At 38.2% G+C, this 57,671-nt stretch carries 51 protein-coding genes and 2 pseudogenes (2 of these 53 only partly in view); 24 read left to right on the top strand and 29 right to left on the bottom strand.

Annotated elements, in window-relative coordinates; translation table 11 throughout:
* From MMY79_RS04540 to MMY79_RS04520, 5 genes are all read left to right on the top strand, one after another.
* A protein-coding gene (locus MMY79_RS04540; RefSeq protein WP_252612294.1) for a class 1 fructose-bisphosphatase crosses the window boundary here: on the top strand, nucleotides 1-636 show its 3' portion. 336 nt of this gene lie to the left of the window's left edge; the window shows 636 of its 972 coding nt (coding positions 337-972); its start codon lies off the left edge, out of view; it ends in the stop codon at nucleotides 634-636.
* Nucleotides 637-695: 59 nt separating this feature from the next.
* A complete protein-coding gene (locus MMY79_RS04535) occupies nucleotides 696-1,472 on the top strand; it encodes an RNA methyltransferase (protein ID WP_252612292.1) in 777 nt (258 codons plus the stop codon).
* 159 nt (nucleotides 1,473-1,631) lie between these two features.
* Nucleotides 1,632-2,246, top strand: a complete 615-nt coding sequence (locus MMY79_RS04530; RefSeq protein WP_004790645.1) for an RNA polymerase sigma factor — start codon at nucleotides 1,632-1,634, stop codon at nucleotides 2,244-2,246.
* Entirely contained in the window at nucleotides 2,236-2,556 is a 321-nt protein-coding gene (locus tag MMY79_RS04525) for a hypothetical protein (RefSeq protein ID WP_252612291.1), read from the top strand. The genes MMY79_RS04530 and MMY79_RS04525 overlap by 11 nt, the downstream gene beginning before the upstream one ends.
* A complete protein-coding gene (locus MMY79_RS04520; protein ID WP_252612290.1) occupies nucleotides 2,546-2,935 on the top strand; it encodes a DUF3106 domain-containing protein in 390 nt (129 codons plus the stop codon). The genes MMY79_RS04525 and MMY79_RS04520 overlap by 11 nt, the downstream gene beginning before the upstream one ends.
* Before the next feature lie 92 nt (nucleotides 2,936-3,027).
* Here MMY79_RS04520 and MMY79_RS04515 read toward each other — a convergent pair whose 3' ends face one another.
* The 4 genes from MMY79_RS04515 to cxpE form a co-directional block, all read right to left on the bottom strand.
* Nucleotides 3,028-5,448, bottom strand: a complete 2,421-nt coding sequence (locus MMY79_RS04515; protein ID WP_252612289.1) for a CSLREA domain-containing protein — start codon at nucleotides 5,446-5,448, stop codon at nucleotides 3,028-3,030.
* A gap of 15 nt (nucleotides 5,449-5,463) precedes the next feature.
* Entirely contained in the window at nucleotides 5,464-7,314 is a 1,851-nt protein-coding gene (gene rbtA / locus MMY79_RS04510; protein WP_252612288.1) for a rhombotarget A, read from the bottom strand.
* A gap of 335 nt (nucleotides 7,315-7,649) precedes the next feature.
* Complete coding sequence (gene hda, locus MMY79_RS04505; RefSeq protein ID WP_144732148.1) at nucleotides 7,650-8,348, bottom strand: DnaA regulatory inactivator Hda; 699 nt, start codon at nucleotides 8,346-8,348, stop codon at nucleotides 7,650-7,652.
* A gap of 20 nt (nucleotides 8,349-8,368) precedes the next feature.
* Nucleotides 8,369-9,562, bottom strand: a complete 1,194-nt coding sequence (cxpE, locus tag MMY79_RS04500; RefSeq protein WP_252612287.1) for a chloramphenicol efflux transporter CxpE — start codon at nucleotides 9,560-9,562, stop codon at nucleotides 8,369-8,371.
* Nucleotides 9,563-9,697: 135 nt separating this feature from the next.
* Here cxpE and purM point away from each other — a divergent pair, with 135 nt between their 5' ends.
* Together purM and purN are read left to right on the top strand one after the other, a co-directional pair.
* A complete protein-coding gene (gene purM, locus MMY79_RS04495; RefSeq protein ID WP_252612286.1) occupies nucleotides 9,698-10,768 on the top strand; it encodes a phosphoribosylformylglycinamidine cyclo-ligase in 1,071 nt (356 codons plus the stop codon).
* Nucleotides 10,765-11,394: a phosphoribosylglycinamide formyltransferase gene (purN, locus tag MMY79_RS04490; RefSeq protein ID WP_252612285.1), complete on the top strand. Its 630-nt coding sequence runs from the start codon at nucleotides 10,765-10,767 to the stop codon at nucleotides 11,392-11,394. Before purM ends, purN begins: the two co-directional genes overlap by 4 nt.
* Before the next feature lie 67 nt (nucleotides 11,395-11,461).
* Here purN and MMY79_RS04485 read toward each other — a convergent pair whose 3' ends face one another.
* Complete coding sequence (locus MMY79_RS04485) at nucleotides 11,462-12,271, bottom strand: alpha/beta hydrolase (RefSeq protein ID WP_252612283.1); 810 nt, start codon at nucleotides 12,269-12,271, stop codon at nucleotides 11,462-11,464.
* Between the two features lie 21 nt (nucleotides 12,272-12,292).
* Nucleotides 12,293-13,309, bottom strand: a complete 1,017-nt coding sequence (gene sppA, locus MMY79_RS04480) for a signal peptide peptidase SppA (protein ID WP_252612281.1) — start codon at nucleotides 13,307-13,309, stop codon at nucleotides 12,293-12,295.
* Nucleotides 13,310-13,442: 133 nt separating this feature from the next.
* Here sppA and MMY79_RS04475 point away from each other — a divergent pair, with 133 nt between their 5' ends.
* Nucleotides 13,443-14,426, top strand: coding sequence for a lysophospholipid acyltransferase family protein (locus MMY79_RS04475; protein WP_252612279.1), 984 nt, complete (start codon nucleotides 13,443-13,445; stop codon nucleotides 14,424-14,426).
* Here MMY79_RS04475 and MMY79_RS04470 read toward each other — a convergent pair.
* The 3 genes from MMY79_RS04470 to MMY79_RS04460 all read right to left on the bottom strand — a co-directional run bounded on the left by MMY79_RS04470 (nucleotide 14,379) and on the right by MMY79_RS04460 (nucleotide 18,802).
* Nucleotides 14,379-16,805, bottom strand: a complete 2,427-nt coding sequence (locus tag MMY79_RS04470) for a DNA internalization-related competence protein ComEC/Rec2 (RefSeq protein WP_252612278.1) — start codon at nucleotides 16,803-16,805, stop codon at nucleotides 14,379-14,381. The two genes, MMY79_RS04475 and MMY79_RS04470, sit on opposite strands and share 48 nt — an antisense overlap.
* Before the next feature lie 82 nt (nucleotides 16,806-16,887).
* The gene (locus MMY79_RS04465; protein ID WP_004643715.1) at nucleotides 16,888-17,574 is read right to left on the bottom strand and encodes an ATP-binding cassette domain-containing protein; all 687 of its coding nucleotides are present in this window, start codon (nucleotides 17,572-17,574) and stop codon (nucleotides 16,888-16,890) included.
* A complete protein-coding gene (locus MMY79_RS04460; RefSeq protein ID WP_016137327.1) occupies nucleotides 17,567-18,802 on the bottom strand; it encodes a lipoprotein-releasing ABC transporter permease subunit in 1,236 nt (411 codons plus the stop codon). The genes MMY79_RS04465 and MMY79_RS04460 overlap by 8 nt, the downstream gene beginning before the upstream one ends.
* A gap of 125 nt (nucleotides 18,803-18,927) precedes the next feature.
* Here MMY79_RS04460 and MMY79_RS04455 point away from each other — a divergent pair.
* Nucleotides 18,928-19,032: pseudogene (locus MMY79_RS04455) on the top strand (PilZ domain-containing protein); the annotation flags it as partial.
* 29 nt (nucleotides 19,033-19,061) lie between these two features.
* Here the strand turns inward: MMY79_RS04455 and MMY79_RS04450 are convergent.
* Together MMY79_RS04450 and MMY79_RS04445 are read right to left on the bottom strand one after the other, a co-directional pair.
* Nucleotides 19,062-19,970, bottom strand: a complete 909-nt coding sequence (locus tag MMY79_RS04450; RefSeq protein ID WP_252612277.1) for an EamA family transporter — start codon at nucleotides 19,968-19,970, stop codon at nucleotides 19,062-19,064.
* A gap of 7 nt (nucleotides 19,971-19,977) precedes the next feature.
* The gene (locus MMY79_RS04445) at nucleotides 19,978-20,466 is read right to left on the bottom strand and encodes a YaiI/YqxD family protein (protein WP_252612276.1); all 489 of its coding nucleotides are present in this window, start codon (nucleotides 20,464-20,466) and stop codon (nucleotides 19,978-19,980) included.
* 246 nt (nucleotides 20,467-20,712) lie between these two features.
* Here MMY79_RS04445 and MMY79_RS04440 point away from each other — a divergent pair, with 246 nt between their 5' ends.
* On the top strand, nucleotides 20,713-21,654 hold the full coding sequence (locus tag MMY79_RS04440; protein ID WP_252612275.1) for a hypothetical protein: 942 nt from the start codon (nucleotides 20,713-20,715) through the stop codon (nucleotides 21,652-21,654).
* 238 nt (nucleotides 21,655-21,892) lie between these two features.
* Here the strand turns inward: MMY79_RS04440 and serC are convergent, their stop codons facing one another.
* A complete protein-coding gene (gene serC, locus MMY79_RS04435; protein WP_252612274.1) occupies nucleotides 21,893-22,972 on the bottom strand; it encodes a 3-phosphoserine/phosphohydroxythreonine transaminase in 1,080 nt (359 codons plus the stop codon).
* Nucleotides 22,973-23,357: 385 nt separating this feature from the next.
* Between serC and MMY79_RS04430 the strand changes: the two genes are divergently transcribed.
* The 8 genes from MMY79_RS04430 to MMY79_RS04395 all read left to right on the top strand — a co-directional run bounded on the left by MMY79_RS04430 (nucleotide 23,358) and on the right by MMY79_RS04395 (nucleotide 32,269).
* Nucleotides 23,358-24,845: a TolC family protein gene (locus tag MMY79_RS04430; protein ID WP_252612273.1), complete on the top strand. Its 1,488-nt coding sequence runs from the start codon at nucleotides 23,358-23,360 to the stop codon at nucleotides 24,843-24,845.
* Between the two features lie 13 nt (nucleotides 24,846-24,858).
* Nucleotides 24,859-25,980 carry an efflux RND transporter periplasmic adaptor subunit gene (locus MMY79_RS04425; protein ID WP_252612271.1) on the top strand — a complete coding sequence of 374 codons (1,122 nt, stop codon included), beginning with the start codon at nucleotides 24,859-24,861 and terminating at the stop codon, nucleotides 25,978-25,980.
* 3 nt (nucleotides 25,981-25,983) lie between these two features.
* The gene (locus MMY79_RS04420; protein ID WP_252612269.1) at nucleotides 25,984-27,114 is read left to right on the top strand and encodes an ABC transporter permease; all 1,131 of its coding nucleotides are present in this window, start codon (nucleotides 25,984-25,986) and stop codon (nucleotides 27,112-27,114) included.
* Nucleotides 27,111-28,202, top strand: coding sequence for an ABC transporter permease (locus MMY79_RS04415; RefSeq protein ID WP_252612267.1), 1,092 nt, complete (start codon nucleotides 27,111-27,113; stop codon nucleotides 28,200-28,202). The genes MMY79_RS04420 and MMY79_RS04415 overlap by 4 nt, the downstream gene beginning before the upstream one ends.
* A 259-nt stretch (nucleotides 28,203-28,461) precedes the next feature.
* Nucleotides 28,462-29,256, top strand: a complete 795-nt coding sequence (locus MMY79_RS04410) for a ChbG/HpnK family deacetylase (RefSeq protein ID WP_252612265.1) — start codon at nucleotides 28,462-28,464, stop codon at nucleotides 29,254-29,256.
* Complete coding sequence (locus tag MMY79_RS04405; RefSeq protein ID WP_252612263.1) at nucleotides 29,253-30,233, top strand: glycosyltransferase family 2 protein; 981 nt, start codon at nucleotides 29,253-29,255, stop codon at nucleotides 30,231-30,233. The genes MMY79_RS04410 and MMY79_RS04405 overlap by 4 nt, the downstream gene beginning before the upstream one ends.
* Nucleotides 30,233-30,613: a GtrA family protein gene (locus MMY79_RS04400; protein ID WP_004790598.1), complete on the top strand. Its 381-nt coding sequence runs from the start codon at nucleotides 30,233-30,235 to the stop codon at nucleotides 30,611-30,613. The genes MMY79_RS04405 and MMY79_RS04400 overlap by 1 nt, the downstream gene beginning before the upstream one ends.
* A 9-nt stretch (nucleotides 30,614-30,622) precedes the next feature.
* Nucleotides 30,623-32,269, top strand: coding sequence for a glycosyltransferase family 39 protein (locus tag MMY79_RS04395; protein WP_252612261.1), 1,647 nt, complete (start codon nucleotides 30,623-30,625; stop codon nucleotides 32,267-32,269).
* Nucleotides 32,270-32,319: 50 nt separating this feature from the next.
* Here the strand turns inward: MMY79_RS04395 and gyrA are convergent, their stop codons facing one another.
* From gyrA to xerA, 4 genes are all read right to left on the bottom strand, one after another.
* Entirely contained in the window at nucleotides 32,320-35,034 is a 2,715-nt protein-coding gene (gene gyrA, locus MMY79_RS04390; protein WP_252612259.1) for a DNA gyrase subunit A, read from the bottom strand.
* A 368-nt stretch (nucleotides 35,035-35,402) separates the two neighbouring features.
* The gene (locus MMY79_RS04385) at nucleotides 35,403-36,335 is read right to left on the bottom strand and encodes an FAD-binding protein (RefSeq protein WP_016137313.1); all 933 of its coding nucleotides are present in this window, start codon (nucleotides 36,333-36,335) and stop codon (nucleotides 35,403-35,405) included.
* Nucleotides 36,336-36,352: 17 nt separating this feature from the next.
* Nucleotides 36,353-37,102, bottom strand: a complete 750-nt coding sequence (locus tag MMY79_RS04380; protein ID WP_004643793.1) for an electron transfer flavoprotein subunit beta/FixA family protein — start codon at nucleotides 37,100-37,102, stop codon at nucleotides 36,353-36,355.
* Nucleotides 37,103-37,563: 461 nt separating this feature from the next.
* Nucleotides 37,564-38,454 (bottom strand): site-specific tyrosine recombinase/integron integrase, encoded by an 891-nt coding sequence (gene xerA, locus MMY79_RS04375; RefSeq protein ID WP_252613435.1) that lies wholly within the window; start codon nucleotides 38,452-38,454, stop codon nucleotides 37,564-37,566.
* Between the two features lie 169 nt (nucleotides 38,455-38,623).
* Here xerA and MMY79_RS04370 point away from each other — a divergent pair, with 169 nt between their 5' ends.
* A complete protein-coding gene (locus MMY79_RS04370) occupies nucleotides 38,624-39,247 on the top strand; it encodes a LysE family translocator (RefSeq protein WP_252612257.1) in 624 nt (207 codons plus the stop codon).
* Between the two features lie 54 nt (nucleotides 39,248-39,301).
* Here the strand turns inward: MMY79_RS04370 and MMY79_RS04365 are convergent, their stop codons facing one another.
* The 6 genes and pseudogenes from MMY79_RS04365 to MMY79_RS04340 form a co-directional block, all read right to left on the bottom strand.
* Nucleotides 39,302-39,898 carry an alpha/beta fold hydrolase gene (locus MMY79_RS04365; RefSeq protein WP_252612256.1) on the bottom strand — a complete coding sequence of 199 codons (597 nt, stop codon included), beginning with the start codon at nucleotides 39,896-39,898 and terminating at the stop codon, nucleotides 39,302-39,304.
* A gap of 1 nt (nucleotide 39,899) precedes the next feature.
* Nucleotides 39,900-40,823 (bottom strand): annotated as a pseudogene (locus MMY79_RS04360) (ADP-ribosylglycohydrolase family protein).
* 81 nt (nucleotides 40,824-40,904) lie between these two features.
* Complete coding sequence (gene dapF / locus MMY79_RS04355; protein WP_005307649.1) at nucleotides 40,905-41,750, bottom strand: diaminopimelate epimerase; 846 nt, start codon at nucleotides 41,748-41,750, stop codon at nucleotides 40,905-40,907.
* A 5-nt stretch (nucleotides 41,751-41,755) separates the two neighbouring features.
* Nucleotides 41,756-43,006, bottom strand: coding sequence for a diaminopimelate decarboxylase (gene lysA, locus MMY79_RS04350; RefSeq protein ID WP_252612255.1), 1,251 nt, complete (start codon nucleotides 43,004-43,006; stop codon nucleotides 41,756-41,758).
* Between the two features lie 22 nt (nucleotides 43,007-43,028).
* Nucleotides 43,029-43,250, bottom strand: a complete 222-nt coding sequence (locus tag MMY79_RS04345; RefSeq protein ID WP_002118887.1) for a lipoprotein — start codon at nucleotides 43,248-43,250, stop codon at nucleotides 43,029-43,031.
* A gap of 140 nt (nucleotides 43,251-43,390) precedes the next feature.
* The gene (locus MMY79_RS04340) at nucleotides 43,391-44,797 is read right to left on the bottom strand and encodes an amino acid permease (protein WP_252612254.1); all 1,407 of its coding nucleotides are present in this window, start codon (nucleotides 44,795-44,797) and stop codon (nucleotides 43,391-43,393) included.
* A 489-nt stretch (nucleotides 44,798-45,286) separates the two neighbouring features.
* Here MMY79_RS04340 and radA point away from each other — a divergent pair, with 489 nt between their 5' ends.
* The gene (radA, locus tag MMY79_RS04335; protein ID WP_252612253.1) at nucleotides 45,287-46,675 is read left to right on the top strand and encodes a DNA repair protein RadA; all 1,389 of its coding nucleotides are present in this window, start codon (nucleotides 45,287-45,289) and stop codon (nucleotides 46,673-46,675) included.
* 82 nt (nucleotides 46,676-46,757) lie between these two features.
* Complete coding sequence (locus MMY79_RS04330; RefSeq protein ID WP_252612252.1) at nucleotides 46,758-47,747, top strand: Tim44-like domain-containing protein; 990 nt, start codon at nucleotides 46,758-46,760, stop codon at nucleotides 47,745-47,747.
* Between the two features lie 58 nt (nucleotides 47,748-47,805).
* Here MMY79_RS04330 and epmA read toward each other — a convergent pair whose 3' ends face one another.
* The 5 genes from epmA to MMY79_RS04305 form a co-directional block, all read right to left on the bottom strand.
* Nucleotides 47,806-48,780: an EF-P lysine aminoacylase EpmA gene (gene epmA, locus MMY79_RS04325; RefSeq protein ID WP_252612251.1), complete on the bottom strand. Its 975-nt coding sequence runs from the start codon at nucleotides 48,778-48,780 to the stop codon at nucleotides 47,806-47,808.
* Nucleotides 48,777-49,844: a 4-phosphoerythronate dehydrogenase gene (locus tag MMY79_RS04320; RefSeq protein ID WP_252612250.1), complete on the bottom strand. Its 1,068-nt coding sequence runs from the start codon at nucleotides 49,842-49,844 to the stop codon at nucleotides 48,777-48,779. Before MMY79_RS04320 ends, epmA begins: the two co-directional genes overlap by 4 nt.
* A gap of 106 nt (nucleotides 49,845-49,950) precedes the next feature.
* Entirely contained in the window at nucleotides 49,951-50,343 is a 393-nt protein-coding gene (locus tag MMY79_RS04315; RefSeq protein ID WP_004790561.1) for a YkvA family protein, read from the bottom strand.
* A 150-nt stretch (nucleotides 50,344-50,493) separates the two neighbouring features.
* Complete coding sequence (fdhD, locus tag MMY79_RS04310; RefSeq protein WP_252612248.1) at nucleotides 50,494-51,279, bottom strand: formate dehydrogenase accessory sulfurtransferase FdhD; 786 nt, start codon at nucleotides 51,277-51,279, stop codon at nucleotides 50,494-50,496.
* Nucleotides 51,280-51,357: 78 nt separating this feature from the next.
* Nucleotides 51,358-53,766: an FdhF/YdeP family oxidoreductase gene (locus MMY79_RS04305; protein WP_252612246.1), complete on the bottom strand. Its 2,409-nt coding sequence runs from the start codon at nucleotides 53,764-53,766 to the stop codon at nucleotides 51,358-51,360.
* A 398-nt stretch (nucleotides 53,767-54,164) separates the two neighbouring features.
* Here MMY79_RS04305 and MMY79_RS04300 point away from each other — a divergent pair, with 398 nt between their 5' ends.
* The gene (locus MMY79_RS04300; RefSeq protein WP_252612245.1) at nucleotides 54,165-55,322 is read left to right on the top strand and encodes a glycerate kinase; all 1,158 of its coding nucleotides are present in this window, start codon (nucleotides 54,165-54,167) and stop codon (nucleotides 55,320-55,322) included.
* Here the strand turns inward: MMY79_RS04300 and MMY79_RS04295 are convergent.
* Entirely contained in the window at nucleotides 55,319-55,885 is a 567-nt protein-coding gene (locus MMY79_RS04295) for a TetR/AcrR family transcriptional regulator (RefSeq protein ID WP_252612244.1), read from the bottom strand. The two genes, MMY79_RS04300 and MMY79_RS04295, sit on opposite strands and share 4 nt — an antisense overlap.
* 123 nt (nucleotides 55,886-56,008) lie before the next feature.
* On the opposite strand from MMY79_RS04295, the gene MMY79_RS04290 reads away from it, so the two are divergent.
* Entirely contained in the window at nucleotides 56,009-56,794 is a 786-nt protein-coding gene (locus tag MMY79_RS04290; RefSeq protein ID WP_252612243.1) for an SDR family oxidoreductase, read from the top strand.
* 33 nt (nucleotides 56,795-56,827) lie between these two features.
* Entirely contained in the window at nucleotides 56,828-57,433 is a 606-nt protein-coding gene (locus MMY79_RS04285) for a nitroreductase family protein (protein WP_252612242.1), read from the top strand.
* Between the two features lie 100 nt (nucleotides 57,434-57,533).
* On the opposite strand, the gene MMY79_RS04280 is transcribed toward MMY79_RS04285, so the two are convergent.
* Nucleotides 57,534-57,671, bottom strand: partial view of a TetR/AcrR family transcriptional regulator gene (locus MMY79_RS04280; RefSeq protein WP_252613433.1) — the 3' portion only. It continues 417 nt past the right edge of the window; only the last 138 of its 555 coding nucleotides appear in the window; its start codon lies beyond the right edge, outside the window; it ends in the stop codon at nucleotides 57,534-57,536.

The raw sequence follows: 57,671 nt of genomic DNA, 5'->3' as shown, positions 1-57,671 counted from the left end.
AGCAACATCGATATCAATATGTGTGTAGGTACAATTTTCTCTATCCTGCCTGCAAAAAATGCGGTAACACAAGCAGAAGATTTCATGCAAGCGGGTACACAGCAAGTTGCTGCTGGTTACGTACTTTATGGCCCATCAACCATGATGGCCTTAACTGTAGGAAATGGCGTAGTATTCTTTACTTTAGACCCTGAAACTCAAACATTCTTGCTTACTACTGACAATGTTCAAGTTTCAGCAGATACGCAAGAGTTTGCAATTAACGCATCTAACCAACGTCATTGGGAAGAGCCTGTAAAACAATATATTAATGAATTGCTTGAAGGTAAAACTTCTGTTCGTGAAAAAGATTTCAACATGCGTTGGGTAGCATGTATGGTGGGTGATATTCACCGTATTTTATGTCGCGGTGGTATTTTCCTTTATCCATACGACTTAAAAGATCCTAAAAAAGCGGGTCGTTTACGTTTAATGTATGAAGCAAACCCAATGAGTATGCTGATTGAACAAGCTGGTGGCACATCAACTACAGGCCGTGTTCGCATTTTAGACATTGAACCAACAGAGCTTCACCAACGTGTTCCTGTAATTATTGGTTCTAAAAATGAAGTTGAACGTGTAACAAGCTATCATTAATAATTTTAATTCTTTAGGGCATCATAGTATGATGGTGCCCTTTTGTTGGATATTTTCTCATGGCGGTTATTTTTTTAGAATCAAAAGACAATGCAAAAATTAAACATTTGCGTGGATTAATTGAACTTAATAGCGCTCGAAAAAAGCACCAACAAACAGTTCTTGAAGGTACCCATCTCTGTTTGACGTGGTTACAACAGCAAAAAAAGATTTTTTCCTTATTTACTACAGAACAAGCATTAGAACATGCTGATTTAAAAAAAATAATTGAACTGCATCAAGGCCATATCTTTGTTATTAGCGAAGTTTTATATAGAGATTTGAGCACATTAGGTACGAGCTTAGCTTGTTTAGCTATTATTGATTTGCCTAAAACAGCATCAACAATTGACTATAAAGTAGATACTTTAATTCTGGAAAATATACAAGATCCAGGTAACGTAGGCACATTGCTACGTTCAGCAGCAGCAGCAAATATTAAGCAAATCATTTGCACACAAGGATCTGCATCACTTTGGTCGCCACGAGTTTTAAGAGCAGGTATGGGAGCCCATTTTAGCTTGCATTGTTTTGAAAACTTCCAGCTCACAGATATTCTTCCAAAATTTCAAACACCAGTTTTTGTTACAAGCTCTCATCACTCAACAAGCCTCTATTCACAAGATCTTTCAAAACCCTGTGTCTGGATTTTAGGAAATGAAGGCCAAGGTGCAAGTGATTACGCTTTAGAGCACGCACAGTCAGTGACTATTCCACAGCCAGGTGGGCAAGAGTCATTAAACGTAGCAATTGCAGGATCTATTTGTTTCTTTGAGATGGTTCGTCAACGCCAATAAAACGTTAATTTATTTTACTTCTCACATATTTGTGAAAAAAATCAATTACACTAGTAAAAAATAGCCGATTGTTGTCAACCTCCCACCTCTTTTCAACGTTATATAAGAGATATATTGAAGATAAGGTGGGTATGTCCAATGACAGGATTTTCCATCTCCATGGATTTAGCACCGAAAAAGTCTCGATCGGAAACATCTAGTGCTCATGCAAGCACGGCTGAACAACGCCTGAAAGTTTTCATGCAAGATGTTACTGGTCGTGCTTTGGTGATGATGGAGAGTGCTACCCAAGGTCAACAAGGTATTGCAATGGATTTGGTTCAAGAAGCATTTATTGCTTTACACAAATCTTATGCCGATAAAAGTACTGAAGAATGGTATCCCCTGTTTTATACTATTTTAAACAACAAACTTCAGGACTGGCGCCGCAAAGAATCTCGTAGAGCAAACCCATTTTCATTCTTCAAAAAAGTTAGTCTGGATAATGACGACGATGAAGTTATTGATGTAGTTGATGAAAAAGCCATTAATCCTGCAGATTTTCTTGATCAAGCAGTGACTATCGAAGAAATTCGAGAAGCAATTTCAAAGCTACCCGTTCGTCAACAACAGGCATTTATGTTACGTGCGTGGGAAGGTTTTGACACACACACAACAGCTCAGATCATGAACTGTACTGAAGGTAGTGTAAAAACCCATTATCACCGAGCAATTCAGGGACTTAGAGAGTACTTAGCCCATTTAAATCCCTTGGGAGGTTCTGATGAATCATGATGATTTCACTAAAAAGGTGACGTCTAAACTTGATAGTTTGGCACATCACCATAAAAATAAAACAGTGGTCATGAATCATGTGCTTGACCATATTCAAAAAAAACCAGCCTCTTTTTATAGTGTCTGGAAAATGTCTGGTTTTGCACTTGCAGCTGCGATCACAGGTTTTGTAATTTTACCTAATTCAGCAGATATTGTTGATAAGCCACAAAATCAAGTAATTGTAAATCCTAAATTATCTCCACAAATGGTGGAAGATTTAGAAATGCTAATGGTCTTGGGTGAGGATAAAGTACAACATGGCAGCTAAAAAATTAGCACTTATCCTTTGTTCATTAAGTTTCTTGCAAACGAGTTTTGCAGGTTTTGAACGATTTTGGATTTTTTCTAAGGATGCCAATACACAAGTTGATGACACATGGAATGCTCTTTCTGAAGAAGAACAACGTGCAGTTATTAAACGTTACCAGAGCTTGAAAGAATTACCAGCGAATCAAAGTACGAACCTACAGCAACGTATGGACTGGTTTACTCAACTCCCCGATGCTGAAAAAGAAAAAATGCGTGAAGTATGGCAAAAAATGAGTACACAAGAGCGTAATGATTTACGCCAGCGTATGCTTAAAGCAAATGGTGAAGAAAAAACAGCTATTCGTGAAGAGTATATGAACAAGTATTTAGAACATTAAATACAACTCTGTTTCGTATGAAGTGAATTTAATGTCTTACATAACTTTCTATAAAAAAGCCTCCAATTGGAGGCTTTTTTATTTTATACCGTTTATTTACGGTAGCGTCTATAGATCGCTAAACCAAGTAAAGATGCTATAGACAAAATTCCTAAGCTACCGCCACCACCGCCACCACTTCGAGAATCATCTGTAGTAGTTGCGGTACTTATTAGATTAATTGTCCCAGGTTTCGCTGAAATTAATCCATTAGCATCATAGACATTATAAGAAAGTGTATCGTTAAAAGTGTTAAAGACATTTTTTGCTTGAATGTAAATATTACCACCGTAACATGTATTTTTACTGTCTTTACCAGGACAAGGTCCTTCTCGATCTGCCTTAACGACCGTAAAAATTCCATCTTTTGAAGCTTTGCTTGGTAAATAAATTGGTAAGTCCGCAAATTGAGACTTATCAGAATTTGTACTAAGTGTACTAACTGGTCCATCTCCATCATCATTGGCATATTTGAGTAAATTCAAAGGAATCATTTCATTTGCTAAATACTTAAATGTTATTGTGCCATCTCCAGAAACAGGAGCAATATTTGCAAATTTTGCTTTAATTAATCCACTACTGAGTTCCACGCCCGCTTTAGTAGTAATTGTATATTTACAAAATTCATTAGTTGTACTTGAAGTAACATCATCATCAACACGATAAAAAAGAATTTGCTGTACTGCTGGATTCCACACACATCTCTGGTTTTCCTTAGTTTTAGTATCAGTAGTTAAATCTTCTACTTTTTGCGCCACACCCAAGGGTTCTGCTTTAACATCATAATCAGCTGTATTAAAAAACTTTAATACATGGTTACTGTCTTCAGTTGGTAGAGGAAAACCATAATTTTTTAAATCAATGTAAATTGCTCGATATTTTGTATTTACATGAGCAGTATCATTTTTAAACTTATCCAGTAAATCCTTAAATTCAGCTAAACGAACTTTATAGTAAACGATAAAGTTTGATGGCGTAGTTGGATCTTTGAGCAGGCTATCATACAAATCATAGCTTTTTTGATATGTATCTATTAAGGTCGTAAATGAAATATTACCTAAACCTTCTAGATCACCTGCCGTAAGTTTCATCAACTCAACCGAACCAATATCACAACTATTTTTATTTAAAGTTTGATAATAGTATGTATTACTTACCAACCTAGCTAACCCACGCTGATCTTGAGTCTGGCAAGTACCTTTATTTTCTGAATCTACATCAATTAAATCTGACGCTGAAAAATTATTTTTAGGATAGTAAATTGGTAAAAAACCATTATTTTCATTAAGTCCTTTTAATAAAGGCTCCAATAAAGTATTTAAAGTATTATTTTTTACATCAATATTAGTATTGCCCTCAGGAACTACTTCTTTGGGTACATCACATTTTGGTGCATTGCCTGTTAAATTTAAAGCATTAAACCTCAAATCTAGTCCAGTATCTTTTTCCTCAGCTGCAGCCCCAAGTAAATATCGGCAAGCATAAGACCCATTATTAAAAGCTAATACATTAAAATTTAAGTTTTTATCACCTAATTTATCATATAAAAAAGTTGTGTTTGCAGAATTCTCAACAATCGTATTATTTTGCAGTATTAAACTACTATCCGAACTTAAATTACTGGTTTGATTTTTTGCTGGATCAGCATCTCCTGTAAATTTAAGAATACTGCCGTTAGTCGGACTCGCAATATTTTGTGCAATTGTATTATTTGTAAAGGAGGCTGTAGGGCTACCACAAAAATTAAAAGCACTTATTGAACTAGTCGATCCATTATTAACAAAACTATTTGAATCCAATGATATAGTACGGGCGCTATATGAAGTATTAAACATACAACTCATTGCGAGAATACTACCTTCAGTTGAAGTCAGGCCATTGTTTTGAATTAAAGAATGACTCATCGTTAAACTGGCAGTATTACCTCCGAGGTAAATCGCTCCACCTTTAGATGCTTGTGAGTTTAATATCTGACTATTTTTTAAAGTTACATCAGCGCCAGCATAAATTGCACCACCAGACTCAGTACTTTTCCCATTTTCTAAAATAATATTAGTTAATGTTAAAGGTTGCTGGTAAACAGCCGTATTAAAGATACGTGATTTTCCCCCAGCATTTATACGAGTTTCAAGCGCTTTTTGGGCTGGATAGTCATTAGTTAGAACTCCTTTTCGCTCCCAATCCGTCGCTTCTTTCCCAATAATATTCAAACCGATTTTAGGGGTTAATTCTTTATTTAAGGTGTAAGTACCACCTTCGAGTTGAATTGTGTAGTTTGCATCAATTGCAGAAACCTCACACCCTCCATAAGATTTACGCATTTCAGCTGCTGTAATCGCTTCACGTAGAGAACATGCATTCATGTTCTCATTATCTTCGTCAGCAAATGTTGTAACTTTTATTGTTGTTTGAGCCATTAAAGGCATTGCTGCGATAACAGTAATTACACCCAGTGCTTTTTGATAATTTTTCATAGCCCACATCCCTGTTTATGACTTGAAACGGCGTAATGCAATTAATCCAAATAACCCTAAAATTAAACCGCCACCAACACTTCCCCCACCGCCAGTACTCACCGATTTATCTTCAATTCCAGATAAAGGTTCCTGAACAATTCTTGTTGGGATAGTAATATATTGAAAATCTTCACCCTCATTAAATCGAGATACGCTAGTTACTACTTGAATACTAAAAATATCTGCACCATGCCAATTTCCGTTTGGCGTATAAATTACATTACCATTTTGATCTAAGGTTATAGTGCCTTTTGAAACTGGTGTATCTGTACTTTGTCTAACTTTAAGACATCCTGGTTGCCAGTCTTTGCCATCAGCACGCTCACCAAACAATCGCTTACACGTAGCAGGCGTAACCAAATCAGCTTCACTTAAAGAACCTAAAATACCGAATTTTGCAACTTGGCCATATTTAATATCTTGACCAACTGAAGAGACTTCACTATCTACGATATATTCGATTGCACCTAAATCACAGAGCTCATCATATCCACTGCGACTCTTACCACGTTGATCGTATCGTTCACAACTCGCTAAACCAATTGAAGAGCCATCACTGTAAAGACGTCCTTTATTAATGATCAATGATTCAGCTAAATTTTTATAATTCTCAAGTAATCGTGGTCTAAAGAAACCCAAAAAGCTATTTTTTGGCGTGTTATAAGGGCATAACAATCCATTTTGAGCCGTTACATCGCACACACCTTCATCTGTATCTCCCGCAATTAATTTTTCATTAGCGGGATAAAGAATATTAGGAAGCTTTGTGGTCGCATTTCGGTTACATTCTGCGGTAACCAAATTACTTTGTATAACTGCTTTATCGGTTGTACCAACCTGACAATTTAGAGTATTCCCTACTAATATACTGTTTGAAACAGAAGCATTTCCTTGAGGAGCATCAAGAAATAGTCCTTTGTCATTTTTAATCATCGTAATGTTGTTAACAAACATCCCATCTCGGATATTTGCAATAAAACCACCTTTATTATGAAAAATTGTACTATTACTTAATCCAATAGCACGTGAAGTTAAATATCCCCCAGTACTTTCATCTGCAAACTTGGTTTGAACATACAATAAAGCGTTATCTGCGGCTGTAACTTCATTATCACGTAAAACAGATTGAGTAATGTAATAAAGAGGCATTTCGCTATATAAAACTGCTCCCTGAGCCGCTTTATTATTCTGTATTAAATTATTGGTAAGGGTAACTGTACCTGCTGTTCTTGTCGTATTAGATAAATTACCAGCATTGTAAATTGCACCACCACGAGTAGCGTAACCATTAAGTAAACGTGAATTTTTAATAGTTAATTGTTCATGGTTATAAATTAATCCTCCATCTAATACGGAGGTTTTAGAGCCAGCCCCTTGTAAATTAAGGTCACTCAAAGAAACAGAAAAAGAGGTTTTTTCAACATTACCATCATCAATTTTAAACAGGCGATCTGTACCTGCCATTTTAATGCTTGCGTTATGGGTTCCTGGAGCATCATTATCAATAAAACTAGAGTCACTCTCTGTAAGGATATTTAAAGCCGCGGTAATTGTTATACTTGTATTTAATGCATATTCTTTATCACGCTTCAAAATAATATTTGAAGAGGCGTCTTTACCTCCGCATCCGTGATAACCAGTTGCATATTTTTCAACATCAGCAGCATTGGAAGATGCTCGATAATTAAGAAACTGTACAGCCTCACGCAACGTACATAGCGTATCGTCTTTATCTTCATCAATTAAGCTTGTGACTTGAATATCGGCAGAATAAGCGTGTCCAGCAGCAGCCAATAAAGCAAAAGCAATGCTCCGTTTGAGCATACCCATCTCCTTACATCTTTTTTCATTTTTCTTTGTCAATATTGCAAAATTTCCGCTTTTGCAATCGCATCCTTTGTGCGTACTTTGTCACAGCAAGTAGAATTTCTCAAGACATTTTGGTCGGTCTGTAGAGTCATTTTTGAACTAGATTACAAAAAGCTTTATACATTTAAAAAACTTTTTTAAATACAAAATCTGAATGTTTAAAAATTAGAAAGAGCTTTAAAAAGATATAGAGGTAAGTGCTCTGAAATTAGAAATCTTGTATCCGACACTCTATTTTTAATAGTTTTCCATGTGCGCAGGTGAAGCAATAAGACAAAACGAAAGAACATCTATTGTTGATATTCATCAATCAAAGCATAAATTTGCCTTAAAGTCGCATTAGAAAGTTTTGTTTTTTCACCTTTAAGCAGTTTTTCTAATTGGGCAACTGTCTGTAGCAAAAGAGAAGCCTGATGAGGACCATGTAATAATAAATAGTCAACAATTTGCTGATCAAAATGAATACCACGTCTAGACATTACAGACGTAACTAAAGAATAGCGGTCCGCATATAAGCTTCCACTCGGCACTTTAACACTGACAGCTTGCGTAAGTCGTGACTGTAAGTCTGGTAATTCTAACTTTAATTCGATAGGCGCTACACGCGAAGAAAATACTAGCTGCCCTTCGTGATTATTCATTAAATGGAAAACAGCTTTTTGCCAATGAGGCACACCACTAATCGATTCAATATCATCCAAAGCAACAAGATCATAATGCTCTAAAGAAGTAATTGCTTCAATAGGAGCATCGAGGAGTTCAAGCAAAGAAACTTTAATTGCAGATTTGCCTATTTCTAAATAAGAGTCACAAATTGCGGAAAGTAAGTGACTCTTTCCTGTTCCTGCTCCACCATATATGTAAAACCTACTCACCAGACCAGCATGTAGTTGACGCACAGCATCGACTACATTCCCCCAGCTTGGTCCCGAAAAATCACTAATTCGGGCATCAAGTTGAGGTTCTATATCCAGTTGGAGTTGACGCATATATTGAATTAACCTTGAAATTATTTCTGGTTAGGGGATTTCAGTTCATCTGTATCTTGCTGTGTTTTAACTTCAAGATCAAGCTTAGTGCTTTCGGTTTCTACATGAATTTGCTCAATATCGCCATGTTGGATCACTAATGTAGAAGATGGAGCATAAAGTGAGCTTCTTTCATAATTCTCTCTTAAATGCTTCAACAACACTACAATAACAGCAGCAACAGGCAATGCAATTAACATTCCCAAGAAACCTGCAAGCTGTGCACCCGCTAATACGGCAAAAACAACTGCTACAGGAGATAAACCAATTTTATCGCCCAGTAGGAATGGCTGTAGAATATAACCTTCTACCGCTTGGCCAATCATAAAAACGACACCAACCAGTAATAAATGCATCCAGTCCAATCCGAACTGGAATAAACTCGCGATAACCGCTGCAATAATACCTACGGCAAATCCTAAATAAGGAATAATACTGGCAAGGCCAGCCACCATACCAATAATAAGACCAACTTCCAAACCAATAAGCTGCAACCCAACTGCGTATACCACGCCGAGCAATAGCATGACGAGAAACTGACCTTTAACAAATGCTCCTAAAACGCTATGACATTCACCGACAATCTGTAAAGTAGTTGCTTCATATGGGCGTGGAATGAGACGACGTAAGTTTTGTAGCATACGGTCCCAATCTAGTAAAAAATAAAAAGCAATGATTGGAATTAAAACAACTGTTCCGCCGATCTGAATAAAATTGAGACCTGACTGCGCAAGCTTTAATAAAACAGCTTGAATACTATCGGCACTGTAATTCGTCTGAACGTAATCCATGACAGCTTTGGACATTTGATCGGTATCAATTTCCATTTGCTGAACATTGAATGTCGAAGAAACCCATGGCAATAGTTCTGCATTAATCCAGTGGATACCTGCTGGAATGCTATCTCGGGCGTAAACCAATTGTTTCCAGATCAGAGGAACCAAATACCAGAGTGCAACGGTCAGAGTTACACCGATTCCTATAAAGACTACGCTAATTGCTAACCAGCGAGGCAATTTTATTTTTACCAGAACATCAACAAGTGGGCTGAATAAATAAGCCAGGAAAAAAGCACCGATAAAAGGAATGACTACAGGCTTGAGTAAGTACAATACCCATACCAGCAATACAATACCTGCGAGTAAAAGAATACGGCGCAGTATACGATCTTGCATAAAATCTAGCCTTTTTTGATTTAATCGTTATAAATGAAAAAATATTTTTATTAAAGATAGCATTTTCGAGCATAAATAACATAAGAGTTTCGTATATTCAGGTTATAATCTGCCGCCAATGCGGAGACTTCATTTATGAGCAACTCAACTTCTACCCCAAATACCGGTTTAAGCTACAAAGATGCGGGTGTCGACATTGAAGCGGGCGACGCACTGGTCGATCGTATCAAGTCAGTCGCTAAACGTACAAGTCGTCCTGAAGTAATGGGCGGTCTTGGTGGCTTTGGTGCACTATGCAAAATTCCTAAAGGTTATGAAGAGCCTGTTTTAGTTTCTGGAACCGATGGTGTAGGAACTAAATTACGTTTGGCACTCAATCTTAATCGTCATGACACAATCGGCCAAGATCTTGTAGCTATGTGTGTAAATGACCTTTTAGTTTGTGGTGCAGAACCATTATTCTTCCTTGATTACTACGCAACTGGTCACTTAAATGTTGACGTTGCTGCAAATGTTGTTACGGGTATTGGTAAAGGTTGTGAGCTTGCAGGTTGCGCACTTGTAGGTGGTGAAACCGCAGAAATGCCAGGCATGTATGAAGGCGAAGATTACGATCTTGCTGGTTTTGCCGTTGGTGTTGTTGAGCACAGTAAAATTATTGATGGCACTAAAGTAAAGTCTGGTGACGTACTTATCGGTGTTGCATCAAGTGGTGCTCACTCAAATGGTTATTCATTACTACGTAAAATTTTAGACGTTAAAAACGTTGATTTAACTCAAGTAATTGATGGTCGCCCTCTTGCAGATGTTGCAATGGAACCAACACGTATTTATGTAAAACCAGTTCTTGAGCTTTGCAAACAAGTTGATGTGCATGCTATGGCACACATCACTGGTGGCGGTTTACCTGGTAACTTACCACGTGTATTACCAAATGGTGCTCAAGCAGTCATTGATGAAGCTTCATGGGAATGGTCTGAGTTATTCCAACTTCTACAACGCGAAGGCAATGTAGAGCGCTTTGAAATGTACCGTACGTTTAACTGTGGCGTAGGTATGGTCATTGCTGTTGATGCTAATGATGCAGAAAAAGCAATTGAAGTGCTTAATGCTCAAGGTGAAAAAGCTTGGAAAATTGGACACATCCAAGAAAATGCTGAGTCAGTGGAAGGTGCAGACGAAAAAATTCGTGTGATCTTTGCATGATAAAAATTGCTGTTCTAGTCTCTGGGAACGGCAGTAATTTACAAGCCTTGATAGATGCAAATCTATCAGGGCAAATTGTAGGTGTACTGTCTAATAAAGCAGATGCTTATGCCCTAGAGCGTGCTCAAAAAGCCAATATTGCTACGGCCGTTCTTTCTCATAAAGACTTTCCAACTCGTGAAGTGTTTGATGAAGTAATGCATCAACAGCTCTTAGCTTGGCAAGTAGATGTGGTCATTTTAGCTGGTTTCATGCGCATTTTAACTCCCACCTTTGTCAACAAATGGCAAGGGAAAATGCTGAACATACATCCCTCACTTCTTCCAGCTTATAAAGGTGTGAATACTCATCAACGTGTCTTAAACACAGGTGATCGTTTACATGGTTGTACCGTACACTTTGTAACTGCTGAACTGGATTCTGGTCAATCAATTGCCCAATCCGCTATTTCAGTGAAAGAACATGATACTGCCGCTTCATTAGCAAATCGAGTGCATACACTTGAACACTTTATCTACCCACAAGTAGCAGAGTGGTTATGTAACGGTCAACTTACATGGAAAAATGGCCAAGCTTATTTCCGTGATCAAGTTCTTGAACACCCTATTCGTTTTGCAAATTGGTAAAACTTTTTACTTAAAAGCAAAAATAAAAAAGGACATGCCAGCATGTCCTTTTTTATAAGTCTAAAAATTAATTTGGTTGATGATGAATCAATTTCTTTATAGAGTTCACTGTTTCAATAGGATGTTCTAGAGGGAACATGTGCCCTCCCTCAACCACAGTAAACGGAATTCCCATTTTTCGCTTTGCCATTTGAGGAAAGCCTCTTTTTAAGAAATCACTTCCTTTACCCACAACTAAATGCACAGGCATCTTAGGTTTTGGCATAGGCAGCCACCACCAAGAAGGATTTTTCCGGAAAATTGCAACTTCATCTTCACGAGAAATCGTTAAAGTGACACCACCGCGAACTAAGTCTTCTTTTAAAGCATAGTCAATGTAGGCTTGAAAACAATCTTCATCAAAATCTTTATAGAAACCTTTGGGACGCAGTAATTCAGCAGCCTGCTCTCTCGATTCCCAATGTTCTCGACGGCGTGCAGATAAGCCCGCTGGAGTCATCGCATCAACCAATTTAGGACGAAATAATTTTGCCATGTGAAATGCAAATGAATATCGCCCTAAAATAAGAGGGGGATCTAACATAATGACTTGAGAAAAGAGTTCAGGACGCTGAAAAGATGCCATCAACGTTAAAACTGAACCAAGAGAATGTCCAAGTCCAATAACTTTACGTCCTTTCGCCTGCCGCACAATACTGTCAATCACCTGATCAACCAAAGTAGGCCAATGATTCGTCACAGGATAACGTTTATCAGAACCAATCAGGGGAACATAAATAATGTCATATTCCCCTTTCAACTGGTCAAACAGTTTTTGATACACTTTTGATGGTACGCCATTCGCATGAGCAAAGTGTATAACTGGTTTCATTGACATACCGCTATCCTAAAACAGATTTTATTGTAATTTTGCGCTTTGACGAGTCTGCACTTCTTGAGCAATAGATTCACTTACCCCTTGCCCGATTTGTGCACCCATACGACCCAAAATTGATTGTAATGGGTTACGCTCAATTGTGTAGTCAACTTTATTATCAAGGTTTAGTTCACGCATCAAGCTCGTAATGTTACCTGAACGGTCAGCAACACCTAACTGAATTGCTTGTTCGCCAGTCCAGAATAAACCAGAGAAAATAGCTGGATCGTTCGATTTCAAACGTTTTCCACGCCCTTCTTTAACTGCAGTGATAAAGTGAGTATGAACATTATCAAGAACAGATTGAATATGTTGCTTTTGAACAGGATCAATCGGTTTTGTCATACTTAAAATGTCTTTATTCGTTCCTGCCGTTAAAGTACGATCTTCAATACCAAGTTTCTGAGCTAAACCAGTAATCCCATAGTTCGGCATGATCACACCAATTGAGCCAACCAAACTTGATGGATTGACGATAATCTCATCAGCAGCAGAAGCAATATAGTACGCACCCGATGCACCCATATCACCAATAACAGCATAAACCTTTTTATCTGGATGCTGTTTTTTCAAATAACGAATTTCCTGCCAGATTTCATCAGACTGAACTGGAGAACCGCCAGGTGAGTTAATGTTAAGTGCAACAGCTTTACTATTCGAAGCTTCAAAAGCACGTTTAAGCGCTTTATTCGTATCTTCACTATTTACAGCTTGATTACTCGAAGCATCAATAGTTCCAATAATATCTACCACTGCTAAATGAGCGCTACTGCTATTTACAGCAGAACCTTCTTTGCTGGTTGAACAGCCTTTACCCATGAGTACAACGATGAATAACAAATAAATAAAAGTTAATGTTTTAAAGAAGATACCCCAACGACGGCTACGACGCTGTTCCTCGACTGAAGCAAGTACAGCCTTCTCAAGAATTTGCCATTCTGGTCCATTTTGTTTAGGGATTATAGGTTCATTTTGTGGTTTTGGTGGCCAATCGGACATAAAATTCCAATCCAAATTAATCTAAAATGATGTCATTATATACGTTGATTTGATAAAAACTGTCTAAATAATATGATTTCATTTATAATAATTTTATCTTTTTTTAATTATTGCTTCCTTTTCCCCGCGATAGATGACCAAATTAGATACAAAAAGCATGAACTACTTCCTACTCAAAACTTTTAGCCGCCAGCCAATTAAATTTGGACGTTTTCTTGCCCGTATGTTGGCAGGGTTAATCAATACTTTAAAAATTACTAAAACATCAAAAAGTATAGAACTAAACCTACAAATCGCTCTTCCAGATTTAACGCCACAGCAGCGAATAGAGATTACGGAACAAGCTATTCGTAATGAAATCACCTCATACTTTGAATTTTTAAGTATTTGGGGTTCATCAAATAGCAAGAATATCGAAAGAATTCATCATATTGAAGGTGAACATTACTATCACGAAGCGCTTGCAGCAAAAAAAGGGCTTGTCATGATCATCCCACATTTTGGTACATGGGAAATCTTGAATGCTTGGTGTTCACAGTTCACTTCAATGACAATTTTATACAAGCCTGTAAAAAATGAAGATGCGGACCGTTTTGTTCGAGATGCACGTAGTCGTGAACGAGCCCACTTGGTTCCTACTGATGAAAGTGGCGTAAGACAAATTTTTAAAGCTTTAAAACAAGGTCAAACTACCGCAATTTTACCTGACCATACGCCCAACGTGGGCGGCAGTATGATCAATTATTTTGGTGTTCCGCTTGCTTCAAGTAATTTAAGCGCCAAGCTCATCCAAAAAACTAAAGCAAAAGCGTTATTCCTTTATGCAATTCGTAACGAAAATGATGGATTTACGATGCACATTGAACCTATGGATGAGAAAATCTACGAAGGTAGTGCGGATGATGGAACTTATATCATTCACCAAGCTATTGAACAACTTATTCATCGCTATCCAGAACATTACCACTGGAGTTATAAACGTTTTAAAGCAAACCCTGCTTTAGATAATGTTTATAATCTTGATCCAGCGGAAGCTCTTCAAATTGTGGCTAAGCTTAAAGCAGAAGCTTCACAAAGTTCTGTGAAGCCAAGTACGCTCGAAACGTCGAGTGTATAAAACCATTTGATAATCTTGAGATACAAAGCTTAATGTTCCTTGCTCAACGGTGCTTTTAAACGGAATATTAAGTTCTTGTATTCTCGCTAAAACCTCTTTGCTTGGATGACCATATCGGTTATTAAAACCAGCAGAGGCAATAACAAGCTTCGGATTTAAAGTCGCTAAGAAATCATAGGCTGAACTATGTTTACTGCCATGATGGCCTAATATCAAAACATCTACTTTTAAATCAGGATATTCTTTTATCAATTGATATTCCGCTTCCCATCCCGCATCCCCCATAATTAAATAGTTCTGATAACCCCTTACTTGTTTTAAATGAATATAAACGACACAAGAATATTCATTTTGATTAGAAGGAACTAAATTTAAATCATTTTCTTTGGGCCAAAGTATCTCAATATCTAACTGAGGATATTGCCATTTTTGTCCTTGATGACAATAGGTAAATGGTTCTTTCACCTGCTCTGCCCATAGCTGATTTGATATAACTTGTTTGATAGGAAAAGCCTGTCTTATGGCGGGAAATGCCCCACTATGATCTTGGTCAAGATGAGATAACACCACATGATTTAGTTGATTAATACCTTTCTGGCGTAAATAGGGAATTACTACATTTTGACCAATACTGAAAGCCTTCTCATCATAAGAACCACCCGTATCAATTAACCATGTCTGCTCTGAGTGTTGTAGAAAAATCGCCTGCCCTTGGCCTACGTCTATAATATTTAATTGGATTTGCTGAGAGGTTTTATTCGGAATGACTAAGGGTAAACAACATATAAGACTCCAAGATTTCGGTAAAACACCACGTGGTAAAAATAAGATAATAATGGCACAGCTTAAGCCTATCAAAGCCAGTGGTGTCAGACTAAAACCTTGCAATGGTAAAGATAATTTCTCTAAAAGACTAAAACACGTCAGCACCATGCTGAGCAAAAAATCATTAATCTGAAAGAGTGCATTTCCAAGTGAATTAAAAATAAGCCACGCACAAGCAGCGAAAATATTTAAAGGAACAATAACTCCTCCTAACAGAGGAACAGCAATAATATTTGTGAGAGGTGCAACCCATGAAATCTGTTGGAAGAAAATCAACATTAGAGGACATAGGGCAATAAATATTTTGCCCTGAGATTCAATTAGGGTTTTAGTTAAAAGCATTATTCTAGATAGCAGACCCACTGAAGCAAGATTTGGAGCCTGTACTATGGTTTGATAAATACGTAACAAAATAAAGCAAGAACCATAAGAGAGCCAAAAACCTGCCGATAAGACACTAAATGGGTCGAAAAATAAAAGTAGACTTGCGCTGTAAACCAAGAGCGAGAATGGCTTAACAGGCAGTTTGATCAACAATAAAAAGGCAAATAAAAATACTGAAAGTAACGTTCTTAAGGCTGGAATTTCAAAGCCGACAAAAGTCGTATAAATCAATACTCCAAAACATAACGGAATCATTGCCAATATTTGCTTGGGTTGCCACAAATAAAGCTGAGGATAATAACGTCGTACTAATTGATGTAATCCCCATGATAACAAGATTGCAAAAATGAGGACATGAGGCCCTGAAATGGCCAACAAATGAGAGATTCCTAACTGTTTAAATTGATTTTTAATATCTTCATTTAAAAGACTTTCATCCCCTGTCAAAAGCGCTAATAACAATCCTTTATTCTGAAAGGGAGATTTTTTTAGCATTAATCTAAATTTTAGTCGGAGTTTTTCTATATTTAATTGTTGCCTAGTAAAAAACTTCTGTTGCTGTTGTAAGTGATTTTGATAACCCAATCGATAAATTTCATTTGAGCTTAAAGGCTCAACATGCTGAACACTGAAACCTGACATTATGTTTCGTTGAATGAACCATTGTTCTTGATCAAAAGCACCTGCTACTGCATAACTATGAGCTGGTCTGGTTTTACCTGAAATTCGATAGTAATGATCTAATTGTAATTTTGGCCCTTCTATCAAAGCATTTTCATTTTTTAAATATAACAACCAATTCACCACATCGGATGACCGCCCTAGAACCTGAGCGACTTGCTGTGTCTTATTATCTTTTTCTTCACTTATTCGGTCTATATAAACAATAATGTCTAAAGACTCAGGTCGCATCTCCCGTAATTGTAATCTTTCATTTAAGGCGTGCTGAGCATATTGATAGCCTATAACAAAAAGGCTTAGCCCACAGATTAAACAATAAACTGCTTTTAATATGGGACGATTTACAAAAATATGCCGCTTAAAAATATAAAAAATAAAGCTGATCAAGAGTAGAACTTTACCAACCCAACCATATTGCATTATTAAAGGAAGATCTATTCCCATGAATGCAATACCTACAATCCACCCCACTAAAATAAGTTTTAACATTTAAAGTCATATCATTATCTTTTTAGGGCAAAATTAAAGCCCAACTAAGTGGGCTTTAACAATGTGATTTAATGACAATTTTTTAAGAACCGCTCACCCAAAGACCATCTTCCATATGCAAGATTGAATCTGCTGCCTGAGCCAACTGTTCATCATGAGTCACAATCAGCATAGCCATGTTGAGTTCTTTCTTAAGATCAGTCAGTAATTCAAAAATACCTAGAGCTGTTTTACGATCAAGGTTTCCTGTTGGTTCATCAGCCAAAACAACCGCAGGTTGAGTGACCAAAGCACGAGCCAAAGCAACACGTTGGCGCTCACCGCCCGAAAGCTCACCTGGCTGATGATCCATACGATGAGATAATCCCACTCGATCTAGTAAATATTCAGCTTGTGCTTTTACTGATTTGTATTGGCTATCTGGGCGAAGCATAAGTGGCATTGCCACATTTTCAAGCGCAGTAAACTCAGGTAACAAATGGTGAAATTGATAAACAAAACCAAGGTATTTGTTACGTTGAAAACCACGCTCAGCTTCACCTAAATTATCAAAACGCTGACCATTTAAAAATACTTGACCTTGTGTTGGTTGCTCGAGACCGCCTAGCGCATGAAGCAATGTACTTTTACCTGAACCACTCGCACCAACAATCGAAACAAACTGCCCTGCTTCAACTTGTAAAGAAAGACCTTTAATGACTTCAACCTTAGATTTACCATCATCAAAATGTTTATAGATATCTTTTGCTTCTAAAACAATTTTACTCATAACGCAGTGCCTCGGCAGGTTGAACTTTGGCCGCACGAAGTGCCGGATAAATCGTTGCCAAGAAGCTAAGAAGTAAAGACACAGTCACAATAATAGTCACATCTTGCCATCTTAAATAAGAAGGTAGGTAATGCACAAAGTAAGCATCAAATAGATTTAAGCCCAACACATTGTTAAACCATGAAATGATATCACTAATGGTTAGAGCCAAAATTACACCTAAAACCGTACCAGCAACTGTCCCAATCACACCAATAACAGTACCTTGCACCATAAATATTTTAGTAATCATTGATGGCGAAGCACCTAATGTACGTAAAATAGCAATATCTGATTTTTTATCAGTTACCACCATAACCAATGATGAAACGATATTAAATGCTGCAACAACAATGATAAGTACAAGTAACAAACCAACGAGTGTTTTTTCCATTTGAATGGCATTAAACAAATTACCATGCGTATAGGTCCAATTCGTTGCATAAAAATTGCTTGGCAAACTTTTCACCAAGTCATCTGCAACTTGTGGCGCGGCAAAAATATCATCTAGTTTTAAACGGACACCTTGGGCACCATCTGGTAAGCGTAATAGGGTTGAAGCATCGTAGAGGGCGATATAACCCACCATAGAGTCAACCTCTGCACCTACACTAAAAATACCAACTACTTTAAAACGCTTGAAACGAGGTACTACACCCGCTGGAGATGGCGTTGCTTCAGGTAAAACCAATGTCACACTGTCATTTAGACGCAAGCCTAATGAATCGGCCATATCCTTACCAAGAACAATACCAAACTCACCCTTTTTCAGTGAATCTAAGCTACCAGCAACAATATGATTTTGAATAATAGATACATTCTTTTCATATTTTGGATCAATACCCGTCACCATAATACCAGCGACTTGACCTTGCGCGGTTAACATACCTTGCAATTGGGTAAAAGGTGCAACCCCAGTTACATGTGGATGATGTTCAACTCGTTTTACCAGTTCAGGCCAATCCGTGAGGATTTGTGTAGATGAAACTGTCGCTTGCGGCACCATTCCCAAAACACGGTTTTTCAATTCGCGATCGAAACCGTTCATCACAGAAAGTACCGTAATCAGCACAGCGACACCTAGTGTCAAACCGATCATCGAAACCAATGCAATAAAAGAAATAAAATGATTACTGCGTCTTGCGCGAGTATATCTCAACCCTATATACAGTGAGATTGGTTTAAACATACCTTCTAAATCCAAGGTGATTGATGGGAAATAGCAGATGCTAAAGTCAAATTACGTCGACATCTACTATTTGGCCATATCGTTAGATGCTGTATTAAGGTTTAAAAATCAGTAAGTTCTGACCTTCCCTTAACAATCCTAATATTATATTGCTGCGCTATTTTCTACTACTTAAGTTGGGAGATCAATTTGATCATGCATTTCGCTACGAATTAGAACAATTTAATGAATAAGCTCAACAAATTACCCAAATCTTCTCCTATTTAGACTTAATATGTCGAACAAAATTTCGATTTGCTTGAATGTCTTTATAGAAATATAAAAATAGTCCAAACAAGATAATCAAAGCCCCCACAAAGACCATAATCGACAGTTGTTCGTGGTTTAAAGCTGCTCCAATCATCATAGCTAACATTGGCGTAATTACCGTTGTTAAAGATAAAGTTGTTGCCTGAATATTTTGTATAAGCTTGAAATAACAAAACATGGCAACTAATGAAGCCATCAGTACCGTATAAATTAAGGCAAATAAAGATTTAGCTTCTGGAAAATGTGTTGGTGCATATTGCCAAATAAATGGAATAAGACAACTTGCCAAAATTGAAGACACTAAAATAGAACCTGTTGCCTGAGCCATAGGCTGAATCTGTGCATTAACTTTCTTGACCCAAAAAATTGAAAAAGAATAGACAAATACACTCATCAGCATGAGGACAATGCCGAACGGATGCACATGCTGATTTGTACCATTTAAACAAATGATAGCCAATCCGCTGACCGCAATCGCCATACCTAGCCATTGCAACTTATAAAGTTGTTGGCCAAATGCAAATCGCCCAATAAGTCCAGCCATAATAGGCGCTAAACCAAACATAAGCGCAATCATGCCTGAACTTAAATATTGAGTAGCCGCATAGGTAAAAATTTGAGAACCAATTAAACTAAAAGATCCAGCAACATAACTATGAATTGCTTGTCGATGAGTCGGAAAAGGTGTTCTTAAAATCAGTAATATGGTCACGGCTAAAGGTAATGCAATAAAAAAGCGTAACAACAATGCCCACATAAGATGTAAATCAGACACACTCCAAACAATAGCCAATGGAGTGGTTGCCCAAATAAACACTAACAAGGCATAGGTTAAAGCCAAATTGGTTTGCGATGGCATGCGATGCTCACTTAGCTGTTTTACGTTTCTGCTTTAAAATTGTTTGATCTAGTGCACTTGAAAATTCACGCTTATCTCGCTCGGAAATAGGCGGTGGGCCACCCGTTTGTACACCGGCACCACGAAGCGTATCCATGAAATCGCGCAGATGTAACCGTGCCTTAACATTAGCGGTTGTATAGACTTCGCCTCGGGGATGAATGGCAACGCCGCCTTTTTCAATAATTTGAGCAGCTAGTGGAATATCTTGCGTAATGACAATGTCATTCTCAATCATACGATCGACTATTTCTTTATCGGCCTGATCAGCACCACTTAAAACCTGTATTGACTTGATGCGAACAGAAGGTGTAATACCAACATTTTGATTAGCAACAAAGATAACTTCTAACTGATAACGATCTGATGCGCGCAAAATCACTTCACGTAAGATTCTTGGTAAGGCATCTGCGTCTACCCATAGTTTAAATGGCAGCACGTTATTCTCTATTTCCACTAAAAATATAAGTCTAACAGATGCTTTTCTAAGGTGAATAGTAATAAGCATTAAACTTATTTTTAATTTGGTGTTTAAGTTTTTTACTGGCCAGATCTACCTTTTATTTTATAAATAGAAGCAATATCTATCTTTAAATGACTAAATATGTGCTTTTACAAGAGAATTTACATATGGTGACTTGAAAAACAGTAAACACCCTCGATTTAATATAACAAGTAATGTGAACCCAACAGCATCGTGCTTATGAAAAATCAAAACAGTCCAGAAGTAATTAAAGTAAATGACCAAAATTTTGGTAGTCATGGCGAACATTGGAATTTATTGACGTCCCATCCTGAAACAGATGTACCAAAATGGTTAGGACTAGCACTTGATGCACCTGTAATGCCAATGGGCTTATGTGAACATGAAGAAGATATGGATCAATCTTTTTGGTTGATTCAAGGCCCACAAAACCAAAAAGTTACGATCAACCAGATTATTGCGGTTGAAAATCAAAAACCTCGAGCGCTCAAAACAGCCTTTCCAAGTTTTGAAAGTCCATATCAATATAATGCGAAAATTGAACGTATCATTACTTGTGACTCTGCGACCCAAGCAGTTTTAAGTTTAAAACTAAATAAAGATACAACGGTTTATGCATTTGATAATTTATTTAGCGTTAACGCTTGTCAATATGACAAAACTCAAGATTATCAAGTTCAATTTAATGCTTGGGCTTATGAATTAGAACCTGTTCCAGCAGGCGAAAAAATCGTTGTTGATGATCCAGCCTCAATTAAACATCACCGTGCATTAAATGCGATTTTGACTGAACATAATGGTATTGCTCCTGAAAATTTACAGGAACTTATTAATGAATGGCAACCAAAAACCCCAGAAGATCAAGAACCTGTAACCGTTGATTTTTCTAAAATGGTTGCTTATTTATATGGTGAAAATCTTGGTCAAGAAGATGAAGCATGGTTCCAAGGTAATATTGTTGGCAAAACTTCTATGACATTTATGGGGGCAGAATATACCCTTTATGATGTTACTTTGGTTTTAGAAGATGATCTTCCTGCCATATTAGTGCGCATTGCAACCAAAAACGATTTGTATAAAAACTTTAATATTGGCGAATATATTCGCGGCAATATCTGGATTCAAGCGACTATTTGTGCTAAAAAGGGTGAAACTAATTGAATTTCACTAATATTTTAATAATTAGGTTATTGAATGAAGATTATACCCGAACAAACCACCAGCCTCATTCAATCTAGTAGCCTGCGCGTAAAGGTCGATACTGGTGCGTTTTGCTTTTTTGTATTGGGTATGTTTTTAGCAGCTATATTCATGCACCAGTTTGGTTTAGTACCTTTTAATTCATAAAATTTATTTAAAAATAAAGCCCTCATTTGAGGGCTTTATTTATTTGATTTGCTTAACCATTACGCTTTGCAAAATCATCCATAAAGCTAATTAATGCCTGTACACCTTCTAAAGGTACTGCGTTGTAAATACTTGCACGCATACCACCGACAGAACGGTGTCCAGCTAAATTCAACAAATGGTTTGCTTCAGCTTCTTTTAAGAATTGCTTGTCTAAAGCTTCGTCTGCCAACGTAAACGGTACATTCATAATTGAACGGTTTGGAATTGCAATCGGGTTGTTATAGAAATCGCTTGAATCGATATAACCATATAATGACTGAGCTTTTTCAAGGTTAACTTTATGAATAGCATCTACCCCACCCTGCTCTAGCAACCACTCAAATACCAAACCAGACAAGTACCAAGCGTAAGTTGATGGTGTATTTACCATAGAACCATTTTTCGCTTGATCACCATATTTTAAAATGCTTGGAATTTCTGGCTTAGCTTGATCAAGTAAGTCATCACGAATAATGACAATTGTTAAACCAGCAGGACCAATATTTTTTTGTGCGCCAGCATAGATCAAACCAAACTTGGTCACATCTAATGGAGCAGATAAAATACTTGATGAATAGTCACAAACGAGTGGAGCTTTTACATCAGGAATTCCTGCGAACTGTAAACCACCAATTGTTTCATTATCTGCATAATGTACATAGGCTGCATCATCAGATAAATTCCATTCGCTTTGCTCAGAAATTGCGAACTTACCATCTACTTTAATACCAGCATTTACAACATTAATGTCGCCATAACGTTTTGCTTCTTTTAACGCTTTTTCAGACCAGATGCCAGTATCAATATAATCAGCTTTACTGTTCTTACCTAAAAGGTTTAAAGGAATCGCAGAAAATTGTAATGACGCACCGCCTTGTAAAAACAGTACCTTATAGTTTTCTGGAATATTCATTAACTTGCGTAAATCTGCTTCAGCTTTTTCAGCCACAGCAACATAGTCAGCACTACGGTGACTCATTTCCATGATGGATAGACCTTTACCTTGCCAATCCAACAATTCTTGTTGAGCTTTTTCTAAAACGGCAGTAGGTAATGCAGCAGGACCAGCACAGAAATTGTACGCGCGCATGATTTTTCCTTTGTATAAAGTCAAACACAATAAAAATGGCATTTAACCACAGATTGCTTAAGCTTGCAGCAGCTTCTCAAGCAAATATTTCAATGCTGGACTGTATTTAGGTTTATTTTTTCAATTATTGTTGTCGTTATTTCCATAGTTTTAATTATCGCCTTCAAAATTTAAAAAGATTTTTAAGCAAAAAGATCAACTTGACTTGTGATTATAATTTCACATACCTTGATGGGTATTACAAAAATATTGGCTTAGTAATTCAATAATTAAAGGAGCTAAAAACTAAAATGTTTTTATACAAATGTATAATAAACAATATGATAATTGAATTTAATAACAAGAAATTTAAACTATAAGGGATGCCAAAAAATTGTTATTTAAAATGCCAGTACATCGATATAAACAGTCTATTTTTCCCTTTTCATTTAAACCAAAACAACTTGCTTTGGCTTTAGGTCTTTTTTTTACTGATCATTTATATGCTCAAAGCTTAAGTTATGCTGAAGCAGAACAACAAGCTTTGAAAAGCTCATATAGTACTCAAGCCAATCAAGCGTTACAGCAAGCATCTCAATTAGAAGCTGAAGCCGTAAAGGGCCTCGGATTACCTCGAGTTGATTTAAATGTCAGAGCATATGCCTTTCATAGTGAAACAGATGTACCTCTTGGCTCTTTTAAACAAAAACTTGAGAATGATTTAAGCCAAGGGCTGAATGACAAACTTTCACAGTGGAACAATGTCATTCCATCAGATGTGCTAGGACAAGTTCAAGAAGGCGCAAATCAAACTATCCATGATGGTATAAATCGATTTCCAGATTATGCGAATCTGACTATTGAAGATCAGGTTATACGCCCTTCTATTTCAGTCGTTATGCCACTCTATACAGGTGGATTAACCACAAGTGCAAAAAAAATAGCAAATATTCAAGCACAGCGTTCAGAGCTTTCAAGCCAGCAACAACAAGATATACAGCGGTTTGAAGTGGTACAAAGTTATTTTAATGTCCAATTACAGCAGCAACTGGTCGCAAGTAGTTTATTTAACTTTAATGCGATGCAAAAACATTACAGCAATGCCCTAAAGCTCGAACAACAAGGATTTATTAGTAAGGGGCAACGCATGCAATTTGAAGTAGCGCGTAATAATGCGGAACGTACTCTACAAAATACTCAAGCTAACTTAAATGCCAGCCGTTTTAGTCTTAATAATCTTTTACATCAACAAAATAATATAGATTTAAGTACACCATTATTTGTAAACAACACGCCAAGCCAAACTCTAGAATCTCTTTTAACCAGTTATTCGCAAAAATCTAGTCTTGTACAAAAAATGCAGATGGATACTCAACTGGCTAATGTAAATATTCAAGCTCAACAAGCTGCAAATAAACCAAGTCTTTTTGTCTTTGGTGAGTATGCTCTTGATAAAAATGAAAACTGGATTGTCGGTGTAATGGCAAAATACAACCTATTTTCAGGTGTAGATAAAAATAAGAATATTCACGCTGCCGAATTGAAGCGCTATGCTTCTGAACTCATGACTGAACGAACTAAACAAGAGGTCGAAGCTCTTTTAAATAAGTCATATAACGAACTCAACTCTGCTCAGCAAAGTCATCAACTCTTACAAAGAAACGTAAATGCGGCTCAAGAAAACTTACGTATTCAAGAGCTTTCTTTCCGTGAAGGAATGGGTACAGCAACCCAAGTGATTGATGCACAAAATGCATTAAGCGCGTTAAAAACTGAAATGGCTTTAAATGCTTATAAATATGTCATGTCACTCGCGACCTTACTACAAAGTCACGGTTCAATTGACCAGTTTAAAGCTTACGTTAATCAACCATATACTGACTATATCCGTTAAGGGGGAGTATAAAATGAATCAAGACTCAGCTCATTCAGAACAAGATGCTCCTGTTGCGGATACGGCAGAAACCAACCAAGTTCAAAAAGATGATCAAGTTAGTGATCAGCAAGAATCAAGCACAAATCAAAGTGACTCCAAACCACCTAAAAATTCAAAAATTAAACTGATTATTGGTGTAATCATTATTGCCCTATTAGGTGTAATTATTTTTGGATTGTGGAAAAGTTATCAGCCAAAGCCTATTGAATTACAAGGTCGTGTTGAAGCCGAAACTATTCACGTAAGTACAAAAGTTCCGAGTCGTATTGAAGAAATTTATGTACAAGAAGGCCAGAAAGTTTCTAAAGGTCAGCCGCTTGTTCGTTTGGTTAGCCCAGAAATAGAAGCTAAAAAACAACAAGCTTTGGCTACTTTACAATCAGCTTTGGCATTTCAATCCACGGTAGATCGCGGTTCTCAACAAGAAAATATCGATACTCTTTATGCCAACTGGCAAAGCACGAAAGCACAAGCAAACCTTGCAAAAACTACTTACCAACGTGGTGAAAATTTATATAGACAAGGTGTGATTTCACGTCAAAGACGAGATGAAATGCTCGCGGCACAAACTTCTGCTCAAGAGTTAAGCGAAGCCTCTTATCAACAATATGCTCGTGCGAAACGTGGCAGTACGAGCCAACAAAAATCGACGGCAGATGCACAGGTTGAAATTGCAAAAGCAGCTGTAGGTGAAGCAAAAGCACTAGAGGAAGAGACACGTTTACTCTCCCCTATTTCAGGTACGGTTTCAAAAACTTATGGTAAACCTTCAGAATTAGTCGCTATGGGTGTACCTGTTGTCAGCATTTTAGAAGATGATGATTTATGGGTAAGTTTAAACGTGGGTGAAAATCAATATGCCTCTGTTTATAAAAATAAAACCCTTGAAGGATTCATTCCAGCACTTAATCAGAATGTGAATTTTAAAATTAAGAATATAGATGCTGAAGGTGAATTTGCCACCATTAAAACGACTCGCCAAACTGGAGGCTATGATATTCGTAGCTTTAAATTACATCTGGTACCTGAGCGTCCAGTGCAAGATTTAAAAGTTGGGATGAGTGTTCTATTTAAAATTAAAGAAGAAAAATAAAGCATGTTTGCCAGTATATTACGTGAACTAAACTATCTAAAAAGCAATAAATGGGATTTGTGTATGGTGACACTCATCCCCGCTTTTATCATTTTTATGTTTAGCAGCATGTTTTACGCAGGTAAAGCTGAACACTTACCGATTGCGATTATTGATCAGGACCAAAGTGAACTCAGCCGTAATATTGAAAAGTATCTTTCATTGAATCATACGGTAGAGATTAAAACAATTACGGCAAGCTCCACTGAAGCGGAACAACTACTCAATGAAACCAAAATATGGGGCTATGTTTTCATTCCAGACGGCGCTGAAAAACGCTTTGTGAAAGCGCAAGATGCTCAAATTAATATTGCATTTAACCAGTCATTTTTTAGTGTCGGGAATACCATTTCCTCCGCAATGTTGGTCAGTACCCTCAATGCTTTAGCAGACTATGCAGGCCAGAGTTATCTAGTCAATAATATTCCCTATTTAGATGTTCCTACCGCTCATGTCAAAATCTCGACGCTTTATAACCCAAGCATGAGCTATGAGTTTTATTTAGAGCCATTTATGGTGCCTGCCGTATTGCATCTGTTGCTATGCTGCTGTGTTGCCTTTGCCATTGGACAAGAACTTAAACGTGGCACATTAACGGTTTGGGTAAACCGAGAAAGTTTTCTTCAAGGCTTATTGGCTAAAAATTTGCTTTATAGTCTTATTTTCTGTTTCTGGACATGGTTATGGATGTTTTGGCTGGTTGAAATCCGTGGTTGGTTCGTAGCAGGTTCTCTTAGTTTATTGCTATGCGCACAGTTTCTACTTTATTTTGCTTACGCTTTGATTAGCAGCACAGTTATTTTAGCAACCAAAAATTTAAGTAAAACTTTTGGCTTTATCGCTGTCTATGGCGGGTCCTCTTTAAGTTTTGCAGGCGTTACTCTTCCTTTGAATAATGCCCCTATTTTCACCAAGTTTTGGTCACTGATTATTCCCTATACCCCTTATGCCAAGCTGCAAACTGAACAATGGGTGATTGGAAGTCCAGTTTTCATTTCAATGATTCCTTTTTTAATACTCATTGGCTACTGCCTTATTTACTTCTTTTTAAGTTCTCTACTGCTTAAAAAATTAATTGGGAGAGCAGTGCAATGAAAGAATTTTTAAAGGCATATTTGCAAACATTTAAAGATATTGTAGGAAACAGTTCAGTTTTCACAACTCTGATTTTATCGGTCATTCTTTATAGTTTTTTTTACCCTACTGCATATAAAGCTGAGCGGGCAGAATCAATTCCAATCGTAATTGTTGATGAAGAACAAAGCCTCTTAACTTCCCAATTAATCGGTCAAAGTGCAAATAGCCCGCATGTTCATATTGTTACCGTTACAAGCAATTTTTTACAAGCGGAACAAATGGTTCGTGAACAAAAAGCCGATGGTATTTTACTTTTACCAAGTAACCTAACGCAAAGCTTACGCCGTGGAGAAACAGGCGGAATTGGCTTATATTTAAGTACAACCAACTTTTTAAAAACTAAAGAAATTGGTTTAGGCTTAGCTACATCCATTGAAGCGACCTTAAAAGAATATGTTGAAAAATTTGGAGAGCGCACACATTTCCAACCCGCGCTTTCTATTCATCAAGTTCCTTTGTTTAACCCCCTTTCAGGCTATGGAAGTTATATTTTCCCGGCTGTTGCATCTTTAATTATTCATCAAACGATTGTGCTAGGTTTAGCAATGTTGATTGCAAGCTACCGTGAGCAACACCAAAAAATTACAGCTGTTCGCTTCGCTGGAATTTTCGCAAGTATATTTACCATTGGTTGTTTAGGGTGTTTTTATCTTTTTGGTTTTACCTTGTGGTTCAATGACTACCCCCATGGTGGAAATTTTATAGGCCTACTCATTGCCGTTCCAATTTTTATTAGTTGTGTGATTGGATTAGGCATGTTGATTGGTTCACTTTTAGACATGCCAGAACGTGCCGGACATATTATTGTGTTTAGTTCTGTACCCCTATTCTTATTAACTGGCGCTGCATGGCCACATCAAGCAATGCCTGAATGGTTACAATGGTTTGCGTGGTGTTTACCATCGACACATGGTGTACAAATGTTTGTACAACTTAACCAGATGGGTGTTCCTTTAGCAACGGTTGTACCAAAACTGATTTTTCTTGCGACAATCGGCCTTATTTTTTTAATCTGGGCATATTCACGTTTAAAAGCCTCCAAGTGAAGAGTCAACTGAACTTGGAGCATAAATTATATTTTTATTTACTATGAAATCTGATAGTTAAAAGTCATTTCTTAAAAACGATTGACCATAAAAATATAAAAAAACCAATAAATTCAAATTATTAATTAGTAACAATTGTCATAAAACCTTAAAAAAACTTTAAGTTGGAATTAAGGAAATTTCTTCATAGTAAAACTGTCTAGTTTTTCAGCAGCCTAAAAGGGTAACTCTGCTACCCTGTTCTATGACGGAATTTGATATGGCAAAGGTATGTTATTGCGCAGATGACTTTGCAATGAATGCAGAGATATCTAATGCAATTATTCAGTTAATTGAAAGAGGAGCTCTTCAAGCGACCTCATGTATGACCCAATCTGAGCTCTGGGAAACTGCTGCTGCCAAACTTAAACCTTTATCGAATCAAATTGACATTGGTTTACACTTAAATTTCACTCATGCGTTTACTTCAGGTAATACGGTTTTTTCCTTACCTGCACTTATGTTTCGCGCATGGTCATCAAATCTTAACCGTGAATTAATTACCCAATGTATTGAAGAACAATGGGATGCATTTGTTTCAGTCATGGGAAAACAACCCGATTTTATTGATGGACACCAACATATTCATCAATTTCCGTTTATACGGGATATTTTGCTGCAACTTTTAAAAGAGAAAAAATTTACTGGTTGGATACGTAATTTACAACATCCAATTTATCTACCCCATTATCGTTTTAAAACTCATATGCTTTCTGCACTTGGATCAAATGCCTTAGCAAAAGCATGCCAAACCTACCAGTTTAGCCAAAATGAATATTTCGCTGGTATCTATGACTTTAAACAAACTGATTATGCCGAACTGAACCAATATTGGCTTGCTCAAGCAAAAGATCACTTACTGATTATGTGTCATCCCTCACTTTCTACACCAAGTGAGCAAGATCCAATCCAGTATGCACGTATCCAAGAATACCAATATTTTTGTTCTGATCAGTTCCCTCTTGATTGCCAGAAAAATGGCATCCAACTTACCAGACTAGGGGCAATGCAATGAGCACAAAACCTTTTTTATCCTGCGTTGTTCCCGCTTATAACGAAGCAGAGAATTTAAAGACATTTATTCCAGCTTTAGCAAACAGCTTAAAGCAACAAAATCTTAGCTATGAAATTATTGTGGTCGATGATGGCAGCAAAGACGATACTATTCCGATCTTGCAAACGATGATCGAAGATTATCCTTTAGTTGTGCTGGAACTATCGCGAAATTTTGGTAAGGAAGCTGCTTTAAGCGCAGGTTTAGACCATGTAAATGGTGAAGTTGCACTGCTCATTGATGCTGACTTTCAACATCCTTTTGAAGCAATTCCGACCATGATTAACCTTTGGAAAAATGGTTATGACATGGTTTATGGCATTCGTAATCGTACCACTGAATCATGGCTAAAACGGACTCTAACCCAAGGTTACTACCGTATTCTAAACTTAAGCTCTCCTATTGATATTCCTGAAAATGCTGGTGATTTCAGACTTCTTGATGCAAAAGTTGTCGAAGCGATTAAACAACTTCCAGAAAAAAATCGTTATATGAAAGGCCTCTATGCATGGGTCGGTTTTAAAAGTATCGGAATCAATTTCTCAGAACAAGATCGTCAACATGGTCGTTCTAGTTTTAACGTGAAAGCATTATTTAATCTAGCAATGTCTGGTTTAACTGGGTTTTCAGATTTACCTTTACGAATTTGTATTTATCTAGGTGCCCTATTGGCTTTAGGCGCTATGAGTTACGGTGTCTGGATCATTATTAAAACCCTGATTGAAGGAATTTCTGTACCTGGTTGGGCAACTCTTGCAGCAGGCATGACGCTATTAGGTGGCATTCAATTGTTATTCATTGGAATTTTAGGTGAATACATTGGCCGAATTTATGCAGAAGTTAAAAATCGACCAAAATATATTGTTTCAACCGAACATTCTCGTATTAAGCAAGAACACCCAATCACTCACTCAGAAAACACGTTCTCTAGTTTCTAATGTTTGCTCATATTTTTCAGCTCGCGCGGTTTACCACGACTGGGGCCGCAGCAGCACTTACGCACTACAGTATTGTCATGCTCTTGTTTAAACGAAACATTGCATTGCAGTATGCCAATTTAGTCGCCTTTTTACTTGCCTATTGGGTGAGCTATTTTGGGCATCGTATTTTTACTTTTAAAGCCCAGCATATTTCTCATCGACAAACATTACCCAAATTTACGTTAGTCGCTGGATTAGGCTTTTTATTTAATGAGAGCTTTCTCTTGCTTTCTAATCTGTATTTCAGCACCCCTATTTCAACTTTGGTTTGTGTAGCTATTGTCCTGACATCAATTGTGACTTTCTTACTTAACCGTTTTTTTGCATTTCAACATTAAGGATTATGTATGCAGCAATGGCTTCGTAGTTCCAAATTCTTATTAATATTTTTACCGATTTGGCTGTTTGTTTTGTCTTGGATAAGACCTCTTTCTGTACCAGATGAAGGACGCTACGGAGACATTAGTCGATCTATGTTTGAGTCGGGAGATTGGTTAATTCCCCGTATCAATAGCTTGCCATTTATGCACAAGCCTCCTCTATTACATTGGTTAAGTTCTATATTTATGGAACTTTTTGGTATGCATATTTGGGTGTTGAGATTAGTTCCAGTGCTAGCAGCTACACTCATGCTCATCAGCCTATTCTTATTCGTTAGAAATCACATTTCAGAACGTGTAGCACAACTTACTGCCATTATTTTAGGCACCAATTTACTATTTTTTGGTAGCAGTGAATATATTAATCATGACTTACTCCTTGCTTCATGGATTACCGTTAGTGTTTTATGTTTTGTTGATTTCACAATTTCAGCACGTAAATCTATTTTATTTTTAGGGTATTTTGCAGGTGCTGCTGCGTTTTTAAGTAAGGGTCTGATTGGGATATTAATTCCCGGCATGATTCTTTTACCATGGTTGCTCTACACCAAACAATGGAAAAAAATCCCTTCATTACTTAACCCTTTGGGGATTTTGCTATTTATATTACTGGTTAGTCCATGGCTATATGCAGTTCAACTTAAATACCCACAATTTTTACATTATTTCTTTATAGACCAGCAATTTAGCCGATTTAGTTCAAAAGAGTTTAATAATAAGCAACCATGGTGTTTCTATCTGCTTATTTTATTTGTCAGTTTTTTACCATGGATTTTTGCAAGTAGATTTCAATCTATTAAAGCCGTATTTCAGAAGTATAAGCAATCCGTTTTACTTACCCTACTTGTATGGTGGTTTATTTCTGTCACAGTTTTCTTCTCTATTCCTCCGTCTAAACTAGCTGGCTATATTTTACCAGCTGTGCCCCCACTGGCTGTTTTCTTGGCTCTTGTTATCAACCAAGTACTTGAAAGTGAATATAAAACCAAATTACAGGTTTGGGGTTTACCTATATTTATTATGCTTGTCGGAATAGGTATTACTGCTACACCGCATTTCATGCGTGCACATCAACCCTTTTTCCAAAACCAAGCCGTATTTATTTATGCTATTGGCACTCTCTTAATTGTGCTTCCGCTGACTTTAATCTGGTTATATAAAAATCAAAAAATAAACTATTTGAACTATATTTTTATCAGTTTAATTGTTTTGTGTAGTTCAGTCCCTTTTGCCGTTCGTATTTTAGATACCAAAAATAATGTAGGACAAACAAGTTTTGCTGAGTACATAACCCCGTCTACAAAAATAGTGTTCTACAATTACTATTTCTATGATGTTCCATTTCTTTTACAGCTAAAACAGCCTGTATATATTGTAAATCAATGGGATACAGTGCATTCAGATAGTGCATCTTTAGAAATTAAAGATGGTTTATTATTTGAACCACAACGCAAAAAATACTTATGGAGTGAGCAACAGCTTCAAGATGCTTTAACGCAAAAGCAAGATTTGATTGTCGTAAGTCAGCCTAATAATTTTGCAACTAAAGATCCATCTGTTAAAACACTACATTATCGAAATTATGATGTGTTTATCTTTCATAAATCAAAATAAACCGCCAATAAAAAAGGAAGCTTACGCTTCCTTTTTTATTTAATTAAGACTTACTCTTCTGACACATCGTCATTCGTAGAAACTGCATCTTCACCATCTACTTCTGAAGTATCCACTTCTCCTTCGAGAAACTCTTCTTCATCTTCAACAGCATCAATAGACACAACGCCCACTAGAGTTTCTTCTTCGCTTAAACGAATCAGACGTACACCTTGTGCGTTACGACCAGTCATTGCAACTTCGGCAGCACGCGTACGAACTAATGTGCCACCATCAGAAATAAGCAACAATTCTTTGCTTTCATCAATAGATACTGCACCCACAAGCTCACCATTACGTTCACTTGTTTTAATCGCAATAACGCCCTTACCACCACGTTTTTTGGTTGGGAAGTCATTTACAGGAGTACGTTTACCATAACCATTGGCACTCGCACACAGCACTTCACCCGTTTCAGGCACAACAACAAGCGATACAATGCGACTTACTACAGTTAAATCTGCTGAATCTTCATTGTCATCAGATTCATCATTTTCAATTTCTGCATCTTCTTCGCTTAAAGTGCTACTTGCAAAGCTAACACGCATACCTCGGACGCCTTTAGCAGTACGACCCATTGAACGCACGTCAGTTTCTGCAAAACGAATTGCCTTACCTTCATTCGAGAACAACATGATTTGCTGATTACCATCAGTAATCGCAACGCCAATCAAGGTATCTTCTTCATTCAGTTCAATTGCACGTAAGCCATTTGAACGAATGTTAGCAAACTGCTCCAAATCAACACGTTTAACCGTACCTGAAGCTGTTGCCATAAATACGTAATGGTTTTCTGGGAACTCTGTTAACGGCAAGATAGCAGTTACAGTTTCGTTCGCATCTAAAGGTAACAAGTTTATAATCGGGCGACCTTTTGCACCACGTGATGCTTGAGGCACTTCAAATACGCGAAGACGATAGACTTTACCTACGTTAGTAAAGCACAGCACAGTCGCATGGTTTGAAGCTACAATGAGATGCTGAATAAAGTCATCACTCTTCATTGAAGTTGCAGACTTACCACGTCCACCACGGCGCTGAGCCTGATAGTCAGAAAGTGGTTGAGTTTTTGCGTAACCGGTTTGTGAAACTGTTAATACGACTTGCTCTTCTGGAATTAAATCTTCACGACTGAAATCAATACGTGATTCAATAATTTCTGTACGACGTCCATCACCGTACTGTTGCAGTACTTGTGCTAATTCTTCACGAATTACAGCCATCAATAAATTAAAATCATTAAGAATTGCTGTAAGTTCAGCAATTTGACCTAAAATTTCAGTATATTCTGCATGTAATTTGTCTTGCTCAAGACCCGTTAAACGATGTAAACGCAATTCTAAAATTGCACCTACTTGCGTTGGTGATAAACGGTAAATGGATTCAGTTAAACCAAATGGACGATCTGGGTTTTCACCTTCGATCTCATCTGGACGAACAGAAATAGCACCAGCATTTTCAAGTAAAGAAACAACACCACCGCCAGCCCACTCACCTGCAAGTAAACGCTCACGCGCTTCAGCTGGGTTAGCAGAAGTTTTAATGGTTTCGATAATTTCATCAATATTGGCTAAGGCTACAGTTAAGCCTTCCAAGATATGACCACGTTCACGTGCTTTACGCAATTCGAACATGGTACGACGTGTCACGACTTCTTGGCGGTGACGAATAAATGCCGCAATAATATCTTTCAGATTCATCAATTTTGGTTGTCCGTTGTCAAGACAAACCATGTTGATGCTGAAAGAGTTTTCAAGCTGTGTATTTAAGAATAAGTTATTTACAATGACTTCTGCATTTTCACCACGTTTCAAGTCAATCGCAATACGCATACCGTCTTTGTCAGACTCATCACGAAGCTCTGAAATACCTTCAAGTTTTTTCTCTTTAACTAACTCGGCAATACGTTCAATAACTCTTGCCTTGTTGACTTGATATGGAATTTCAGTAAAGACGATCGTTATACGGCCTGTCTTTTCATCTTCTTCGAAATGGTATTTACCACGAATGTGTAGTCGGCCTTTACCTGTACGGTAAGCATCAACAATACCTGATTTACCATAAATAATACCGCCTGTAGGGAAATCAGGACCAGTAATATATTCCATCAATCCTTCAATCGAGATATTCGGATTGTCGGCATAGGCTAAACATGCATTCACAACTTCTGTCATGTTGTGTGGCGCCATGTTGGTTGCCATACCTACAGCAATACCAGCAGCACCATTAATTAACAAGTTAGGAACACGTGTTGGAAGCACCTGAGGAATACGCTCAGATCCGTCGTAGTTATCTTCCCAATCAACTGTGTCTTTTTCTAGATCTGCAAGAAGTTCGTGCGCTAACTTAGTCATACGGACTTCGGTATAACGCATTGCAGCTGCGCTATCACCATCAATCGAACCGAAGTTACCCTGACCATCTACCAATAAATAACGTAAACTAAAGTCCTGAGCCATACGTACAATGGTTTCATAAACAGCTGAGTCACCATGAGGGTGATATTTACCGATTACGTCCCCAACAACACGTGCAGATTTCTTGTAGGCTTTGTTATAGTCATTGCCCAATTCGTGCATGGCAAATAGCACACGACGGTGAACAGGTTTCAGACCGTCTCTCACATCCGGCAATGCACGAGATACGATTACACTCATCGCGTAATCTAAATATGAATGCTTGAGTTCATCCTCAATGGCAATCGGTCGGATTTCCGATACGCTCATGCATACTCCTTCTTGCAGATAGAAATTTCCATCTGCTTATATGTCTTGATCTTGCAAAAAATTTAGTTCCGAAAACTGAACTAAAATCGAAAAAAATATAGCTGTATAGTATAGCACAAAAGCGCTTTGGAATGTACGGAATCTACATGGTCAATCTGGTGATATTTGTATAATTTAATTGCATATTATTCTTATCATATCGCTGTAATGAGCATAGGTTCACCATATTAAAACTATGTGATTTTTATTCTATAAAAATCAAACCCAAAATGAGACAGCAAATCTAATTTAGCCTTTAACTTATTCATTCCTACAATAAAAAAACCCTTAGTAAAAACTAAGGGTTCTTCGACTTTAACCAGTAAAGATTAAAGTTTAGATACCAACTCTGGTACTACAGTGTTCAAATCACCAACTAACCAGTAGTCAGCAACACTGTTGATTGGCGCTTCTTCGTCTTTGTTGATTGCAACAATAACTTTAGAATCTTTCATACCAGCTAAATGCTGGATCGCACCAGAAATACCTACAGCAACATAAAGGTCAGGTGCAACGATCTTACCAGTTTGCCCCACTTGGAAGTCGTTCGGTACGAAGCCCGCATCAACTGCTGCACGTGAAGCACCTTGTGCTGCACCAAGCTTGTCAGCTAATGGATCAAGTACTTTATGGTAGTTCTCACCAGAACCAACACCACGACCACCAGAAACAACAATGCGAGCAGCTGTTAATTCAGGACGGTCAAGTTTTACGATTTCTTCAGATACAAAGTTAGAAATACCTGCATCTTTCGCTTCACTTACTGCTTCAACCGCAGCAGAGCCACCTTCAGCAGCTACTGGATCAAATGCTGTACCACGAACTGTACCTACAATGATTGCTTCGTCAGATTGAACAGTCGCAATCGCGTTACCTGCATAAATCGGACGCTTGAATGTATTCGCAGATTCAACAGAAATAATGTCTGTGATCATGCTTACATCAAGAAGAGCAGCAACACGTGGAAGAATGTTCTTACCAGTCGTTGTAGAAGCAGCTAATACGTATTTGTAACCTTTAGCCAAATCAGCAACTAAAGCAGCTACGTTTTCAGCTAACTGGTTTGCATAAGCAGCATTGTCAGCAAGTAAAACCTTGCTTACACCAGCAACTTTAGCAGCAGCATCAGCAACTGCCTGAGCACCAGAACCAGCAACTAATACAGTAATATCACCACCGATTTTTTGTGCTGCAGCAACAACGTTTAAAGTAGCACCGTTAAGTACTTGGTTGTTGTGATCAGCGATAACTAAAATACTCATGATTTTATCCTTCCGTATTAGATCACTTTCGCTTCATTTTTCAATTTTTCAACAAGCTCATCTACAGATTTCACTTGTACGCCAGCTTTACGTTCTGCTGGAGCTTCAACTTTAACAGTTTTAAGCTTAGTACCAGCTGTAACGCCATAATCAGCAGGAGATTTAGTATCAAGTGGCTTCTTACGAGCTTTCATGATGTTAGGCAATGCTGCATAACGTGGCTCATTCAAACGCAAGTCAGTTGTAATGATTGCAGGAAGTGCCAGTTCAACAGTTTGTAAACCGCCGTCAACTTCACGAGTTACTTGTACTTTGCCGCCATCAACTTTCACTTCAGAAGCGAATGTACCTTGGCCCGCACCTAATAATGCGCCAAGCATTTGACCGACTTGGTTAGAGTCATCATCAATTGCTTGTTTACCAAGAAGGATAAGTTCTGGTTTTTCAGCGTCAACGATACCTTTTAAAATTTTAGCAACTTCTAAAGCGCCAATTTCATCAGTAGTTTCAACCAAAATACCGCGGTCTGCTCCCAGAGCCATTGCAGAACGGATTTGTTCCTGAGCTTCTTTAGGACCCACAGAAACAACAACGATTTCTGATACTGTTCCTTTTTCTTTTAAGCGAACCGCTTCTTCCACTGCGATTTCACAAAATGGGTTAATTGACATTTTAACGTTAGTTAGGTCAACCCCACTATTGTCCGGCTTAACACGAACTTTGACGTTGGCATCAACCACGCGTTTTACAGCAACAAGAGCCTTCATGTAATCCTCGGCTGTTCTAGCAAAAGTAAATGTTGAGAAAAGTATATTAACTCTTCAATTAAAATTTTTTAGGTACCCTATCTTGCAATGTGTTTGGCATTTCGGTCAAGTCACAATTTTCCAGAACTGCACAAAAAAGATGAAACCATCAGTTCATAAAAAAAATATTATGCCTTATTAGCTGCTATTTTGTTCTTTTTACACTCTATTTTATATATTGATTTTTATTATCTTTTTATCTTATTTAGCTTATTAGTCAGAAACATAAGATCGCCTTAAAATAATCTAAATTAGATGTTTTTGAGTCAGGGGTACCGACAAAATATCCAAAGATCAAAATGGTCAATTTGACTATTTCCGCTATTTCTCTTAAACAAATTTCTAAAAAAATACAAATGATGTCTACATTCGTATAAGACTTGCCATTTTAATCAACTTTATTATTAAGGCAGTTTTTAAATCTATTCATTCTTTTGCGCTCTCGGATGAGCTCGATCATAGACTTGAGCTAAATGATCAAAATCGATATGCGTATAAATTTGTGTCGTAGATAAATTACTATGGCCTAACATTTCTTGTACTGATCGCAAATCACCACTACTTGATAACATATGACTAGCAAAACAATGCCTTAATAAATGAGGATGTAAATCTACATTCACACCCGCTCTTTGCGCTTGAAGCTTTACACGCTTTTCGATTTGCCGTGGGGTTAACACACCACCTCTTTGAGAAATAAAAACAAAAGCATTCTGATCAAAATGCCCTTTCCATATTTTGTAAATTTTCAGCCAATTCAATAGGCTTTCTTTCGCCTTTTTTCCAAATGGTACAATACGGGTTTTATTCCCTTTACCTGTAATACGTACCAATTGACGGTTAAAATCTATATCTTTAATTGTTAAGCCTTGCAGTTCAGCCAAACGCAAACCACTTGAGTAAAGTAACTCGAGCATGGCTTTATCTCTTAACCATAATTGCTGATCAATTGGTTTTTCAGGCATAGGTTGATCTAAAATTTGATTAACCATTTCTATGTCGATCATACCCGGTAAGGGTCTAGGCTGACGTTTTAACTTAAAGTCATCAGTAGGGTTAATTTCTAGATATTTTCCTTGTTCAGCCCATTTCATAAACTGGCGAATTGAGGTGAGATGACGCTGCATACTGCTTGAACTTAACTGGTCCTGCTCAACACGCTGGGCCAAATATTCACGTAAATCTGAAGCTTCAATATTTCTTAAATCTAGTCGTTTGTGTTCACAGAACTCAAGAAAACTTTTAACATCCCTTTCATAAGCCGTAATCGTGTGCTCAGACTGGTTCTGAATTTTTCTTTCTTTTAACCACATTGAGAGCAGCTGTAATGCAAAATCCAAATTGCTCTCCATTTATTTGCTCATTTTATTTTTTCAGTGTATCAAAAAGTTGTTGTTCAGGAAATTTAAGATCACACAGCATAACAACTCTCTACCTTATATATTAAACTTCATCTTAAGTACTCGTCGGAACCCTGCTGTCATGACCACCCTACTCATTCCTTACTTAATTGCGATTACATTACTTACGCTTACACCTGGTCTCGATACGACTTTAATTATTCGTACTGCTACTCTTGAAGGTAAATCGAAAGCATTTCAAGCAGCAGTGGGTATCAGCCTTGGCTGTATTGCATGGGGAATTGTGGTTGCTTGTGGTCTGGGTGCTTTGCTCATGGCTTCTGATTTAGCTTTTAATATTCTGAAATGGATGGGGGCTGCTTACCTTACATGGTTGGGTTTAAATATGATTTTAAAACCGCGTAGCCAACTTTCAGACATGCAAGGAAGTAATTCAAATATGGCTATTTCACAGAATTGGTTTATTAAAGGTTTTTTGGGTAACTTACTCAATCCCAAAGTTGGAATTTTTTATATTTCATTTCTTCCACAATTTATTCCACCACAAGCATCTGCTATCACTTGGGTTATGGGGCTTGTGATGATTCATGTGGTGATTGGAATCTTATGGTCAATTTTATTAATTTTAGCCATGCAGCCACTGTCACGTTATCTGAAGCAACCTAAGTTTGTGAAATATATGGACCGGATTACAGGCAGTATTTTTGTGTTGTTTGCTTTAAAACTGGCTTTGAGTAAAAGGTAAATTTTTAAAAGCGTGCTATATGTCAGCACGCTTTTTATACCTTAAAGAATTACTTCAACTTTTTAAATAGTCTTTTATTTGCACTACAACTTCATCGGCATGTTTTTCTGCCAACTGATGATCACCATCCTTCACAACATATAACGTCGAATTCTCAAATTTTTGATTTAAATATTGACCCACCTGAACGGGACTCACCGGATCGTTATCACCCCAGATTAATAAAGTTTCAACGTTTATATCTGATAAGAACTCTTCATAGTTGGCATTGGTAGTAATAAACCAATCTGGATATTTTAAAAATGCTTGCTGGTATGCTTCACGCCAGTCTTGCACATTAAATCGTTCAAGGTTAATTCCACCAGAAGTTGCAATCAAGACCAGCCCTTTCACCAATTGAGGTTTTTGCAACGCTGCTGCAACAGCAAAAATCCCACCCATAGATTGAGCAACAATTACAGATTCTTCATTAATTTGATCAACCACATACTTTTTTAGGTCTTCAAAGTTTTTGATCTCAAGGGATTCTGGTATATCCCCAAAACCCGGGTAACCAATAATTTTTGTCTGGTAATGCTGAGGTAATTTTTCAATCAAGGGATGCCAAAATGTCGTACTGCCTGATGCGCCCGGTAAGAAAATTAAATTCATGTCATACTTCTTCTAATCGTGTTAATAGCGGCTCTAGCAATTCTTTCCCTCTTAACTGCTGTAACCATATTTGTGGAATCCCTTCATATCCAAACACAATTCCTGCCAATCCTCCTGCAACACAAGCAGTTGTATCAGTATCTTGTCCTAAGGCAATAGCCGTTTTAATGACATCTTCATAATTACCTTGCTGCAGAGCAAAACGAGCTGAATGTAAACAATCCACTACGTAACCACTGCCCGATATTTTTTTCTCATGAGTTGAATCAATAATATGATTAAGTTCTTGCTGTTCATTAACACTATTTTTATAAAGTTGCATCAGTATGGAAATACTAGATTTCCAAGCATCATTAACTGATTGTCCTTTCAATAAATATTTTGCCCATAAGCAATATAAAGCACAGCAAATTTTTGATCGAAGATGAGCATGCGTTAAATGAGACTGCTGATAGGCTAACTCAACTAATTGCTAATCAGATCCCCTATGCCATAATGCCACAGGTAATGTACGCATCAACGCTCCATTACCATTCGAATGTTCATCTGTATTAGCCATCTCTTCTACAGATACTCCAGCTTCATAACGTTGTAACGCCTGAGCAGTTTGCACTCCAATATCAAACACTTGATAATCAACCGCCATATAACCATAACGGTACCAATTGCGAAGACGGTTAGCAAAATCGATATTATCGAGTTTCTGACAATGCAATAGGGATGCTAATAAACATAGAGCCTGAGCTCCATCATCTGACCATGTTCCAATTGGAATATCAGGATAAGTTCGCCTAAAATCTTTAGGTGGAATCATATCAATATGTGAGTAAAGTGGAAGCTGCAAAGCTGAATGAAATTCATATGGCACACCGACTGCATCACCAATCAGCAAACCATAAATTGCTCCTCTAATTCTATTTTGCATTTTTCTCTCAATATTTATTCTTGTAAAAATAATAAAGGGAAAAGACCTTATTTAAGGCCTTTTCCCTAAGAAAAATCTTACTTAGCCTTGAAAATAACGTAAATCCAAACGCCCATCATATACATGTGTTGTTGGACCCGTCATCCAGACTACATCACCTTCTTGCCATTCGATTTGTAGCTTACCACCAGCAAGTTCAACTTCAACTGAATTACCCAGTAAGCCACGGCGCATACCACTTACCGCAGCAGCACAAGCTCCTGTACCACACGCAAGGGTTTCACCTACACCACGTTCAAATACACGTAACCGTACATGCTTTTCATCAATGATTTGCATAAAGCCAGCATTCACACGCTCAGGGAAACGTTTATGCGATTCAACTTGTGGACCAATACCAGCAACATCCGCAGTTAATACATCAGGAACAATAGTGACAGCATGAGGGTTGCCCATATTGACCACATCAATACTAATGTTTTGGTCATTGGCTAACTCAAGTGTATATAAAGCTTCTGGTTGTTCAGCAATGAACGGAATTTCATTCGGCAAGAATTTCGGGTAGCCCATATTCACGCGAACCCAACCATTTTGCCCCAGTTCAGGTTTTACAATCCCTGCTTTAGTTTGGACGGTAATACTTGTTTTCGTTGTTAAATGACGCTCATGTACAAAACGAGCAAAACAGCGCACGCCATTACCACATTGTTCAACTTCAGAACCATCTGCATTAAAAATACGATATTTAAAATCTGCTTCCGGTAAATCAGGTGGTTCAACAATTAAAAGTTGATCAAAACCAATACCGAAATGACGATCGGCTAAACGTTGAATTGTTTCTGTATCTAAATAGGCACGTTGGCTGATTAGATCAACCACCATAAAGTCATTGCCTAAGCCATGCATTTTAGTAAATTCTAACAACATTTCATTTACTCCTCAGGCAATAAACTTTCTTTTTCCCAAAGGGATTCAACTGTTTCACGTTCACGAATCAAATGAGCTTTGTCGCCAGACACCATCACTTCTGCAGCACGTCCACGTGTATTGTAATTTGAACTCATTACAAAACCATAAGCACCAGCACCGAGAACAGCTAACAAGTCATTTTCTTTTAAAGCCAATGAGCGATCTTTACCAATGAAGTCACCTGTCTCACAGATTGCACCTACGAGATCCCAAGTTTTTTCTTCAATATCTGAACTTGGTACCACAGGTTGGATATCCATCCATGCTTCATATAATGCAGGGCGAATTAAATCGTTCATTGCAGCATCAATAATGGCGAAGTTACGATGAGTCGTTGGCTTGAGCAAATCAACTTTGGTTAAAAGCACACCTGCATTTGCACTAATGCTACGGCCCGGTTCCATATAAACTTTAAGACCTAACTTTTCTAAAGCAGGTTTCATTGAGTTTGCATATTCTTCAACACTTGGCGGTGTTTCATCTTTATAACAAACACCTAAACCACCACCAATATCAATATGTTTAAGATTGATGCCAAGTTTTTTTAGTTCCTCAATCATCAACATGACACGATCTAAAGCATCAACGAATGGTTTAGTCTCGGTTAATTGCGAACCAATGTGGCAGTCAATTCCAATAATCTCAAGGTTTGGTAAAGATGCAGCATATTGATAGGTTTCATAAACGGTATCACTTGGAATACCAAATTTATTTTCTTTTAAACCTGTTGAAATATAAGGATGCGTTTTTGCATCTACGTCTGGATTTACACGTAAAGAAATCGGCGCTTTTTTGCCTAGACGAGCTGCAACTTTTTGAAGACGGTCTAGTTCTGCATAAGACTCTACATTAAAGCAAGCAATGCCTACATTTAAAGATGTTTCGATATCGGCTTCGGTTTTACCTAAACCCGAAAAAACAACTTTAGATGCATCTCCACCCGCTTTTAAAACACGTGCAAGCTCACCACCCGATACGATATCAAAACCAGCACCAAGTTTTGCCAATACATTAAGAACAGCTAAATTTGAGTTAGATTTCACCGCAAAACAGATTTGATGATCAATAAAATCAAAAGCACGGTCCATATCTAAGTAATGTTTTTCAAAAGCTGCTTTTGAATAAACATACAAGGGTGTGCCAAATTGCTGCGCAAGCTGCTCCATAGAACATTGCTCTGCGTGCAATACTCCATTAATGCGAGTGAAACTCATGAATGTGTCCTTATTTCAAAGCTTAAGGTGAAGTTGTTTGGGTTGGGGCTGATGATTCAACTGGCTGTTCAGCTTGTTCATCCTGTTGCACAACTTGTTTCTGTTCTTTATTACGATAGAGCAAGTATTTCGCACGTTTGTCATAATTCGGATCAGAAGGTAGCTGTAATGCTCCTGACTGACCGCAAGCGCTTAGCAAAATACTGCTGCTCAATAAACTGATGAGGCAAATGACACGACGCATCTGAGCACCTGATTTAAACAATTCGATGCAGTATACCGTGATCATGCAGACGGCTAAAGAGTAAACTTAAAGAGAAAAACAATATGCATAAAAAACGCCAGCTTTTCAGCCAGCGTTTGATCATAACCAAATAAATTTAATTACTTTTTATGACGCGGTTTATAGAAGAAGAAATAACCAACGATCAATATAAGAAACCAAATTGGGCTGACTTTAAGCGCTTTAAACGTATCTGGCTCTAAAGACAACACGTAAATCATACCAATAAAGAAAATAATCGTGATCCAACATGTAAATAAGCCGCCTGGCAATTTAAATGTTGATTTTGCATGCAGCTCAGGACGTGTAGTGTAATAACGGATATAACTCCAGATAATCAGTAACCACACGCAAATGAACAGAATTGTTGAAAGTGTTGTTGCAAGCGTAAACGCCTCAACGGTATTTGGTACAAAATACTGTAATGCTGCACCTAACAATAAACACGCAGCAGAGAAATACAATGCATTTGCAGGTACTGCACGTCTGTTCAATTTACCAAAAGCTTTTGGTCCCTGATCTTCACGAGATAGACCAAACAACATACGGCTTGTTGAAAACACGCCACTGTTCATTGATGACATCACTGATGACAACACGACCAAGTTCATCAAGATTGCTGCTGCTGCAACACCTGCTTGACTAAACAAGTTTACAAATGGGCTGATCGCTGGATCAATTTTATTCCATGGTGTTACTGACATGACAATAATTAATGCAAGCACATAGAAAATAATGATACGAATTGGAATTGAGTTAATTGCTTTAGGCAAATTACGTTCAGGATCTTTAGTTTCCGCAGCCGTTGTTCCGACAAGTTCTACACCAACGAAAGCAAAAATCGCAATCTGGAAACCTGCCAAGAAGCCATGTACACCCGTCGGGAAGAAACCGCCATTTGCCCATAGATGTGTAAATGAAGCAACTTCACCTGTCGTCGAGGTAAAGCCCGTAAAGATCATCCATAGACCCACAGCAATTAAAATAATAATTGCTAGGATTTTGATAAGTGCAAACCAAAACTCTAATTCACCAAACAAGCGAACTGTTAACAAGTTCAAACCCATAATGAATACGATGGCTGCAACACTAATCATGGCACCTTCGACAGGCGAGAAAGGTAGACCGTTATTGAAGAATTGTAAGTAATAGATAATTGCGGAAAGATCTGCAATACCGATGGTGATCCAACACAACCAATAGGTCCAACCGACAAAATAACCTGCCCATGGGCCAATTAAATCTGTTGTGAAATCAATAAATGATTTATAGGCAAGGTTTGAAAGAAGTAATTCGCCAAGCGCACGCATGACAAAAAACACCATCACACCAATGATCAGGTAAATAAATAAGATTGAGGGGCCAGCAAGACTAATCGTTTTGCCTGATCCCATAAACAATCCCGTACCAATTGCACCGCCAATCGCGATCAGCTGTAAATGCCGATTTGACAGGCTACGATGGAGCTCACCTTGTTCATGAGACTCACTCAGATTTTGATTCGACATCTTATCAATACACTCCAGTAATTTTTTTTAGTCCGTTAGCTAAAATCAAAAAGACGATATCGCACCATTTGCAGGTATCTTTTAAATGTATATTTTTTGATAATTTTTCAGCTAACCGATTTTTATCTGTATTGCTGATGATTTCAAGCTACATACAATTAAATCTGATAATACGCACAAGCCCATAGCAATACAACGCACTTTACGGTCTAAAAACATGACTTGAACTTGTCTGATTTTTAAATTAAAAAGACGATTCAATTGACCGTTTTTCTAATGTTCAATTTCATTTCAGTCCTTCATCTGCTTATTAAAAATACCCCTGCTCGACCTTAATCTTTTAAATTATCTAACACATGAACAATGACCTGATATTTTCGTTGTTTTAAATTAAGCAAAATGTATTCCACTTCAAAACTGATTCTCTATTTTGGTTTTGTTATACTCCGTTTCTACTATTAATTAAGAAGTTTTTAACTGAAGTCTAATATGAGCAAAGTCAAAACTGTTTACCGTTGCGAACAATGTGGTGCCGATCATCTTAAATGGGCAGGTCAATGTTCAGAGTGTGGTGAATGGAATTCTTTGACTGAAGTTAAACTTGAGCCTACCACTGCTCATCGCGCACGTCCGAAAATTGGGGGCTATGCGGGTCAAGCTGCCAATATTACAACGCTAAATAAAGTTTCGGTTTCTCATGAAACACGCTTACCGACTGGTATCAGTGAATTTGATCGCGTACTTGGCGGAGGCTTAGTTACGGGTTCAGTCGTATTGATTGGTGGTGACCCCGGAATTGGTAAATCGACCATTCTTTTGCAAACAGCAACCTATATGGCAAGTGCAAAAAGTTCTGCACTTTATATTACCGGTGAAGAATCTTTATCTCAGGTTGCACTTCGCGCACAACGTCTTGACTTGCCTACCGACCAGTTAAAAGTCATGGCCGAAACCTGTGTTGAACGAATTTGCGAAGTCTTAGAACAAGAAAAACCTGTCGTGGCGATCTTAGATTCGATCCAAACGCTTTATACAGAAACACTTCAATCGGCACCGGGTGGTGTTTCACAAATTCGTGAATCTGCTGCTTTATTAACTCGTTATGCAAAAAATAGTGGCACTGCACTCTTCATTGTTGGTCATGTGACCAAAGAAGGTGCACTGGCAGGTCCACGTGTTTTAGAACACATGGTGGACTGTGTACTGTACTTTGAAGGTCAATCAGACTCACGTTATCGAATGATTCGCGCTGTTAAAAACCGTTTTGGTGCGGTGAATGAACTTGGCGTATTTGGCATGACAGATAAAGGTTTACGCGAAGTTGCTAACCCTTCTGCCATTTTCTTAAGCCGTTATGATGAAGCGATTCCCGGTTCAATTGTCATGATTAGCCGTGAAGGGACTCGCCCTCTTTTGGTCGAAGTCCAAGCCTTAGTTGATGATGCCCAAGGGCAACCTCGTCGCGTCGCACTTGGTCTTGAACAAAACCGTTTGAACATGCTGCTTGCTGTCATGCATCGTCATGGCGGTGTTCAAACCACAGGACAAGATGTCTATGTGAACATTGTGGGTGGCTTAAAAATTACCGAAACAGGTTCAGACTTAGCAGTTTTATTAGCATGTGCTTCAAGTTTACGGACTAAAGCTTTACCTCAACAACTTGCAGTTTTTGGAGAAGTGGGTCTTTCTGGTGAAATTCGTCCTGTACCAAATGGTCAGGAGCGTTTAAAAGAAGCTGCAAAACATGGTTTTAAGTATGTCATTTTGCCAAGAGGTAATGCGCCGCAAAAAGCAATTCCCGGCGTACAAGTCATTGCAGTTGCCCGTCTACATGAAGCATTGACCGAAGCAATGCAACTGAGTGATGAATTGACATAAAAAAACATACTTTTATGGTTGAAATTTAGCGTAAATACCTTCATAAATACTATTACAATTTAATTTTAGACAGGAATTTCCTATGGAAGTACACCAGCGTGGCTTGATTACCGGTATTTTAATGGCTGCTTTAGCAATTTCGCCTCTTGCTGAAGCTAAACGTGCAGGTGGTGGTAAAAGCCACGGTATGGCACGCTCTTCTACTTCAAGCCAGTCTTATCAACAACCTCGTCAAGTGACTCCTGCTCAACAACCTGCTACTGCACCTCAACGATCAGGTCCGGGTGTTGGTTCAATGGTTGCAGCTGGTGTGGCTGGTGCTGCCGTAGGTGCTGTTGCAGCAAATGCTTTAGCTGATGACAAACCAACATCAACTGAACATCAAGCAACTCAAGCTGGAACAGAACAAGCTGCTCAAGCGCAAGAAGAGAAAAAAGGTGGAATTCCTAGCTGGCTTTGGGTATTACTTGCAGCAGCTTTAGCCTTTTTTGTTTTCCGCAAATTGGGCGCAAAAAAAAAATTAGCGGGTAATAATCCTTACGCACCAAATAATGATGGTCAAAACCCATTTGGCCGTTCTGCTGCGCCACAAGCGACACCACGTAATGCTGGAGATAATACAAATATCTTTGGTCAATCTGTTGGTGGCGGTGCAGCAACCCAAGCTCCTTTTGGTAGTGCAACAACGAGCAATGGCAATCAACTTCCAGATGGTAGTGAACCTGCTGCTTTCTTACGTATTGCACGTCAACGTTTTAATCACATCCAGTCGATGAATACTGCAAGTAACATTGAAGAAATTCGCCGTTACTTAACACCAGAACTTTATAGTTCTATGTATAACGACATCATGGAAAACCAAGATCAAGACGTTGCTGAATTTAGCAATCTGAATGCGATGGTTGTAGACAGCGCGACTGAAAATGGTCAATACGTTGTAAGCGTACGCTTCACGGGTACTGTGAGTGAAGATTTAAACAGCTTGCCACAACCATTTACTGAAATCTGGCACTTTGTTAAGCCTGCTGGCTCTCAGCAAGACTGGGTTGTTGCAGGCATTCAACAAGCTTAAGCTAAATAAACCCTCAATAAAAAAGCCACAATATTGTGGCTTTTTTATTTGTCAGTTTTTAAGCAATTTCTGCTGGAAAGGTAATGACTTTTTCAATTTTAACCTGATCCATGGCAACCATGAGTAAGCGGTCTACACCTAAAGCAATTCCTGAGCATTCTGGCATATGAGGCAAAGCTGCTAACAAATGTTCATCTAAAGGCATAACATGAAGGCCTTGCTTAACCCGTTCTGCATTGTCTGCTTCAAAGCGTGAGCGTAATACGTCTGCATCAAGTAATTCATCGTAAGCATTTGCCAGCTCTAAACCCTCAATATAAACCTCAAAACGTGCTGCAATCTCTTCCCCATCTTCATCTACTTTTACTTTTGCCAAAGATGCCATTTCTGGTGGAAAGTCAGTTAAAAAGACAGGTGCATCAAACCCTAAACTTGGTTCAACAAAATGCGAAAATAACAAATCGATATAAGCTAAACGGTCATCACCCAAATCAAGGTTTAATCCCACGCGATTTGCCGTATCTTTGAGTTGCTTCAACGTTGCTTGTAATGGGTTAATATCAAGACGATCTTGAAAAGCATGTTTATAACTTAAAATAAACGGACGAACTTCACCAAAGCGATGCTGCAAACAGCTTTGCAATAAATCGGCGGTTTCATGCATTAAAGCTTTTAGATCAAAAGCGGGACGGTACCATTCAAGCATGGTAAATTCACTATTGTGTTTACGCCCGTGTTCATCGTCTCGAAAAACCTTACAAATCTGGTAAATCGGCCCACTGCCACTCGCCAGCAAACGCTTCATGGCAAACTCAGGCGAAGTCTGTAAATATTGAGTCTGCAATTTGCCATTAATATGACGTAAAGCCTGAACAGAAGCTAAATGCACATCGGTGACACCTGCTTGCGAAACAATCGGTGTTTCCACTTCCATGACATCACGTTCAGCAAAAAATTGACGAATCTGGTTATAGAGCTTGGCACGTGCTTTTAAGGCATCAATTGAACAAGTAGGTTGATAACTTAAATTCATGCCTGCGGCCCTCCATGTGCTGCCCATTCACGGCGCAGCGGATAATTCTTACGTAATAAATCAAATGCTTTTTGCTCAACTTTGCCCTCTTTAATGCAAGCACGGATGTTGACATCATCTTGAGCAATATCATAAATTTGAGCTAATTTTTGCTTTAACACCGCTTTTAAATCATTTCCTGAAAAATAGTCGTCACATGCAGGCAATTGGGTCTCGAAACGTTTATTTATATCGAATCCAAACTTTTGGCAGAACGCTTCATAAATCATTTGGGTGCCACGAGCCTTCCCTTCAAGGCTATAACCTGCAATATGCGGTGTTGCCAACGCTAACATATCGATAAGCTCTTCAGATATCACTGGCTCATGCTCAAATACATCGAGCACAACTTTACGCTGGGTACGCTGAATATCTTCAATTAAAGCAGCTTCTTTCACGACTGGACCACGCGCACTATTAATTAAAATTGTGTTCGGTTGAAGTGCAGCAAACGCTTGCTCATCAAAAAGATGATACGTCGCATGTTCAGCATTTTTGGTTAAAGGCACATGAATTGAAATTGCATTGGCTTGTTTCAAAAGAGTTTCTAAACTCACATTTTTAATTGAATCTAACTGCACATATGGGTCAAAACCAATCACACTCCAGCCCAACAACTGGGCCATATGTGCCAAACGCGTACCGACGTTTCCAAGCCCCACTATTCCTAGGGTAAATTTTTCTTGTTGTTCTAAAAGGTTCATATCTAAATGAAGTAAAGCAGTAATGACATATTCAGCAACTGCCTGCGCATTACAACCTGCCGCATTTGCCCATGTAATTCCTTGTTTCTCTAAAGCAGGAATATCTAAATGATCGGTTCCGATTGTGGCACTACCCACATATTTTAATGCTGTATTTTCGATTAAGCTTGCATTCACCGCAGTGACTGAGCGAACCAATAATGCTTCTGCATCTTTTACATCTGCATGTGTTAAGGTGCGTCCTGCATGGTGTTGAATATCGCCAAACTCTGAAAAAAAGTAATCGGTAAATGCCAAATTTTCATCTGCGACGATTTTCATTATCTGCAACTCATAGCTTATAAAAACGTTATTATCCTTTGAGTTGTAGCAAAGCACAATGTTAATGCCTTTAAATTCACGATTCTATATCTTGTACTTTTAAGGCTTATAAACCGCCGCCAAAATAGAAATAGGCCATTACCGCTAGCGTTATCCAAACTAAAATAATCAATACAGCGACCAAATAATTTTGAGGTCGTCGCTCCTGCTGCTCTAGCCATTCATCAGCTTGTTGTTCTGCATCTAAAATGACTTGTTTAGGCGTAAAGCGAACAGCTAACCAAATAAGAATGGGCAAAATTAAAGCGTCATCGACAAAACCTAAAATAGGAATAAAATCTGGAATTAAATCGATCGGACTAAAAGCATAGGCAACAGCAATCACTGCCAAAATTTTAGGCAATATCGGCATTTGAGGATGCTTCGATGCAAACCAAAGCATAATAATTTGTTTTTTTAGACGTTTTGCCCAATCTTTTAAGGACTGTAACCAAGCCACTGGGACATACTCTGAACGATATAAGTCTGATCATAAAGTATAAAGTTCGTACTTAACTTAAAATTAGGCAAAATAGAAATGTATATTTCCATTATGTTTGATCATTCTTAGCATTTGAACTGCTCTTATCAATATTTAAATGCATGACCTTTATGTATATAAAACGAAATCATCTCCACGACAAAAGCTTGCTAAAGTTAGGCCAGATATTTTTGCGAGCCGAATGGCCATACTGGTTGGAGCAGAAATTGAAGCCAATAAACCAATATTAAGCTGAGCACATTTACGGATTAATTCGTAGCTTGCACGACTGGTCATAACAACAAAACCTGAACTGGTGTCGTAGTTTTCTTGAGCTAAATAACCTAACAATTTATCTAAAGCATTATGACGGCCAACATCTTCAAACAAAGCCATGATTTTGCCTTGAACCACCCAAGCAGCGGCATGAGCGCCACCCGTTAAGGCAGTAATTTTCTGTTGATCTTTTAAATGAGAAATCGCGATTGGAATTTGTTCAAGCCATTCTTTGGAAGGCCCGATCGTAATTTTAGGAATATCGAGCTGAAGCTGCTCCAAACTTTCAATACCACACAAACCACAGCCTGTACGACCCACCAACATACGTCGCCTTTCTTTTAACGCAGCAAATGCTCTAGATGAAATGGTCATATTCACTTCAATTCCCAGTTCACTTTCATGAACCTCAATGGCATACAACTCTTTTAAGCTCGTTAAAATTCCTTCGGACAGACTAAAACCTTTAGCAAACACATTAATATCGGTAGGCGTTGCCATCATCACTGCATGAGAAATGCCGTTATATACCAAAGCAATCGGATGTTCTTGAACAATATTATCTAAAACACTTTCAGATTCGGTTTTCTTAAACCGCTTTACTTGTAATGTTTCAACCCCATAAGAATGTGGTGTCAAAATAATTTCCTTTATCTTGAAATGGCGCTTGTTTAGAGCGCCATTTGTTTGAATTACATTTTTTATATCACTGTTAATTTAAAGGCTGCTTACTTTCTTATCGGCATCTTCAGGGTCAACTGCTGTTGCCAAATTAAAGTGTGCAGGTGCATCACCAGCATGCAAAATCACAGGAACACTTTTTGAAGCTGGAATCTTGGCGTATTTATCATGACTGCTTAAGGCCACCAAAGGATTGGTCTCTGGATAGTACGCAGCTAAACTGCCACGTGGAATGTTGTACGGCACAATGCGGAAACTATGCACAATACGTTTCACGCCATCTGAGAAAACACTTTCAATATCAACCCACTGATTTGCTTCAAAGCCAGCTTCATCAATATCAGCTTGGTTCATAAACAACACACGGCGCTGTCCAAATACCCCACGGTAACGGTCGTCAAGACCATATAGCGTAGTGTTGTATTGGTCATGAGAGCGAGTGGTCATTAAGGTATAAACTTTGCTCTCGGTATAAGCGGCAGCATATTGATTTTCTTTATCGCCATAGACTTCACTCAGTGGTGTAATCATAAACTGTGCTTTACCACTTTTTGTGTTCCAAATGTGCTGATTAGCTGGATGTTCTAGATGGAATCCACCCGGATTATAGACACGTAAATTAAAATCATGGAACTCATCAAAGACCTCAGCAATTGAGTCACGAATACGATCATAACTTTCAATGTACCATTTCCATTTGATCTTACTATCTGGCAACACCGCTTCAGCCATTCTTGCCACGATGTCAGGTTCAGATAAAATATTTTCAGAAATTGGGGTATTACGCCCAGCCGACAAATGAATATTACTCATCGAATCTTCGACTGAAATGGCTTGTGGACCATGCAGCTGCTCATCAATTTCGGTACGGCCCAAACAAGGCAAAATGAGTGCCTCTTTACCACAAACCAAATGACTACGGTTTAACTTGGTTGCAACATGAACGGTTAAATTACACTTTCTAAGCGCTTCTTGGGTATACGGCGTATCTGGTGTCGCAACTGCAAAGTTGCCACCTAAACCAATAAAGACTTTTACTTCATTTTCATACATCGCTTTAATGGTTTCGACTACACCATGCCCATTTTTTCTAGGGGATTTAATTCCAAACACTCGGTCAATGTTGTCGAGTAATTTAGGGCTAGGTAACTCATTAATGCCCATAGTTCGGTCACCTTGCACATTACTGTGTCCACGAACTGGACATAGACCTGCACCAGGTCTGCCAATTTGCCCACGAGCCAACAATAAATTTGCCAACATGTGTACGTTGGATGTTCCGTGGCGATGTTGGGTAATTCCCATTCCCCAACAGAAAATTGAGCGCTCAGACTCTAAAAAGAGTTTAGCGAGTTTTTCTAAATGTTCAGATGATAGGCCCGAGTGTTTATAAATATCTTTCCACTCAGTTTTTTCAACTTCGGCAATCATCTCGTCGAAACCGATGGTATTAACCGCAATAAAATTTCGGTCAAAAACACTTGGTTTACCTGAAGTAAGCGCCTTTTTATCCCACTCATTTAAGTGCTTTAAAATTCCTAACATGAGTGCATAGTCACCACCAATTTTAGGCTGGAAATAATAACGACTAATTGGGGTACTGCCGTTGGTCATCATTTCAAGTGGTGCTTGTGGGTCTTGGAAACGCTCTAAGCCTCGCTCTTTAATGGGGTTAATCGCAATAATATTACCGCCCCGCTTAGACACTTCACGTAAAGTACCTAACATACGCGGGTGATTGGTTCCGGGGTTATGCCCAAAACTGAAAATTGCATCGGCTAAATCAAAGTCTTCTAGGGTGACTGTGCCCTTTCCTAAACCAATCGAATCAAGTAACCCAACGCTTGTGGTTTCATGGCACATGTTCGAACAGTCTGGAAAGTTATTTGTTCCAAAACTTCGCACAAACAATTGATATAAAAATGCCGCTTCGTTACTCGCACGGCCTGAAGTATAAAATGCAGCTTGGTCTGGGTGATCTAATGCATGTAAATGCTTAGCAATAATCTGAAATGCTTCATCCCATGAAATTGCGACATATTTATCTGTTTCAGCATCGTAGCGGACTGGGTCGGTTAAGCGACCTAAGTCTTCTAGAAAGAAATCACTTTGTTCTGATAACCAACTTAATGTGTGGCCTGCAAAATATTCGGGAGTCACTGTTTTACTGGTTGCTTCAAATGCAACCGCTTTTGCGCCGTTTTCACAGAAGTTAAACGCGTGGGCATTTTTCTTTTCTGGCCATGCACAACCGGGACAGTCGAACCCTGTAGGCTGGTTAATATTGAGTAAGGTAATTGAACCTTTTTTTAAAATATCTTGCCGCTTTAAGTTTCGAGCAACGCTGAGTAGAGCTCCCCATCCGCCCGCAGGATGAGTATAGGGTTCAATTCGTGCAAAGCCGTTATTTTCCTGAATATGCTTTTGTTCTTCTGAATTATCCACTTTGTCATCCTCTTATTTCTTTTTACACATTCTATAGGTGCAATAAATTCACAACTTAATTATGGTTATATCTACACTATTTGCTGTTTATCTTAATAAGTAAAAATCCACTTTTATCTTACTCATGATATTTAGAGGCAGCCTCAACGCTAGTTATAATATGTGCCATATTTTTTATAATTACAATCATTCAGCCAAAACCAAAAAATGATTTAACTTAAATAATAACAATATCTTAAAAACATGATGACCTGTTTTTTACAGATAAAAACATAATTCACTTTATATTTTTTAAAAATAGAAATGATGTAATGAGCTGAAATTTACGTCATTTTAAGTAGGTTTTTATGAGTTTAAGCAGTATAAATTAATTGAAAAAAAACAGATTTAGAGAACTTATGAAGGTTGTGATTGCGCCAGACTCTTTTAAAGACAGCCTATCGGCTTTGGGCGTCGCTCAAGCCATTGCCAAAGGATGGCAAGAGGTTTTTCCAGATGCTGAAACACAGTTATGTCCAATGGCAGACGGTGGCGAAGGAACCATAGAAGCTGTGTTAGAGGTCTGTGAAGGTGAATGGCGTGAAAAAACCGTAATAGGGCCATTAGGTCAGTCTGTTCAAGCAAAATGGGGATGGTTAGAAAAACAAAAAATAGCCATCATTGAAATGGCTCAAGCGAGCGGCATACAGTTAGTTCCACCGTCTGAGCGTGATGCCTGCCAGAGCACAACTTTTGGCACAGGCCAGCTCATTTTAGATGCTTTAGACGCAGGTGCAAAAAACATTATTTTAACTGTGGGTGGTAGTGCAACCAATGATGGCGGCACAGGACTACTCAGTGCTTTGGGCGCAGTTTTGCTCGACGCTAACCACAACGTTTTACCCGCAGGTGGCCTCGCGCTTAAAAACCTATCAAAAATTGATTTAACACATTTCGACCCACGTATTCAGCAAACTCGTTTTTTACTGGCTGCCGATGTGACCAATCCACTTTGTGGCCCAAACGGTGCATCTCATATTTTTGGTCCACAAAAGGGTGCCTCACCTGCTCAGATAGAGTTACTTGACCAAGCTCTTGCCCATTTTGCCAATGTCTCTGCTGAGCTTTTAGATTTCGACAAACGAGATGAAGCAGGTTCTGGTGCTGCGGGAGGTTTAGGTTTTGCAGCCAAAAGTTATTTAAATGCGGAGTTTAAAGCTGGAGTTGAAGTTGTGGCTGAACTCAATCAGCTTGCCCATAAAATTTCTAAGGCGGACTGGGTCATTACAGGCGAAGGTAAATTTGACCAACAAACCTTAAGTGGCAAAACAGTTTTTGGGGTGAGTCAAATTGCCAAAACACACAATGTTCCTGTCATTGTTGTTGCAGGAACATTAGGCGAAGGCTACCAAGCGCTTTATGAACACGGCGTTACGGCTGCTTTTTCGCTAACTAATGGTCCCATCACATTAGAACAAGCCTGCGAACATGCAGCAGAACTTATTTATGAAAGAACAGTCGATATTGCGAGGTTAATTCAATTTAGCCAAACCAGTTTGAGAGATAAAAAAGTTTAATCGGCTAACTTTAAAAGGCTTTCTTTACAGCTTTCCAATATTTCATCGCTAAGGTTTGATTGGTCTGGGCATGCGCGAGACAAGGCAATTGCCCCTACAGATTGAGCAAGAATATTAATAGCTTGCTTTCTCAACTCTGGCGCTTCCAAAGAAACCTGTTTTGCTCGTTCGTTCATAATGAACTGAATAAGTTGCTCAACGCCCTCTTCAAATTCAACTTTTACTTCGTCTGGCTGTCTTGCAGCATCACAAGATAACGCTGTTAAGGTACACCCCAAATCTCGGTTGTCTCGATGAGTGCGGGACACATAAAGCTGAATAAATTGAGTTAAGTTTAAACCTTCTATTCTTTTTAAAACCTGCTCAAGTCCATGTTTGACAGTAATTGAGACAAGGTCGGTCTTCGAAGTGAAATGTTTATAAAAGCCGCCGTGAGTAAAGCCCGCGCTAGACATTAACTCGGCAATGCCAACTCCGTCATAGCCTTTGTTACGAAAGAGTTGAGTCGCCTTTTCAACAATTTTTTCTCGGTTTTCTTTTACCTGAGTTTTACTGACTTTCATGGTGGCCTACTCACTTTTTATTCACCCTACTGTTCATAATTATACATTGATTATGGTTGACATCAAAACTTGCATATTTTAGATTATAGTCATCATCTAAAAATCAAAGCGTGGAGACATCACATGTCAGCTCAATCAAAAGTACTTATTACAGGAGCTTCGTCAGGAATTGGTTCTGTCTATGCAGACCGATTTGCTCAACGTGGCCATAACTTAATCTTGGTTGCACGAAACACCAACCGCTTAGATAAAATCTCAAAAGACCTTCAAGAAAAATACGGTGTACAGGTTGAATTCATTCAAGCCGATCTATCAAAAGACCAAGACATCAGTAAAATTGAAGATGTACTCAAAAACGATGCTGATATTGAAATCTTGGTCAATAACGCTGGGATTGCACTTAATGGAAACTTTTTGACTCAAGATCGTAATGAGATTGAAAAACTTCTGACTTTAAATATGACTGCGGTGGTTCGGTTATCTCATGCAATTTCACAACCCTTAATACGCAAAGGTAAAGGCGCTATTATTAATTTAGGATCTGTGCTTGGATTAGCTCCTGAATTTGGTTCGACCATTTATGGCGCAAGTAAATCTTTCATCCAATTTTTTAGCCAAGGCTTAAATTTAGAGTTAAAAGATCATGGCGTGCATGTTCAAGCCGTATTGCCATCTGCAACCAAAACCGAAATTTGGGAACGCTCAGGCATCGACTTAAGCCAACTTCCACCATTAATGGATGTCAATGATTTGGTCGATGCGGCGCTGATTGGTTTTGACCATAAAGAAACGATCACAATTCCTGTGCTGAAAGACGAAAATCAATGGAATAATTTTGAAAAATCACGTATCACATTACTACCAAACTTTTCTTCGGCTGAAGTAGCCCAACGTTATAAAACTAACTAATACTGCTACCCAATTCTCAAGTAGGAAAATCTTATGAATGTTATTGATGCCATCCGTAACCGCCGTGCAGTTAAACGCTTTGACCCTGCTTTTCAAATCTCTGAAGATAACAAAAAACAGTTATTACAAGAAGTTTTAGCAAATGCACCAAGTGCTTTTAACTTGCAACACTGGCGCCCTGTTGTGATTGAAGACGCTGAACTTAGACAAAAGATTCGCACGATTGCATGGGACCAGCCACAAGTTACCGAGGCATCATTACTCATTGTGTTATGTGCAAAAGTAAGCTCGTGGGAAGCCGATGCTAAACGCGTGTGGGATGGCGCGACTCCAGAAGTGCAAAATATTATGGTCGGTGCAATTGATCAATATTACCGTGACCGCCCACAAACCCAACGTGACGAAGTGATGCGTAGTGCGGGAATTTTTGCTCAAACTTTGATGCTTCTTGCTCAAGAGCATGGTTTAGACAGTTGCCCTATGGATGGTTTTGACTTTGATGCGATGGCGAAACTCATTAACTTACCCGAAGATCATGTGGTGTGTTTAATGATTGCAGTTGGTAAGTCAGCCTCTCAGCCTTACCCACGTGTGGGCAAACTTCCTTACGATGACGTCATTATTCAAAATACATTCTAAGTTTTTAGTCAGATTTTAGGCTTCCATGCAATTCTATTTTTTCAATATGAATCGTTGGAAGCCTTTAATTTGGCACTCATTTTAAAGCTGACTTTAGCTTCTATTTAAATTGGATCAGAAAATAATCTAGTAATCTCTCCCTTTCATCTGGTTTGTTGGGGTCTAAAAGTTGAACCATCGCCCCATCAATCACAAACAAGAACATATACGCATCTTGTTTTGCGGCATTGGCATTGGT

The sequence above is a fragment of the Acinetobacter sp. XS-4 genome, from assembly GCF_023920705.1.
GTDB lineage: Bacteria > Pseudomonadota > Gammaproteobacteria > Pseudomonadales > Moraxellaceae > Acinetobacter.
This window is presented reverse-complemented; position numbering and strand designations above follow the sequence as displayed.

Coding starts and splice junctions, on each gene's coding strand:
- MMY79_RS04535 (WP_252612292.1), top strand. CDS start 696: ATGGCGGTTATTTTTTTAGAATCAAAAGACAATGCAAAAATTAAACAT.
- MMY79_RS04530 (WP_004790645.1), top strand. CDS start 1,632: ATGGATTTAGCACCGAAAAAGTCTCGATCGGAAACATCTAGTGCTCAT.
- MMY79_RS04525 (WP_252612291.1), top strand. CDS start 2,236: ATGAATCATGATGATTTCACTAAAAAGGTGACGTCTAAACTTGATAGT.
- MMY79_RS04520 (WP_252612290.1), top strand. CDS start 2,546: ATGGCAGCTAAAAAATTAGCACTTATCCTTTGTTCATTAAGTTTCTTG.
- MMY79_RS04515 (WP_252612289.1), bottom strand. CDS start 5,448: ATGAAAAATTATCAAAAAGCACTGGGTGTAATTACTGTTATCGCAGCA.
- rbtA (WP_252612288.1), bottom strand. CDS start 7,314: ATGCTCAAACGGAGCATTGCTTTTGCTTTATTGGCTGCTGCTGGACAC.
- hda (WP_144732148.1), bottom strand. CDS start 8,348: ATGCGTCAACTCCAACTGGATATAGAACCTCAACTTGATGCCCGAATT.
- cxpE (WP_252612287.1), bottom strand. CDS start 9,562: ATGCAAGATCGTATACTGCGCCGTATTCTTTTACTCGCAGGTATTGTA.
- purM (WP_252612286.1), top strand. CDS start 9,698: ATGAGCAACTCAACTTCTACCCCAAATACCGGTTTAAGCTACAAAGAT.
- purN (WP_252612285.1), top strand. CDS start 10,765: ATGATAAAAATTGCTGTTCTAGTCTCTGGGAACGGCAGTAATTTACAA.
- MMY79_RS04485 (WP_252612283.1), bottom strand. CDS start 12,271: ATGTCAATGAAACCAGTTATACACTTTGCTCATGCGAATGGCGTACCA.
- sppA (WP_252612281.1), bottom strand. CDS start 13,309: ATGTCCGATTGGCCACCAAAACCACAAAATGAACCTATAATCCCTAAA.
- MMY79_RS04475 (WP_252612279.1), top strand. CDS start 13,443: ATGACCAAATTAGATACAAAAAGCATGAACTACTTCCTACTCAAAACT.
- MMY79_RS04470 (WP_252612278.1), bottom strand. CDS start 16,805: ATGTTAAAACTTATTTTAGTGGGGTGGATTGTAGGTATTGCATTCATG.
- MMY79_RS04465 (WP_004643715.1), bottom strand. CDS start 17,574: ATGAGTAAAATTGTTTTAGAAGCAAAAGATATCTATAAACATTTTGAT.
- MMY79_RS04460 (WP_016137327.1), bottom strand. CDS start 18,802: ATGTTTAAACCAATCTCACTGTATATAGGGTTGAGATATACTCGCGCA.
- MMY79_RS04450 (WP_252612277.1), bottom strand. CDS start 19,970: ATGCCATCGCAAACCAATTTGGCTTTAACCTATGCCTTGTTAGTGTTT.
- MMY79_RS04440 (WP_252612275.1), top strand. CDS start 20,713: ATGAAAAATCAAAACAGTCCAGAAGTAATTAAAGTAAATGACCAAAAT.
- serC (WP_252612274.1), bottom strand. CDS start 22,972: ATGCGCGCGTACAATTTCTGTGCTGGTCCTGCTGCATTACCTACTGCC.
- MMY79_RS04430 (WP_252612273.1), top strand. CDS start 23,358: ATGCCAGTACATCGATATAAACAGTCTATTTTTCCCTTTTCATTTAAA.
- MMY79_RS04425 (WP_252612271.1), top strand. CDS start 24,859: ATGAATCAAGACTCAGCTCATTCAGAACAAGATGCTCCTGTTGCGGAT.
- MMY79_RS04420 (WP_252612269.1), top strand. CDS start 25,984: ATGTTTGCCAGTATATTACGTGAACTAAACTATCTAAAAAGCAATAAA.
- MMY79_RS04415 (WP_252612267.1), top strand. CDS start 27,111: ATGAAAGAATTTTTAAAGGCATATTTGCAAACATTTAAAGATATTGTA.
- MMY79_RS04410 (WP_252612265.1), top strand. CDS start 28,462: ATGGCAAAGGTATGTTATTGCGCAGATGACTTTGCAATGAATGCAGAG.
- MMY79_RS04405 (WP_252612263.1), top strand. CDS start 29,253: ATGAGCACAAAACCTTTTTTATCCTGCGTTGTTCCCGCTTATAACGAA.
- MMY79_RS04400 (WP_004790598.1), top strand. CDS start 30,233: ATGTTTGCTCATATTTTTCAGCTCGCGCGGTTTACCACGACTGGGGCC.
- MMY79_RS04395 (WP_252612261.1), top strand. CDS start 30,623: ATGCAGCAATGGCTTCGTAGTTCCAAATTCTTATTAATATTTTTACCG.
- gyrA (WP_252612259.1), bottom strand. CDS start 35,034: ATGAGCGTATCGGAAATCCGACCGATTGCCATTGAGGATGAACTCAAG.
- MMY79_RS04385 (WP_016137313.1), bottom strand. CDS start 36,335: ATGAGTATTTTAGTTATCGCTGATCACAACAACCAAGTACTTAACGGT.
- MMY79_RS04380 (WP_004643793.1), bottom strand. CDS start 37,102: ATGAAGGCTCTTGTTGCTGTAAAACGCGTGGTTGATGCCAACGTCAAA.
- xerA (WP_252613435.1), bottom strand. CDS start 38,454: ATGTGGTTAAAAGAAAGAAAAATTCAGAACCAGTCTGAGCACACGATT.
- MMY79_RS04370 (WP_252612257.1), top strand. CDS start 38,624: ATGACCACCCTACTCATTCCTTACTTAATTGCGATTACATTACTTACG.
- MMY79_RS04365 (WP_252612256.1), bottom strand. CDS start 39,898: ATGAATTTAATTTTCTTACCGGGCGCATCAGGCAGTACGACATTTTGG.
- dapF (WP_005307649.1), bottom strand. CDS start 41,750: ATGTTGTTAGAATTTACTAAAATGCATGGCTTAGGCAATGACTTTATG.
- lysA (WP_252612255.1), bottom strand. CDS start 43,006: ATGAGTTTCACTCGCATTAATGGAGTATTGCACGCAGAGCAATGTTCT.
- MMY79_RS04345 (WP_002118887.1), bottom strand. CDS start 43,250: ATGCGTCGTGTCATTTGCCTCATCAGTTTATTGAGCAGCAGTATTTTG.
- MMY79_RS04340 (WP_252612254.1), bottom strand. CDS start 44,797: ATGTCGAATCAAAATCTGAGTGAGTCTCATGAACAAGGTGAGCTCCAT.
- radA (WP_252612253.1), top strand. CDS start 45,287: ATGAGCAAAGTCAAAACTGTTTACCGTTGCGAACAATGTGGTGCCGAT.
- MMY79_RS04330 (WP_252612252.1), top strand. CDS start 46,758: ATGGAAGTACACCAGCGTGGCTTGATTACCGGTATTTTAATGGCTGCT.
- epmA (WP_252612251.1), bottom strand. CDS start 48,780: ATGAATTTAAGTTATCAACCTACTTGTTCAATTGATGCCTTAAAAGCA.
- MMY79_RS04320 (WP_252612250.1), bottom strand. CDS start 49,844: ATGAAAATCGTCGCAGATGAAAATTTGGCATTTACCGATTACTTTTTT.
- MMY79_RS04300 (WP_252612245.1), top strand. CDS start 54,165: ATGAAGGTTGTGATTGCGCCAGACTCTTTTAAAGACAGCCTATCGGCT.
- MMY79_RS04295 (WP_252612244.1), bottom strand. CDS start 55,885: ATGAAAGTCAGTAAAACTCAGGTAAAAGAAAACCGAGAAAAAATTGTT.
- MMY79_RS04290 (WP_252612243.1), top strand. CDS start 56,009: ATGTCAGCTCAATCAAAAGTACTTATTACAGGAGCTTCGTCAGGAATT.
- MMY79_RS04285 (WP_252612242.1), top strand. CDS start 56,828: ATGAATGTTATTGATGCCATCCGTAACCGCCGTGCAGTTAAACGCTTT.